General features: G+C 65.5%; 56 protein-coding genes (2 of these 56 cut by a window edge). 16 read left to right on the plus strand and 40 right to left on the minus strand.

What is annotated here, in order from left to right; translation table 11 throughout:
• From ACFSQR_RS15950 to ACFSQR_RS15960, 3 genes are all read right to left on the minus strand, one after another.
• Nucleotides 1-399, minus strand: partial view of an anion permease gene (locus ACFSQR_RS15950; RefSeq protein WP_377730959.1) — the 5' end (the start) only. It extends 612 nt beyond the left edge of the window; only the first 399 of its 1,011 coding nucleotides appear in the window; the start codon lies at nt 397-399; the stop codon falls past the left edge of the window.
• 24 nt (nt 400-423) lie between these two features.
• Nucleotides 424-1,050 (minus strand): DUF47 domain-containing protein, encoded by a 627-nt coding sequence (locus ACFSQR_RS15955; RefSeq protein ID WP_377730961.1) that lies wholly within the window; start codon nt 1,048-1,050, stop codon nt 424-426.
• A gap of 61 nt (nt 1,051-1,111) precedes the next feature.
• Nucleotides 1,112-2,497 (minus strand): replicative DNA helicase, encoded by a 1,386-nt coding sequence (locus tag ACFSQR_RS15960; protein ID WP_377730963.1) that lies wholly within the window; start codon nt 2,495-2,497, stop codon nt 1,112-1,114.
• A gap of 227 nt (nt 2,498-2,724) precedes the next feature.
• On the opposite strand from ACFSQR_RS15960, the gene ACFSQR_RS15965 reads away from it, so the two are divergent.
• The 3 genes from ACFSQR_RS15965 to ACFSQR_RS15975 are packed head-to-tail and all read left to right on the plus strand — an operon-like array spanning nt 2,725 to nt 4,620.
• On the plus strand, nt 2,725-3,744 hold the full coding sequence (locus ACFSQR_RS15965) for a hypothetical protein (RefSeq protein WP_377730964.1): 1,020 nt from the start codon (nt 2,725-2,727) through the stop codon (nt 3,742-3,744).
• A gap of 16 nt (nt 3,745-3,760) precedes the next feature.
• A complete protein-coding gene (locus ACFSQR_RS15970; RefSeq protein ID WP_377730965.1) occupies nt 3,761-4,054 on the plus strand; it encodes a PAAR domain-containing protein in 294 nt (97 codons plus the stop codon).
• 2 nt (nt 4,055-4,056) lie between these two features.
• A complete protein-coding gene (locus ACFSQR_RS15975; RefSeq protein ID WP_377730966.1) occupies nt 4,057-4,620 on the plus strand; it encodes a hypothetical protein in 564 nt (187 codons plus the stop codon).
• 248 nt (nt 4,621-4,868) lie between these two features.
• Here ACFSQR_RS15975 and ACFSQR_RS15980 read toward each other — a convergent pair whose 3' ends face one another.
• The 7 genes from ACFSQR_RS15980 to ACFSQR_RS16010 form a co-directional block, all read right to left on the minus strand.
• Complete coding sequence (locus ACFSQR_RS15980; RefSeq protein WP_377730967.1) at nt 4,869-5,429, minus strand: DUF6984 family protein; 561 nt, start codon at nt 5,427-5,429, stop codon at nt 4,869-4,871.
• 17 nt (nt 5,430-5,446) lie between these two features.
• A complete protein-coding gene (locus ACFSQR_RS15985; RefSeq protein WP_377730968.1) occupies nt 5,447-6,487 on the minus strand; it encodes a tetratricopeptide repeat protein in 1,041 nt (346 codons plus the stop codon).
• A gap of 221 nt (nt 6,488-6,708) precedes the next feature.
• A complete protein-coding gene (gene rplI / locus ACFSQR_RS15990) occupies nt 6,709-7,161 on the minus strand; it encodes a 50S ribosomal protein L9 (RefSeq protein ID WP_377730969.1) in 453 nt (150 codons plus the stop codon).
• Nucleotides 7,162-7,191: 30 nt separating this feature from the next.
• Entirely contained in the window at nt 7,192-7,476 is a 285-nt protein-coding gene (gene rpsR, locus ACFSQR_RS15995; RefSeq protein WP_132259327.1) for a 30S ribosomal protein S18, read from the minus strand.
• A 20-nt stretch (nt 7,477-7,496) separates the two neighbouring features.
• Nucleotides 7,497-7,781: a primosomal replication protein N gene (priB, locus tag ACFSQR_RS16000; RefSeq protein WP_377730970.1), complete on the minus strand. Its 285-nt coding sequence runs from the start codon at nt 7,779-7,781 to the stop codon at nt 7,497-7,499.
• Nucleotides 7,782-8,165, minus strand: a complete 384-nt coding sequence (gene rpsF / locus ACFSQR_RS16005) for a 30S ribosomal protein S6 (protein WP_377730972.1) — start codon at nt 8,163-8,165, stop codon at nt 7,782-7,784. It abuts the gene before it with no gap.
• Between the two features lie 270 nt (nt 8,166-8,435).
• Complete coding sequence (locus ACFSQR_RS16010; protein ID WP_377730973.1) at nt 8,436-8,876, minus strand: DUF4124 domain-containing protein; 441 nt, start codon at nt 8,874-8,876, stop codon at nt 8,436-8,438.
• A 181-nt stretch (nt 8,877-9,057) separates the two neighbouring features.
• Here ACFSQR_RS16010 and lexA point away from each other — a divergent pair, with 181 nt between their 5' ends.
• Nucleotides 9,058-9,693, plus strand: coding sequence for a transcriptional repressor LexA (lexA, locus tag ACFSQR_RS16015; RefSeq protein WP_377730974.1), 636 nt, complete (start codon nt 9,058-9,060; stop codon nt 9,691-9,693).
• A 166-nt stretch (nt 9,694-9,859) separates the two neighbouring features.
• Here lexA and ACFSQR_RS16020 read toward each other — a convergent pair whose 3' ends face one another.
• From ACFSQR_RS16020 to leuC, 19 genes are all read right to left on the minus strand, one after another.
• The gene (locus tag ACFSQR_RS16020; protein ID WP_377730975.1) at nt 9,860-10,426 is read right to left on the minus strand and encodes a hypothetical protein; all 567 of its coding nucleotides are present in this window, start codon (nt 10,424-10,426) and stop codon (nt 9,860-9,862) included.
• Nucleotides 10,427-10,464: 38 nt separating this feature from the next.
• Nucleotides 10,465-11,697 (minus strand): cystathionine gamma-synthase family protein, encoded by a 1,233-nt coding sequence (locus ACFSQR_RS16025; RefSeq protein ID WP_377730977.1) that lies wholly within the window; start codon nt 11,695-11,697, stop codon nt 10,465-10,467.
• Nucleotides 11,694-13,214 (minus strand): amidophosphoribosyltransferase, encoded by a 1,521-nt coding sequence (gene purF / locus ACFSQR_RS16030; protein ID WP_377730978.1) that lies wholly within the window; start codon nt 13,212-13,214, stop codon nt 11,694-11,696. Before purF ends, ACFSQR_RS16025 begins: the two co-directional genes overlap by 4 nt.
• 41 nt (nt 13,215-13,255) lie before the next feature.
• Complete coding sequence (locus tag ACFSQR_RS16035; protein WP_377730980.1) at nt 13,256-13,744, minus strand: CvpA family protein; 489 nt, start codon at nt 13,742-13,744, stop codon at nt 13,256-13,258.
• A gap of 9 nt (nt 13,745-13,753) precedes the next feature.
• Entirely contained in the window at nt 13,754-14,644 is an 891-nt protein-coding gene (locus tag ACFSQR_RS16040; protein WP_377730981.1) for an SPOR domain-containing protein, read from the minus strand.
• An 11-nt stretch (nt 14,645-14,655) separates the two neighbouring features.
• Nucleotides 14,656-15,951 carry a bifunctional tetrahydrofolate synthase/dihydrofolate synthase gene (gene folC, locus ACFSQR_RS16045; RefSeq protein ID WP_377730982.1) on the minus strand — a complete coding sequence of 432 codons (1,296 nt, stop codon included), beginning with the start codon at nt 15,949-15,951 and terminating at the stop codon, nt 14,656-14,658.
• 55 nt (nt 15,952-16,006) lie between these two features.
• Nucleotides 16,007-16,879: an acetyl-CoA carboxylase, carboxyltransferase subunit beta gene (gene accD, locus ACFSQR_RS16050; RefSeq protein ID WP_377730983.1), complete on the minus strand. Its 873-nt coding sequence runs from the start codon at nt 16,877-16,879 to the stop codon at nt 16,007-16,009.
• Nucleotides 16,880-16,967: 88 nt separating this feature from the next.
• The gene (locus tag ACFSQR_RS16055) at nt 16,968-17,519 is read right to left on the minus strand and encodes a HigA family addiction module antitoxin (protein ID WP_377730984.1); all 552 of its coding nucleotides are present in this window, start codon (nt 17,517-17,519) and stop codon (nt 16,968-16,970) included.
• Nucleotides 17,519-17,797 (minus strand): type II toxin-antitoxin system RelE/ParE family toxin, encoded by a 279-nt coding sequence (locus ACFSQR_RS16060; RefSeq protein WP_377730985.1) that lies wholly within the window; start codon nt 17,795-17,797, stop codon nt 17,519-17,521. Before ACFSQR_RS16060 ends, ACFSQR_RS16055 begins: the two co-directional genes overlap by 1 nt.
• Before the next feature lie 112 nt (nt 17,798-17,909).
• A complete protein-coding gene (gene trpA, locus ACFSQR_RS16065; RefSeq protein ID WP_377730986.1) occupies nt 17,910-18,707 on the minus strand; it encodes a tryptophan synthase subunit alpha in 798 nt (265 codons plus the stop codon).
• Nucleotides 18,708-18,723: 16 nt separating this feature from the next.
• Nucleotides 18,724-19,971: a tryptophan synthase subunit beta gene (gene trpB / locus ACFSQR_RS16070; RefSeq protein ID WP_377730987.1), complete on the minus strand. Its 1,248-nt coding sequence runs from the start codon at nt 19,969-19,971 to the stop codon at nt 18,724-18,726.
• A 4-nt stretch (nt 19,972-19,975) separates the two neighbouring features.
• Nucleotides 19,976-20,647 carry a phosphoribosylanthranilate isomerase gene (locus ACFSQR_RS16075; protein WP_377730988.1) on the minus strand — a complete coding sequence of 224 codons (672 nt, stop codon included), beginning with the start codon at nt 20,645-20,647 and terminating at the stop codon, nt 19,976-19,978.
• A gap of 10 nt (nt 20,648-20,657) precedes the next feature.
• Nucleotides 20,658-21,455, minus strand: a complete 798-nt coding sequence (gene truA / locus ACFSQR_RS16080; RefSeq protein ID WP_377730989.1) for a tRNA pseudouridine(38-40) synthase TruA — start codon at nt 21,453-21,455, stop codon at nt 20,658-20,660.
• Complete coding sequence (locus ACFSQR_RS16085) at nt 21,455-24,295, minus strand: FimV/HubP family polar landmark protein (RefSeq protein WP_377730990.1); 2,841 nt, start codon at nt 24,293-24,295, stop codon at nt 21,455-21,457. Before ACFSQR_RS16085 ends, truA begins: the two co-directional genes overlap by 1 nt.
• 257 nt (nt 24,296-24,552) lie before the next feature.
• Nucleotides 24,553-25,677, minus strand: coding sequence for an aspartate-semialdehyde dehydrogenase (asd, locus tag ACFSQR_RS16090; RefSeq protein WP_377730991.1), 1,125 nt, complete (start codon nt 25,675-25,677; stop codon nt 24,553-24,555).
• 26 nt (nt 25,678-25,703) lie between these two features.
• Nucleotides 25,704-26,774 carry a 3-isopropylmalate dehydrogenase gene (leuB, locus tag ACFSQR_RS16095; RefSeq protein WP_377730992.1) on the minus strand — a complete coding sequence of 357 codons (1,071 nt, stop codon included), beginning with the start codon at nt 26,772-26,774 and terminating at the stop codon, nt 25,704-25,706.
• A 10-nt stretch (nt 26,775-26,784) separates the two neighbouring features.
• Nucleotides 26,785-27,429 (minus strand): 3-isopropylmalate dehydratase small subunit, encoded by a 645-nt coding sequence (leuD, locus tag ACFSQR_RS16100; RefSeq protein WP_377730993.1) that lies wholly within the window; start codon nt 27,427-27,429, stop codon nt 26,785-26,787.
• Nucleotides 27,430-27,474: 45 nt separating this feature from the next.
• Nucleotides 27,475-27,597 carry an entericidin A/B family lipoprotein gene (locus ACFSQR_RS16105; RefSeq protein WP_377730994.1) on the minus strand — a complete coding sequence of 41 codons (123 nt, stop codon included), beginning with the start codon at nt 27,595-27,597 and terminating at the stop codon, nt 27,475-27,477.
• A 15-nt stretch (nt 27,598-27,612) separates the two neighbouring features.
• Nucleotides 27,613-29,022, minus strand: coding sequence for a 3-isopropylmalate dehydratase large subunit (leuC, locus tag ACFSQR_RS16110; protein ID WP_377730995.1), 1,410 nt, complete (start codon nt 29,020-29,022; stop codon nt 27,613-27,615).
• A gap of 271 nt (nt 29,023-29,293) precedes the next feature.
• On the opposite strand from leuC, the gene ACFSQR_RS16115 reads away from it, so the two are divergent.
• Both ACFSQR_RS16115 and ACFSQR_RS16120 read left to right on the plus strand, forming a co-directional pair.
• Nucleotides 29,294-31,078 carry a S8 family peptidase gene (locus ACFSQR_RS16115; RefSeq protein WP_377730996.1) on the plus strand — a complete coding sequence of 595 codons (1,785 nt, stop codon included), beginning with the start codon at nt 29,294-29,296 and terminating at the stop codon, nt 31,076-31,078.
• 348 nt (nt 31,079-31,426) lie between these two features.
• Nucleotides 31,427-33,214 carry a S8 family peptidase gene (locus tag ACFSQR_RS16120; RefSeq protein WP_377730998.1) on the plus strand — a complete coding sequence of 596 codons (1,788 nt, stop codon included), beginning with the start codon at nt 31,427-31,429 and terminating at the stop codon, nt 33,212-33,214.
• Between the two features lie 106 nt (nt 33,215-33,320).
• Here the strand turns inward: ACFSQR_RS16120 and ACFSQR_RS16125 are convergent, their stop codons facing one another.
• On the minus strand, nt 33,321-35,171 hold the full coding sequence (locus ACFSQR_RS16125) for a chemotaxis protein CheA (RefSeq protein ID WP_377730999.1): 1,851 nt from the start codon (nt 35,169-35,171) through the stop codon (nt 33,321-33,323).
• Nucleotides 35,171-36,001 carry a protein phosphatase CheZ gene (locus ACFSQR_RS16130; RefSeq protein ID WP_377731000.1) on the minus strand — a complete coding sequence of 277 codons (831 nt, stop codon included), beginning with the start codon at nt 35,999-36,001 and terminating at the stop codon, nt 35,171-35,173. The genes ACFSQR_RS16125 and ACFSQR_RS16130 overlap by 1 nt, the downstream gene beginning before the upstream one ends.
• Nucleotides 36,002-36,105: 104 nt before the next feature.
• Here ACFSQR_RS16130 and ACFSQR_RS16135 point away from each other — a divergent pair, with 104 nt between their 5' ends.
• From ACFSQR_RS16135 to ACFSQR_RS16150, 4 genes are all read left to right on the plus strand, one after another.
• The gene (locus tag ACFSQR_RS16135) at nt 36,106-36,360 is read left to right on the plus strand and encodes a hypothetical protein (RefSeq protein ID WP_377731001.1); all 255 of its coding nucleotides are present in this window, start codon (nt 36,106-36,108) and stop codon (nt 36,358-36,360) included.
• 86 nt (nt 36,361-36,446) lie between these two features.
• On the plus strand, nt 36,447-36,911 hold the full coding sequence (locus tag ACFSQR_RS16140; protein ID WP_377731002.1) for a universal stress protein: 465 nt from the start codon (nt 36,447-36,449) through the stop codon (nt 36,909-36,911).
• A gap of 54 nt (nt 36,912-36,965) precedes the next feature.
• Nucleotides 36,966-37,610, plus strand: a complete 645-nt coding sequence (locus tag ACFSQR_RS16145) for a response regulator (protein WP_377731003.1) — start codon at nt 36,966-36,968, stop codon at nt 37,608-37,610.
• A gap of 242 nt (nt 37,611-37,852) precedes the next feature.
• Nucleotides 37,853-38,638, plus strand: coding sequence for a Crp/Fnr family transcriptional regulator (locus ACFSQR_RS16150; RefSeq protein WP_377731059.1), 786 nt, complete (start codon nt 37,853-37,855; stop codon nt 38,636-38,638).
• A 74-nt stretch (nt 38,639-38,712) separates the two neighbouring features.
• Here ACFSQR_RS16150 and ACFSQR_RS16155 read toward each other — a convergent pair whose 3' ends face one another.
• Complete coding sequence (locus tag ACFSQR_RS16155) at nt 38,713-39,585, minus strand: PhzF family phenazine biosynthesis protein (protein WP_377731004.1); 873 nt, start codon at nt 39,583-39,585, stop codon at nt 38,713-38,715.
• Between the two features lie 81 nt (nt 39,586-39,666).
• Between ACFSQR_RS16155 and ACFSQR_RS16160 the strand changes: the two genes are divergently transcribed.
• Genes ACFSQR_RS16160 through ACFSQR_RS16170 form a run of 3 tightly spaced genes read left to right on the plus strand, consistent with a single transcriptional unit; the run spans nt 39,667 to nt 41,287 of the window.
• On the plus strand, nt 39,667-40,581 hold the full coding sequence (locus tag ACFSQR_RS16160) for a CPBP family intramembrane glutamic endopeptidase (RefSeq protein WP_377731005.1): 915 nt from the start codon (nt 39,667-39,669) through the stop codon (nt 40,579-40,581).
• Nucleotides 40,559-40,918, plus strand: coding sequence for a TetR/AcrR family transcriptional regulator (locus ACFSQR_RS16165; RefSeq protein ID WP_377731006.1), 360 nt, complete (start codon nt 40,559-40,561; stop codon nt 40,916-40,918). The genes ACFSQR_RS16160 and ACFSQR_RS16165 overlap by 23 nt, the downstream gene beginning before the upstream one ends.
• A gap of 12 nt (nt 40,919-40,930) precedes the next feature.
• Entirely contained in the window at nt 40,931-41,287 is a 357-nt protein-coding gene (locus tag ACFSQR_RS16170) for a hypothetical protein (RefSeq protein WP_377731007.1), read from the plus strand.
• 100 nt (nt 41,288-41,387) lie between these two features.
• Here ACFSQR_RS16170 and ACFSQR_RS16175 read toward each other — a convergent pair whose 3' ends face one another.
• The 8 genes from ACFSQR_RS16175 to ACFSQR_RS16210 form a co-directional block, all read right to left on the minus strand.
• Nucleotides 41,388-41,672, minus strand: coding sequence for a hypothetical protein (locus tag ACFSQR_RS16175; RefSeq protein WP_377731008.1), 285 nt, complete (start codon nt 41,670-41,672; stop codon nt 41,388-41,390).
• Between the two features lie 71 nt (nt 41,673-41,743).
• Nucleotides 41,744-42,397 (minus strand): ligase-associated DNA damage response endonuclease PdeM, encoded by a 654-nt coding sequence (pdeM, locus tag ACFSQR_RS16180; protein ID WP_377731009.1) that lies wholly within the window; start codon nt 42,395-42,397, stop codon nt 41,744-41,746.
• Nucleotides 42,394-44,844, minus strand: coding sequence for a ligase-associated DNA damage response DEXH box helicase (locus tag ACFSQR_RS16185; protein WP_377731010.1), 2,451 nt, complete (start codon nt 44,842-44,844; stop codon nt 42,394-42,396). The genes pdeM and ACFSQR_RS16185 overlap by 4 nt, the downstream gene beginning before the upstream one ends.
• The gene (locus ACFSQR_RS16190; RefSeq protein WP_377731011.1) at nt 44,841-46,496 is read right to left on the minus strand and encodes an ATP-dependent DNA ligase; all 1,656 of its coding nucleotides are present in this window, start codon (nt 46,494-46,496) and stop codon (nt 44,841-44,843) included. Before ACFSQR_RS16190 ends, ACFSQR_RS16185 begins: the two co-directional genes overlap by 4 nt.
• Nucleotides 46,489-47,544, minus strand: a complete 1,056-nt coding sequence (locus ACFSQR_RS16195) for a ligase-associated DNA damage response exonuclease (RefSeq protein ID WP_377731012.1) — start codon at nt 47,542-47,544, stop codon at nt 46,489-46,491. The genes ACFSQR_RS16190 and ACFSQR_RS16195 overlap by 8 nt, the downstream gene beginning before the upstream one ends.
• Before the next feature lie 21 nt (nt 47,545-47,565).
• Nucleotides 47,566-49,263 carry a RecQ family ATP-dependent DNA helicase gene (locus ACFSQR_RS16200; protein WP_377731013.1) on the minus strand — a complete coding sequence of 566 codons (1,698 nt, stop codon included), beginning with the start codon at nt 49,261-49,263 and terminating at the stop codon, nt 47,566-47,568.
• A gap of 298 nt (nt 49,264-49,561) precedes the next feature.
• Nucleotides 49,562-50,083 carry a carboxymuconolactone decarboxylase family protein gene (locus tag ACFSQR_RS16205; RefSeq protein ID WP_377731014.1) on the minus strand — a complete coding sequence of 174 codons (522 nt, stop codon included), beginning with the start codon at nt 50,081-50,083 and terminating at the stop codon, nt 49,562-49,564.
• 54 nt (nt 50,084-50,137) lie between these two features.
• The gene (locus tag ACFSQR_RS16210) at nt 50,138-50,686 is read right to left on the minus strand and encodes a peroxiredoxin (protein ID WP_377731015.1); all 549 of its coding nucleotides are present in this window, start codon (nt 50,684-50,686) and stop codon (nt 50,138-50,140) included.
• 560 nt (nt 50,687-51,246) lie between these two features.
• Here ACFSQR_RS16210 and ACFSQR_RS16215 point away from each other — a divergent pair.
• The 3 genes from ACFSQR_RS16215 to ACFSQR_RS16225 all read left to right on the plus strand — a co-directional run.
• Nucleotides 51,247-51,852, plus strand: coding sequence for a hypothetical protein (locus tag ACFSQR_RS16215; protein ID WP_377731016.1), 606 nt, complete (start codon nt 51,247-51,249; stop codon nt 51,850-51,852).
• Nucleotides 51,853-52,082: 230 nt separating this feature from the next.
• Nucleotides 52,083-54,749, plus strand: coding sequence for a DNA mismatch repair protein MutS (gene mutS / locus ACFSQR_RS16220; RefSeq protein ID WP_377731017.1), 2,667 nt, complete (start codon nt 52,083-52,085; stop codon nt 54,747-54,749).
• Nucleotides 54,749-55,616, plus strand: partial view of a hypothetical protein gene (locus tag ACFSQR_RS16225; RefSeq protein ID WP_377731060.1) — the 5' portion only. Its footprint extends 83 nt past the window's final position; 868 of the gene's 951 nt are visible here — the first part of the coding sequence; its start codon is at nt 54,749-54,751; its stop codon lies off the right edge, out of view. Before mutS ends, ACFSQR_RS16225 begins: the two co-directional genes overlap by 1 nt.

Below are 55,616 nucleotides of genomic sequence, written 5' to 3' on the forward strand. Positions count from 1 at the left end.
GTCGGCGACCAGCACTTCGGTGCCGCCCTTGGCCACGGCCGCGCCCACCAGGCCGCCGACCAGCGCGTGCGAGGACGAGGACGGGATACCGTAGTACCAGGTGATCACGTTCCAGGCGATGGCGCCGATCAGCGCCCCGAAGATCACGTGTTCGTCCACCACGTGGGCATCGATGATGCCCTTGCCTATGGCCGACGCCACCTTCAGGCCCACCACCGCGATGGCGGCAAAGTTGAACACGGCTGCCATTGCGACGGCGGTGTGCGGTTTCAGCACGCCGGTCGAAACCACGGTGGCGATTGCATTTGCCGCGTCGTGGAAGCCGTTCATGAAGTCGAACAGCAGTGCCAGGATGATCAGGCCCCCGAGCACATAAATGCTGATGTGGATTGTTTCCATTATTGTTTATTCCCGCTCTGTCGCTTACGCGTTCTCGACGATGATGCCTTCGATGATGTTGGCCACGTCTTCGCAACGGTCGGTGACGGTTTCCAGGATCTCGTAGATGGCCTTCATCTTGATCAGGTTGCGCACGTCCGGTTCGTCGCGGAACAGCTTGGACATCGCGGCACGCATCACGTGGTCGGCGTCCGACTCCAGGCGGTCAATCTCTTCGCAGATAGCGACGATCTGCTGGGCGTTGTTCATGTTGTGCAGCAGGTGCACCGCCTGCTGGACCTTCTCGCAGCATGCCAGCGACAGGTCGGCCAGGCGCTTGGCTTCCGGCGTCACGGTCTTCAGGTCGTACAGCGACACGGTCTGGGCCGCGTCTTCCATCAGGTCCAGGATGTCATCCATGCGCGTGATCAGCTTGTGGATGTCGTCGCGGTCGAGCGGGGTGATGAAGGTCTTGTGCAGCAGGTCCACGCACGCGTACGTGATCTTGTCTGCCTGCTTCTCGATGCCTTCGATGGCGTGGGTGCGGTTTTCGACGTCGTCGAAATTGGTCATCAGGGCGACCATTTCCTTCGCGCCCTTGACGCACAATTCAGCGTGCTGGTTGAACAGGTCGAAAAATTTGCCCTCGGTGGGCATCAAGCGTCCGAACATAACATTCTCCGTGTTTTAAATTTGAATCTGTCTGCTGCCATGGTATGGCAGCCGCTGCCAATTAGTCGCCCTGGTAAACACCGAGGCTGCCGCTGTAGTTGCCGAACTTGGTGTACATCCCCATCCAGGTCAGTCGCACGGCGCCGATCGGGCCGTTACGCTGCTTGCCGATGATGATTTCAGCCGTTCCCTTATCGGGCGAGTCGGGGTTGTAGACCTCGTCACGGTAGAGGAAGATGATCACGTCCGCATCCTGCTCGATAGCGCCGGATTCGCGCAGGTCGGACATGACGGGACGTTTGTTGGGACGCTGCTCGAGCGAGCGGTTCAGCTGGGACAGCGCGATGACCGGGCAATGCAGCTCCTTGGCCAGCCCCTTCAGGCTTCGCGAAATCTCCGAAATCTCGGAGGCGCGGTTGTCGCCCGGCTGGCTGCCCTGCATCAGCTGGAGGTAGTCGACGATGATCAGTCCCAGCTTGCCGCATTGGCGGGCCAGGCGGCGCGCGCGGGCGCGCATCTCGATCGGGTTCAGCGCAGGCGTCTCGTCGATGTAGAGCTGCGCTTCGTTCATTTTCTGGATGGCGTGCGTCAGGCGCGGCCAGTCCTCGTCATTCAGTTTGCCGGTACGCAGGCGGTGCTGGTCGAGCTGGCCGACCGAACCGAGCATACGCATTGCCAGCTGGGCGCCGCCCATCTCCATCGAGAACACGGCGACCGGCAGGCCAGCTTCGATCGCGACGTTTTCGCCGATATTGACCGAGAACGCGGTCTTGCCCATCGACGGACGGCCGGCCACGATTACCAGGTCGCCCGGCTGCAGACCGGAAGTCATGCGGTCCAGGTCGATGAAGCCGGTCGGCACGCCGGTGATCTCGCCCTGGTTCTCGCGCGAATACAGCTCGTCGATACGCTCGACCACCTGGGTCAGCAGCGGCTGCACCGCGACCCAGCCCTTGGCGCCGCGCGAGCCTTCTTCGGCGATCGCGAAGATCTTGGATTCGGCCGCGTCCAGCATCTGCTTGACGTCCTTGCCCTGCGGGTTGAAGGCGTCGCCGGAGATTTCGTCGGCGGCGGTGATCAGGCGGCGCAGCACGCCGCGGTCGCGCACGATCTCGGCGTAGCGGCGGATGTTGGCGGCGGACGGCGTGTTCTGCGCCATCGCGTTCAGGTACGGCAGGCCGCCGCAGTCTTCCGCCTTGCCCAGCTGGACCAGCTGTTCGTAGACGGTGATCACGTCGGCCGGCTTGGAGGCGTTGATCAGCTTGACCAGCTGCTCGAAGATGATGCGGTGGTCGTAGCGATAGAAATCGCCAGGGTTCATGAAGTCCGCAATCCGGTCAAATGCGGCGTTGTCACGCAGCAGACCGCCGATCACCGATTGTTCGGCTTCGATGGAGTGCGGGGGGACGCGGAGCGCTTCGAGTTGGGAATCTACGGGGGCATTCATAGGCGCGCATTATACCTGCTGCGGACTGCAAAACCGCCACAATCGGTGGAGGCTGAGTCATAAAATCAACAACTTCGCCCGCGAAGATTTGGCCGCACGGGGCCAGCGCCGCGCCGTGCGGCGGGGTTGACCTGTCTTTACCGTCGAAATGGCACCTCTTGTTACAGATGGATAGTATCTGCGCTGCGCAGGGTGGTATCGTCCAGCGGTTTATCCGGGGAGACAGCATGGGCAAGCCTGAACACATCGAAGCCGGCGGCGTCGTCACGCTGGACATCCGCGCCTGCGGCGCTGCGCTCGATCCCGCGATCGGGGTTTGTTCCGCGGACGTCTGGCTAGCCGCCGGAACGGTGGCGAGGGCGCGCGTGGTCGTGCTGGATGGCGACCCGGCCACAGGCGCTTTCCCGACCAGCGACAGCGAACAGCTGGCGCCGGGCTCCCCGCTCACCATCTCGCTGGGCTACGACGGGAACACAAGGGAAGTCTTCAACGGGATCGTGCACGCCCACAGTATCGACATTGCGTCCGAAAACGAGTGCCGCCTTGTCATCGAGGCGCGCGCGCAGGAACCGTTCGCCGATTCCGCGGTCAATGCTGCACCTGCCCTGGCGCTGACCTATGGCGAGTCGATCATCAGCTTGCGCGCCACGGCAGACCTGGAGCGGCCGGACATCCATGGCGAAGTGTGCTACCAGGGCAGCAGCGCTGCCAGCCCCGGAGACCGCGTCACGCTGGCCGGGCTGGGCCAGCGCTTCAATGGCGACATGGCCGTCAGCCTGATCCACCACCGCGTCAGCGATGGGAACTGGATCACCACTGCTGCCATGTCCGCGCCCTGCTCCTCGACTCCGCTCCGCCAGACCATCGTCACGCGGTCGAACCTTCGGGTGGACCTGGACGATGCAGGCCGGGCACTCGAGCTGTCGACGCCGTACGGCCAGCGCGTCCGGCTGGACGACGAGGCGCAGGCTGTCGTGATCAGCGACGGGCATGGGAACGCGGTACGGCTGGACAGGAATGGCATCGCCATCGACAGCAAGAAAGGCATCGCCATCTCGGCGGCTGGCGACATCAGCGTCAAGGCGCAGGGCCAACTGGCGCTGGAAGGCAGGGCCGGCGTGACCATCGCAGGCATGTCGATCGACGCGCGCGCCGACCTGAGCTTCAAGGCGCACGGCTCGGCTGCGTCGACGCTGTCGGCGGAAGGTGAAGTCACCGTGCGCGGCGCGATTGTCCTGATCAACTGAGGGGACCGGAATGCCAATGGCCGCCCGACTGACCGACTTCCACACCTGTCCGATGCAGACGCCGGGCGTGCCGCCGATCCCGCACGTCGGCGGGCCGCTCGCCGGACCGGGCGTGCCGACCGTCCTGATTGGACGACTGCCGGCCGCATGCGTCGGCGATATGTGCGTGTGCGTCGGGCCGCCGGACACGATCGTCAGCGGATCATCCACCGTAATGATTGGGGGCCGCCCTGCCGCGCGCGTCGGCGATACGACCGCCCATGGCGGCACGGTGGTGACCGGGCTGCCCACTGTGTTCATTGGAGGCTAGGCATGGACGACTTATCCGCAAACGCTGCGGTGATTGAACGCGAACTGGCGTGGCTGTCGGACGCCATCCACCAACGCCTTGGACACTACTTCGACGGCAGCGCCGGAGCGCCGTCAGGTCCCGACGCGCCGGCCTTGCCAGACAGCGGTGGCACCTACGGGAGGACGGTGGAGGAGCTGGAACTGGGTGCGCACGAGCGGCTGGCGCTGATCCTGGTGCTCGCGCCGCACGTGCGCCCACAGGCGCTGGATGCGTTCCTGACGCAGAACCAGCAGACTGGCAAGCGGTTCACCGAGTTTGGCGGGCGCGTGGTGCACGACTACTTCCTGCCGACTATCGAAACCGCTCTCTTCCTGCTGGCTGGCGATAACCTCGAACTCCGCTTGCGGCTGCGCCGGCTACTCGCGCCCGCTGGCAGGCTGGTGTCGTCCGGCCTACTCGACTGCGAAGCAGGCCAGCCCGGCCTGCCGGACGGCGCGCCGCCGCTGCGACTCTCCAGCGACGGGCTCGCGCGGCTGTTGGGCGAGGCAGCCAGCTGCGAGCGTGCGCTACGGGCCGGCATTTGAAGGGACACGATGAAGTTACTGTCATGCCTGCTCTTGGCTGCGTGGCATCCACTGGGTGTTCCGATATGGCGACGTCCCGGCATGAGACCCTGGCAGCAGCCCGGGACGAGACCATGTCGGAACAGACTATGGGATGGTGAGTCACCAGTGTAATCCCTTAGGAGGGAAAATGACCGCTGCTATCGGTTGCTAACGCCAAGGGGCCGCTATCGACCCGGAGGGTACATACCAGCGCCCGGTATTTTCGATTAGGCTTTGACCGTTACACGCTCAACGGCGGGGTATTCCAGGAGTGGGGCAAAATCGAGCTTCCAGATGTCGAGTTCATACAGCCTACGGTTTTGGTCCGCGTTGAGTGCAATTCTCACGGAAACCCCATCGCAATCGACGTACTCTGCCTCCACAAGACAACTACCTAACCACCTTGGCTCGTTCCCTGCGAATCCCAGACCGCCCATACCACCATCGTCCATGTCGCGCACCTGGGCACCCGCCAGTTGATGAAGCAGCTGCTCACCTCCGCTTACGTGCCCAAGGAGAGCACGTATGAGTGACTCCTCTTCAATACGGAGGGGGCGCAGGTCGTCTTGATCTTGGTTTGACCTCACATTCCGCACCTGTTTACGCCAAGCATCCCGGGCCTGAAGCAATGAATTTTGATTCGCACCGCCGGGATAATAGGGATCCGTCGAATGTACTGGATCGTCTTCCCATTTGCACAGGTGGCAAATCTCATACGCTCCAACCTCTGTGATCGTAGGCTGACCGCAGCAAGGGCAACGGAGAAGGGAGTCGTCTTGAGGTGACATCTATGCTCCGGCCTGACTCAGCGACTCAGGCCGCACTGCCAGGTCGACGCGCTGTTGCCGGCGCTGGCGCCGTTGAACATGATCGTGATCTCGGGCGTCTTACCGTCCAGGCCATAGCTGCCGACCCCGCCCCGCCCGCCGATATCTCCGCCGCTGAAGTCGATGCGATGGGTGGCCGGGTCGTATCGGTAATTCGCCACCACGCCGCCCCGGTAGAGACGGTAGCGTCCACCCGCCATCAGCACCAGGGAGCCACGGTCCTGGTCGCGGAACTGGGGGTTGGCGCCGGTCCCCTGCCAGACAGGCTGCTTGCAGAGGTAGGTGCCCAGCGGTGGCGGCGACGTCGGCGGGCAATTCGGGTTGCTGCCACCGCATTCGGCTTTGACGGCGGCGACGCCGGTGGGCGCGCGCACGCTCTTGCAACCGTAGCCGAGGTTGGAGGGGTTGCCCTTGCCATAGGCGTCGGCGCTGACGCGATAGTACGGGCAGGCGCCGCCGTCGGCGGCGGTCACCACGCCAGGGATCCAGAAGCCGTTGCGGTATTCGACCTCGACCGCGTCACCGGGCTGGAACACGCGCGGTGAGGCGGGAGCGGGCGCCGGCGCCGGAGCAGGTGCGGGCGCGCGCGGTGGCGCCGGCGTAGCTACCGGCGCCTGCGGCGCGGGTGCGCGCGGCGGAGCCGGCAGGGCCACTGGCGCTTGCGGCGCGGGCGCACCCGGAGGCAGCGGCAAGGCCGGGGACGGCGCCGCGGGTGCAGGCGCGGTCGCCAGCCAGGCGTCGGCCTGCGCCTTGAGCGATGGATCGAGCTGCACGGCCCTTGCGAAGAACTCACGCGCCTCGTCCGCACGGCGGTCGCGCATCAGCGCCGTCGCCAGCAGGAACTGGTACTCGGCGTTGTTAGGCTTGAGCATCGCGGCCTGGCGGAAGTTGGTCGCGGCCATGCCGAAGTTCTGGGCAGCGTAGGCCTCACGGCCGTAGTTGATGTAGCTTTCCGGGGAGCCGGGCGCCTGCGCGTACGCAGGTCCGCCGGCAAAGGCCAGCAACAATCCTGTCGCCACGAGGAAGGATCGAATCGGCGATCGCTTGCTATGTCTCATGTCGAATGGATGAGTTGGTGGAGGACGACCGATTGTAGCAGCAGTAGCGAAACTATTGGAAACGCCAGCCTGCCGTCCCTGCCCCCCCCTGTTGGCATGCGCAGAGGCACGGGAGCCGCCGTCCGAAACGCGGACGAAAAAAAAGCCGGGCGAACCCGGCTTCTTTCCGTGCAAAGCAGCTATTAGGCTGCTTCGCCCTGCACAGCGATGGTCACGTCGACGACGACGTCGGTGTGCAGTGCAACTGCAACCGGGTGCTCGCCGGTGGTCTTCAGAGGACCGGTCGGCATGCGCACTTGCGCCTTCTCGACAGCGAAACCTTGCTTGGACAGCGCTTCAGCGATGTCGAAGTTCGTCACGGAACCGAACAGGCGGCCGTCCACGCCCGCTTTTTGCGAGATGGTGATGGTCATGCCGTTCAGCTTTTCGCCCTGTGCCTGCGAAGCGGACAGCTTTTCAGCTGCTGCTTTTTCCAGGTCGGCGCGCTTGGTTTCGAACTCGGCCACTGCTGCGGCGGTCGCGCGGCGTGCCTTCTTTTGCGGGATCAGGAAGTTACGTGCGTAGCCGTCCTTGACCTTCACCACGTCGCCCAGGTTGCCGACGTTAACAACTTTTTCCAACAGGATGATTTGCATAATTTTTCTCCAGGTTCTCTGCGCAGGCGATTAAGCGTTGTGCAGGTCGGTGTATGGCAGCAGGGCGAGGTAGCGCGCGCGCTTGATCGCGGTGTCCACCTGGCGCTGGTAGTGCGCCTTGGTGCCGGTCAGGCGTGCTGGCATGATCTTGCCGTTTTCCTGGACGAAGTCCTTCAGGGTGTCGACGTCTTTGTAGTCAACTTGCTCAACGCCAGCGGCGGTGAAGCGGCAGAACTTCTTGCGCTTGAACAGTGGGTTCTGTTGTTTGCGCTTCTCTTTCATCTTGTTCTTGTCGAACTTTTTACCGAATGCCATTTCGAGGCTCCTGTATCTATCTAATTAAAGTCAATGATGTGGAACACTAAGCTTTTGCTGTTGCGGTTCTTTTTCGCCAGGAAGCCGGTGAACTGGTAGGTTGCCCCCAGTTCCGCCCTGCTCATCCGACCTGAAATTTCGCCTGCGGCGAGCGCGGCTATTTCAAAATCGACCTGCCTGGCCACCCCTGCCTCCACCTGCTGCGAGCTATGCTGCAGCGTGGCGCCGGTAATCGGCACGCCGGCCGGGGTGTAGCGCAGTATGTCGCGCTCGATGATCGTCGCAACAACGACGAGCTGGTTCACTTAGGCCGCTGGAGCAGCTGCTTGTGCAGCTTCTGCGCGGTGGCTCTTGGCTGCGTCTTCGCGTTGTACCGACTTCATCATCGGCGACGGTGCGGTTTCAGCCTTCTTCATTTTCACGGTCAGGTGACGCAGCACGGCATCATTGAATTTGAATGCGGTTTCCAGCTCGACCAGGGTCTCGTTGTCGCACTCGATGTTCATGCAGATGTAGTGTGCCTTTGGCAGCTTCTGGATCTGGTATGCCATCTGGCGGCGGCCCCAGTCTTCCACGCGATGGACGTTACCGCCACGGGTCGTGACCGTGGTCTTGTAGCGCTCGATCATCGCCGGAACTTGCTCGCTCTGGTCCGGGTGGACGATAAAAACGATTTCATAATGACGCATCAATAACTCCTTAAGGACGTTTAAACAAATGCCCACCCCGGCGTCAAGACGGGTGTGGGAAGGGAAAGCCGGCAATTATAACGCGATCGGCGCTGCGGTTCAAGTAGGGGAGTATCCGCTCGGAAACGCGCGCTGCGCGGATACCCCTAGGGGGTATGCGGTTTGCACGGAAGCGGCGCGAAAAACAGGGGGAGTATGCGGGCGCCCGTGGGCGCGGACGGCGGTGTGGGGGCACCGGCGCCGTCCGCGCCCGGGCGGTACTGCGCTTGCTCAGCGGCCGGCCAGGTGGCGCGGCTCGTTGTCCAGGATCGTCAGCGTGGTGTGCGCGGCGCGCAGGGTGGCGGCGTCGGTCGCGAAGATGCGGGTCGGCGCCGGGCGCGACATGCGCTTGTACGCTTCGCGCCTGCTGCGCGGGCCGAATTCGTCCGGCGGCAGCGTGATCCGCACCACCCCGCCTACCACGCGCGCCGGGTTGTTCGGGTACTGGTAACCGGTGTCTTCCGGCCAGCTGGACGGCGACGGCGACGGCGCCGCCAGCTGCGGACTGCCGTTCTCGTCGGTCGGCACGACCACCACCGCGTTCGGGCAAGGCATGTCGGTCAAGGTGACGCGGCCCTGCTCATCGGTGCATTTAACGACGTCCGCCTGGGCCAGGCCGGCGGGCCCGGCCACGCACGCGGCCCACAATGCAAGTATGGGAATGCGTTTCATGATGATGTCCTTTTGTCTATGTTGACATCATCGCGCGGCACCGCCCTCCCCTCTGTTCGCCCTCCCACAAAGCCCTGTAGGACCGCAGCGCGTCAGAATGCAGGCATAGACCACATTTTCCTTGCATTATGCGAAATACTGTACAAAAATACAGGCTGGTCTAACATACAGCCGAATAACCATGCTCAAGCTCACCGCCCGGCAGGAACAAATCCTCAACCTGATCAAGGAAGCCATCGACAACACCGGCTTCCCGCCGACCCGCGCGGAAATCGCGCAGGAGCTGGGCTTCAAGTCCGCCAACGCGGCCGAAGAGCACCTGCAGGCGCTGGCGCGCAAGGGCGCGATCGAGATCTCGCCGGGCACCTCGCGCGGCATCCGCCTGCTGGGCGCGGCCGCCGAGGCGCCGCCTGCGGTGCCGGCTGCGCTGATGATGGCGCTGCCGCTGGTGGGCCGGGTCGCCGCGGGTTCGCCGATCCTTGCGACCGAGCATGTGGAAGCGACCTACAGCGTGGATGCGGCCATGTTCTCGGCCAAGCCGGACTTCCTGCTGAAGGTGCGCGGCTGGTCGATGCGCGATGCCGGCATCAACGACGGCGATTTGCTGGCGGTGAAAAAGGTGGACAGCGCGAAGAACGGCCAGATCGTGGTCGCCCGCATCAACGACGACGTCACGGTCAAGCGCTACCGCAAGACCGGCTCGACCATCGAGCTGCTGCCGGAGAACCCGGACTTCAAGATCATTACCGTCAATCCGGAGGCGGATGACTTTGCGCTGGAAGGCCTGGCGGTCGGCCTGATGCGCACCTGGCATTAAGAAATTGGTTGTCGTCCCAGCGAAGGCTGGGACCCATACGGAGTTTCCGGGCTTTTGGCCTGTTCCACTGAACGAACGGTGTATGGATCCCAGCTTTCGCTGGGATGACTATCGCTCGCGTTAAAGGCCAGGGAGCGTCCCCTGCCGGGGACAGCCCCTGTCGACCTTAGTGGCCGGCGCTCGGGATGGTGGTGGGGCGGCGCACCCGGTCCCCGCCGTACTCTTCCTGGATATGCTTGGTTGTCTCGTTGTGATCCTTGACCCAGGCATCCGTCGCGACGCGCCAGGCATCGTAGTCCGCCATGATGGTCTTGGCCTTGACGCTGGCCGTCAGCCCTACTTCCGCCTGCGCCGCCTTGATGCGCGCAATCGCCTTCTCCCTCTCCTCCGGCGTCATCAGCGCGAACACGTCCTTCGGGATGCGCGCTTCCGGCGCTTCCTTCTTGTTCAGGTTATCGACGAAGCGGTTGTAGCAGTGCTGCCATTTGGTGACGCGCTCGCCCACCGCCGTGATCTCGGCATTGTCCTTGGAGATCTGCGGAATGCGCGGCGTGCGGCAGGCGAACTCGCCCGACTTGAGCTCGTACCCGTCGTAGCGCGTGGTCCACTGCTCGATCTCGGCCTTGCGCGCCTCGCGCTGCTGCGCCAATTCGGGCGTCACCGGCTTCGACTGCCCGGCGGCGAATACTGGGGCGCTGATCGCCAGCGCAAAGCAGAACAGGAATTTGGTCATGTTGTCGTCGGAGGTCAGTGGGTCGGTCGGTTGATCGGTTATGCGTCCAGCGCGTTGCGGAAGTCCGCCAGCAGGTCGTCCTGGTCTTCGATGCCGACCGAGACGCGGATCAGCGATTCGGCGATCCCCATCTGCGCGCGGCGCTCGGCGCCCATCTCGAAGAAGATCGTATGCGCCACCGGGATGACCAGCGTGCGCGTATCGCCCAGGTTGCTGGCCGGGATGCCGACCGTCATGCGGTTCAGGTAATCGAAGCAGTCGATGCCGTCCTTCAGCTCGAACGACAGCAGCGAGCCGCAGCTGCGGAACAGCGAAGCGGCCAGCGCGTGCTGCGGATGGGATTCCAGGCCGGGGTAGTACACATGGGCCACGCGCGGATCCGCTTCCAGCATGCGCGCCAGCGCCAAGGCATTGGACGCGGCGCGCTCCATGCGCAGCGCCAGCGTCTCGGCGCCCACCGCGATGTGGTGCGCCGCTTCCGGACCGAGCGCCGCGCCGAAGTCGCGCAGCGCCTTGGCGCGCAGCTGCGCCAGGCCCCACATGCGCGGCGGGTTCTTCTTGTAGCTGTCGAAGATGTTGGGGTACGCCTGCCAGTCGTAGGCGCCCGTATCGGTGATGCAGCCGCCCAGCGCATTGCCATGGCCGCCGATCGACTTGGTCAATGCATTGACCACCAGCCCCGCGCCCACGTCCTTCGGGCGGAACAGGTAGGGCGTGGTCATGGTGTTGTCCACCACGTACAGGATACCGCGCTCGGCGCACAGCTGGCCGATGCGTGCCAGGTCGGCGACCTGGGTGCGCGGATTGGCGATCGTCTCGACGAACACCAGGCGGGTCCGCGGCGTGATGGCCGCTGCCACATTGGCCACGTCGGTCGCATCGGCAAAGCTCACGCCCACGCCCTGCCCCGCCACCGTATTCCACAGGCTGTTGGTGTTCCCGAACAGGAAGCTGGACGACACCACGTGGTCGCCCGCGCGCAGCAGCGCCTGGAACAGCGCGCCGATCGCGCCCATGCCAGTGGCAAAGCAGATCGATCCCACGCCCTGCTCCATGCGCGTGACCTTTTCTTCCAGCGCAGCCACGGTCGGGTTGCCCTGGCGTCCGTAGCGGAAGCCCGGCTCCTTGCCCTGGAAGACCGATGCCAGCTGGCGCGCATCCGCGTAGCCGAAGGCTACCGAGGTGTGCACCGGCTTGTGCAGGGAGCCGGCTTCCACCGCCTTCTGGCGGTCGCCGTGCAGGATGGTGGTGGTGAAGCCGGGCTGCTTCATTCCGCGTCGATCTTGTTCAGGTTGAGCTGGGTGCGAATCAGGTCGTCCTGCTTTTCCTTCGGATTGTGGCGGGCGCGCTCCAGGCGGTCCAGGTACTCCGGCGTGACGTCGCCGGTGATGTAGCGGCCGTCGAAGCAGGACGCCTCGAAGTCCGTGAGCGCCGGGTTCACGTCGGAGATCGAACGCTTGAGCGACTCGATGTCCTGGTAGATCAGCGCATCGGCGGTGATCTCGCGGCAGATCTCGTCGCGGGTACGGCCGTGCGCAATCAGCTCGTCGCGGGTCGGCATGTCGATGCCGTACACGTTCGGGAACAGCACCGGAGGCGCGGCCGACGCGAAGTACACGTTGCGGGCGCCCGCTTCGCGCGCCATCTGCACGATCTCGCGGCTGGTGGTGCCGCGCACGATCGAGTCGTCCACCAGCAGCACGTTCTTGCCCTTGAACTCGGCGCCGATGGCGTTGAGCTTCTGGCGCACCGATTTCTTGCGCATGGCCTGGCCGGGCATGATGAAGGTGCGGCCGATGTAGCGGTTCTTGATGAAGCCTTCGCGGTATTCCACGCCCAGCTTGAGCGCGAGCTGGATCGCGGCAGGACGCGACGAGTCCGGGATCGGCATCACCACGTCGATGTCGCCGGTGCGCAGCTCGGCCTTGATCTTGTCTGCCAGGTACTCGCCCATCTTGAGGCGGGTGGCGTACACCGACGCGCCGTCGATGACGGAATCGGGACGCGCCAGGTAGACGTATTCGAACGCGCAAGGATTGAGCTGCGGATTGTCCGCGCACTGGCGCGCGTGCAGCTTGCCGTCCATGTCCACGAACACGGCCTCGCCCGGCAGGACGTCGCGCAGGAAGCGGAAGCCCATGCCCTCGAGCGCCACCGATTCGCTCGCGATCAGGTATTCGGTTACGCCCTGCTCGTTCTCCTGCGCGCCGATGCACAGCGGGCGGATGCCGAACGGGTCGCGGAACGCCAGCAGGCCGTAGCCCGCAATCTGCGCCACCGCGGCGTAGGCGCCGCGCACGCGCTTGTGCAGCATGGCGACGGCCTTGAAGATGCCGTCCGGGTCGAGCGAGTAGCCGACCGATGCTTCCTGGATCTCGTGCGCCAGCACGTTCAGCATGACTTCCGAATCGGAATCCGTGTTGATGTGGCGGCGGTCGTTCTTGAACATCTCGATCTTGAGCTGTTCCCAGTTGGTGAGGTTGCCGTTGTGGGCGAAGGTGATGCCGAACGGCGCGTTCACGTAGAACGGCTGCGCCTCTTCTTCGCTGGACGAGCCGGCGGTCGGATAGCGCACGTGGCCGATGCCGGTGTTACCCAGCAGCGAGCGCATATTGCGGGTCCTGAACACGTCGCGCACCAGGCCATTGGCCTTGTACATCGAGAAGGTGCTGTTCTGGCTGGTCGCGATGCCAGCGGCGTCCTGGCCGCGGTGCTGCAGCAGCAGCAACGCGTCGTACAGGGTCTGGTTGACAGGGGAATTGGAAGCGATACCGACGATGCCGCACATGATGTTGCTCCTGATTGGACCTACTTGATTTCAAAAATTCTTCAATAGCGCAGGTGGCGCGCCAGCGCTTCGGGCAGCAATGGCCGGATGGCGCGCGCAGTGCCTTCTACCGCGGGACGCAGCTGGGCGTTCTTCCAGAACGGCTGCTGCGGGATCGCGGTCATTGCGCACACCGTCACCACCGCGAGGACGATCACCACGCCGCGCGCAAAACCGAAGCCGGCGCCGAGCAGGCGGTCCACCGGCGACAGGCCGGTCGCGCTGACCAGCGCCCCGATCGCCATGCTCACCAGTCCCATCAGCAGGCGGGTGCCGATGAACAGCACGATGAACGCGACGATCAGCCGCACCACTTCGCCGGGGATCACGGCCGGCAGCATCGCCGCCAGCTTGGCGCCAAACGCATTCGCGACGAAGAACGCCGCCACCCAGCCCGCCAGCGACAGCACTTCCTTCACCAGCCCGCGGAACACGCCGATCACGATCGACGAGGCGAGCGTGCCCAGCACCAGGTAGTCGAAAACCGTCACGAGCCAGGCTTAGTCGGCGACGACGGTGCTGGACAGACCGATCTTCTGCAGCTTCGCGTGGGCCTGGTCGGCCTGCGCGCGCGTGGCGAACGGACCCACGCGCACACGGGTCGCGCCCGACGGCGTCTTTTGCGTGTACGAGGCGATACCGGCGCCGGACAACCTGGCGCGCAGTTCGGCCACCTTCTCGGCGGAGCTGAATGCGCCCACCTGGACTACAAATTTTTCATCGGGCGCGGCGGCGGCCTTCGGCTTGTCGGCCGGCTTGCCTTCGAGGATCGCGAGCGCGCGCGAGGTATCGTCGGCAGGCTTGGCGGCCGCTTTCTCCGCCGGCTTTGGCGCCGGCTCGGCGCGGGCCGGCGCTTTCGCCTCCGGCGCCGGCTGGGTTTTCGGTTCGCTCACGGGCGCTTTGGTCACGGGCGGCTGGGCCGCAGCCGGCGCCTCGACAATCTCTTCGCCCTGTTCCAGCGCGGCGGTGGCATCGACGGTGGCCACGTCCGCCGCTTCCGGCTGGGTAGCGGCAGGCGCTGCGGCGGCCGGCGCAGCGGCGCCAGGCACCGGCAGCGGCGCGACCTTGTCCTTGCTCGGGATCTGGATCGCGATGTCGGTGGCGAGCGGCCGGGGCTCGGAGTCGAGCACCATCGGCAGTCCGACCGCTACCGCGAGCGCCAGCGCGATCGCGCCCACCAGGCGGCGGCGTGCGCGCTTTTTCTCGGGAAGCATGGGGTCGGCCGCTTCGCTTTTGCGGGCGCGGCGCGGTGCGCCTTCGCCCGCGCTGGAAGCGCGCTTGGATTTGGCGACTGCCGCGATTGCATCCGCGTCGTCAGCCTTGAAATAGTGGCCGCTGTCTTCGCCAGCGGGTTCCTGCCTGTTTTGCTCAGATTGCGACGAGAAGCCCATGCGGTAGCTTTTCAGAGTGAGGTTTTTCGGGCGGCCATCACACCGGCGACGGTGTAAAAGGAGCCAAAGACCACAATTCTATCATTCTCACCGGCCCGCTTGATGGCATCGTCGAAAGCGGCCGCGGGGTCGTCGAAGGTGGTGGCGGACCAGTCGCCCGGCTTGGGGCTGGCCGGCGCATGCGCCTGCACCATGTGCGCCAGTTCGGCCGGGTCGGCCGAGCGCGGCGACGGCAGCCGCGCCAGGTTCCAATGGTCGACGTACTGCGCCATCGGCGCGATCACGCCTTCGATGTCCTTGTCCTGCATCACGCCGAACACCGCGTAGGTATAGGGGTGGAAGCCCATGTTGCCGAGGTTCTGCGCCAGCGTGGCCGCCGCATGCGGGTTGTGGGCCACGTCGTAGATGATGGCCGGGCGTCCCGGCAGCACCTGGAAGCGGCCCGGCAGCTCGACCATCACGAGGCCCGTGCGCACTTCCTGCGCGCCGACCGGGAGCTGGTTCCTGAGCACTTCGAGCGCGGCCAGCGCGGCCGAGGCGTTGAGCAGCTGGTTGGCGCCGCGCAGGCTCGGGTAGGCCAGCGAGTTGCGGCGCTGGGAGCGCCCGCCGTAATTCCACTGCTGCTTGTCGCCGGAATAGTTGAAGTCGCGCGACAGCAGCCACAGGTCGGCGCCGATCGCATTCGCGTGCTCGACCAGCGACTGCGGCGGCACCGGGTCGCTGCAGATCGCCGCCTTGCCCGGCCTGAAGATGCCGGCTTTTTCGAAGCCGATCTTCTCGCGCGTGTCGCCCAGGTAGTCGGTGTGGTCGATGTCGACGCTGGTCACGATGGACACGTCCGCATCGATCACGTTGACCGCGTCCAGCCGTCCGCCCAGTCCCACTTCCAGGATCACCACATCGAGGCCGCTGCCGGCCAGCAGGTGCATGATCGCCAGCGTGGTGAATTCGAAATACGTGAGCGGCACGTCGCCGCGCTTCGCTTCCACCGCGTTGAAGGCGGCCACCAGCGCTTCGTCGCTGGCCATTTCGCCGTTGACGCGGGCGCGCTCGTTAAAGTGCAGGAAGTGCGGCTTGATGTACAGCCCGACACGGTAGCCGGCGCGCAGCAGGATCGACTCGAGCATGGCGCAGGTCGAGCCCTTGCCGTTGGTGCCGGCCACCATGATGACCGGACAGCCGAACGCGAGCCCCATCGCCTCCTTGACCTGCTGGACGCGGGCCAGGCCCATGTCGATGTGCGTTTCGGCGTGGCGCGACTCGAGCAGCGCAAGCCAGTCGGCCAAGGTAGTCGGGAGAGTGTGCATGGATGTCGGGCGAAACGGGCGTGCGCGCCCAGGGCGCGCACGCGGGAGGGGAGAATCAGGCGATGACGTCGGCTGGCTGGTTCTGCAGCAGCGCGAGCAGGCGCGCGATTTCTTCGCGCATCTGGCGGCGGTCCACGATCATGTCGATCGCGCCCTTCTGCAGCAGGAACTCGGAACGCTGGAAGCCTTCTGGCAGCTTTTCGCGCACGGTGTTCTCGATCACGCGCGGGCCGGCGAAGCCGATCAGGGCCTTCGGTTCGGCCATCACCACGTCGCCCATGAAGGCGAACGATGCGGACACGCCGCCCATGGTCGGGTCGGTCAGCACGCTGATGAACGGCAGCTTCTTCTCGGACAGCTTGGTCAGCATCGAGGTGGTTTTCGCCATCTGCATCAGCGACAGCAGGCCTTCCTGCATGCGCGCGCCGCCGGTGGCGGTAATGCACACGAACGGCACTTTCTGCTCCAGCGCCTGCTGGGCGCCGCGGGCGAAGCGCTCGCCCACCACGGAGCCCATCGAGCCGCCCATGAATTCGAATTCGAAGCAGGCCACCACGACCGGCATGCTCATGATCGAGCCGCCCAGCACGACCATCGCGTCGGTCTCGCCGGTGGCGTCCATCGCCTGCTTGAGGCGGTCAGGATACTTCTTGCTGTCCTTGAACTTGAGCGTGTCGACCGGCAGCACTTCCTGGCCGATCTCGTAGCGGCCGCCTTCGTCCAGCAGTGCGTCGAGGCGGTCGCGGGCGCGGATGCGCATGTGGTGGTCGCACTTGGGGCAGACGTGCAGGTTCGATTCCAGGTCGGTTCGGTACAGGACTGCCTCGCACGAAGGGCATTTCACCCACAGGCCTTCCGGCATCGTCTTGCGCGCGCCGGCATCGGACCGCTGGATTCGCGGGGGCAGCAATTTTTCCAACCAACTCATGGAGACTCCTTTACGGCTTATTCGGTGGCGGTAGTTTAGCCGCTCAACCCGTTCTTGTCGAACCTTGCAACGAGAGAAACATTGTGCTCTATGCAGCGTCTTCGGTGTAATCCTCTTCGGGGAACACAATCTTGCTTACCGTCTCGGGATCGAATGTGGTGCGGGCGAGGATCAACTCGTACAACGCTTGCATTGCCATCCACGCCTGAGGCGTATCACCCAGGGCCAAGGAAAGCCGCCATGCAAGATCAGCAGTAAACGGGGCTTTTTCTTCCACAATAGCGCGAACCGCGTCAGCTGGCATGCCGAGCGTTTCGGCCAACTGATCGACAGTCATACCTGAAGCCTCAAGCACTTGCTCGCGCAAGTATGCACCGGGATGCCGCGGAGGTTCCGTCAAATCTTCCCATGCGATTCGGATTTTTTCGGTACGCAGCCAATCGTCCGGAGCCAGTCCAAGCTGGCTGGACAGAATTGCGGCCATGTGCGCCGTGATATAGCCCTCCCCGCGAAGCAACTCTGCAAAACCAGCCTCATCCATCCCGAGTCGACGGGAGCATTCAAGGGCAGTCAGATTCAACTCACCCATAAAGCGCTGACGGATGATGTCGCCGACTGTCGGCGGTGTTGGAATCTTCATCAGTGATAGTCCTCATCATCCAAATCGACGACGTTGCCATCCTCAAATTCGAACGTCAGACGCCAGTTCGCACGCACTCGCAGTGACCAACGAACTTTCAACTTTCCCTGGAGCGGATGTAGGGCAAATCCCGGACGGTTCAGATCGCCTAACGTCCGTGCTCCGTTCAATGCATTGAGCAAAAGGCGAAGCCGTTGCTGGTGAGTAGGCTGGATACCTTTCAGCGTATCAGATTCAAAGAAGGCACGGAGGCCTTTATGTTTGAACTTGGTGATCATCCAACCAAGTTACCGCTGCCGGGACGCCCAGCACCTGATACCGATTAAAAAAAGGGCTTGGGTAGGGACGGTACTGCCGCCTTGGCGCCTGCCGGGACCGTCCCCTTCCCTGCTAGCTATCCAGGGCGGTGCGGATGGTGGAGAGGAAGGTGCGCACAGCAGCGACCGCCTGCTCGGGTGGCGTGTTTTCCAGTTCCTGGATGATGCGGCTGCCGATCACGACGGCGTCGGCCACTTCGGACAGCGCTTTCGCGGTGGCGGCGTCGCGGATGCCGAAGCCGACGCCCACCGGCAGCGTGACGTGCTCGCGGATCGCGGCAACGCGGCGCGCAACGTCGGCGGTGTCGATATGCCCTGCCCCGGTCACCCCTTTCAGCGAGACGTAGTAGCAGAAGCCGCTGCCGATGCGCGCCACCTGCGCGATGCGCGCAGGGGTGGACGTCGGCGCCAGCAGGAAGATCAGGTCCAGGCCCGCGGCACGCATCTGCGCCGCGAACTCCTCGCATTCCTCGGGCGGATAGTCGACCACGATGGCGCCGTCGGCGCCGGCATCGCGGCACTGGGCGACGAAGTTCGATGGCCCCATGCGTTCGATCGGGTTGGCATAACCCATCAGTACCACGGGCGTGGACTGGTTCGTCATGCGGAACTCGCGCACATAGTCCAGCACGTCCTGCATGCCGATGCCGAACTTGAGCGCGCGCTCGCAGGCACGCTGGATGACCGGGCCTTCCGCCATCGGGTCCGAGAACGGCACGCCCAGTTCCAGCACGTCCGCGCCGCCCTCGACCAGCGCATGCATGAGCGGCACGGTCAGTTCGGGCGCCGGATCGCCGGCGGTAATGAAGGTCACGAGGCCGGTGCGGCCCTGCTGCCTGAGCTGCTCGAAGGTAGCTGCAATCCTTGACATGGTCGTCGCTCCCTCGTCAGTTGAAGTTCAGGCCGGCGCGCTCGGCGACGGTGTGCATGTCCTTGTCGCCGCGGCCGGACAGGTTCACGAGGATGGTCTTATCCTTCGGCAGTGTCGCCGCGAGCTTGGCCGCGTACGCGAGCGCGTGCGAGGACTCCAGCGCCGGGATGATGCCTTCGATGTGGCAGCAGTCGTGGAACGCGGCCAGCGCTTCGTCGTCGGTGATCGAAACGTATTGCGCGCGCCCGCAGTCCTTCAGCCACGCGTGCTCCGGGCCCACGCCGGGATAATCCAGGCCGGCCGACACCGAATGCGTCTCGATGATCTGGCCGTTTGCATCCTGCAGCAGGTAGGTGCGGTTGCCGTGCAGGACGCCGGCCGCACCCGCGGTCAGCGATGCGGCATGCTTGCCGCTGTCCAGGCCCTCGCCCGCCGCTTCCACGCCGATCAGCTGGGTTTCCTTGTGGTCGATGTAGGGATAGAAGATGCCCATCGCGTTCGAGCCGCCGCCGATGCAGGCGACCACATAGTCGGGCTGGCGCCCGGTCATCTCCGGCATCTGCTGCAGGCATTCCTCGCCGATCACGGACTGGAAGTCGCGCACCATCATCGGGTACGGGTGCGGGCCGGCCACGGTGCCGATGATGTAGAAGGTGTTCTCGATGTTGGTGACCCAGTCGCGCATCGCTTCGTTGAGCGCGTCCTTGAGCGTCCTGGAGCCCGATTCCACCGGCACCACGGTCGCGCCGAGGAGCTTCATGCGGTACACGTTCTGCGCCTGGCGCTTGACGTCCTCGCTGCCCATGTACACCACGCATTCGAGGCCGAAGCGCGCGCAGATGGTGGCGGTAGCCACGCCGTGCTGCCCTGCCCCGGTTTCGGCGATGATGCGCTGCTTGCCCATGCGGCGCGCCAGCAGGGCCTGTCCGATCACGTTGTTGATCTTGTGCGCGCCGGTATGGTTCAGGTCCTCGCGCTTGAAGAAGATCTGCGCGCCGCCCATCTGTTCCGACCAGCGCCTGGCGTGATAGACCGGCGACGGCCGGCCGACGAAGTGCTTGAGCTCATAGCGGAACTCTTCCAGGAACTCGGGGTCTTGCGAGTAGCGTGCGTAGGCTTCGTTCAGCTCGGCCAGCGCGTGGCTCAGGGTCTCGGCGACGAAGGAGCCGCCATAGCGGCCGAAATGCCCGGTTGCGTCGGGCAGCGCGTAGTCGGAAGTACGGAACAATGCCGCGGGATGGCCGCGGTCGGATTGCTTGGTCATGGTCTTACCTCTGGATCTGGGTGGTGTCGGCTGCGCGGACCGCTGCGACAAAGTCGGCGATCATGGCAGCGTCCTTGATGCCCTTGCCGCGCTCGACGCCACTGCTGACGTCCACGGCGAACGGGCGTACGCGGTTAACCGCGCCAGTCGCGTTTTGCGCGTTCAAGCCACCACTTAAAACGACCCGAGGCGCGAGCTCGTTTGGAATAAGAGACCAATCAAAAACCTTTCCTGCGCCACCGTAGGCATCCACGTAGGTATCGAGCAACAGGCTCGAAAACAGCGGACTCGCGGCGCGGCATAGACGTTCGTATTCTAGCAAATCGGCGCCGGTGGTGTCGGGCTTTACGCGGAAGGCCTTGATCCAGGGGCGCGCGACCGACGTGGCCAGCGCGGCGCACTGCTCCGGGGTCTCGTCGCCATGGAATTGCAGCAGGCCGATGGGCGCCACGGCCAGCGCCGCGCGCACCTCTGCTTCGGTCGCGTTGACGAACAGCCCGGTGCTGGTCACGAATGGCGGCACCGCGGCGGCCAGCACTGCGGCCTGCTGGGCGCTCACGTAGCGCGGGCTCTTTGGATAGAACACGAACCCGATCGCATCCGCGCCGCTCGCAACGGCAGCGCGAACGTCGTCGACGCGGGTCAGCCCGCAAATCTTGATCCGGGTACGATTCATTGGAAAAAAGTCAGAACCAGGGCAAGGGGCTCAGCTTTTCCTGCGGCAGGCCCCATTTGTCATCGTACTCGATTTTGGCGAGGTACAGCCCGTCCGGCATGAAGGTCGGCGCGGCCAGGTTGCGGTCCTGCCCGGCCAGCACGCCGGCCATCCAGTCCGGCTCGTTGCGGCCGGTGCCGACGAAGATCAGGCTGCCGACGATATTGCGCACCATGTGGTGCAGGAAGGCCGATGCGCGCAGCGTAAAGACGATCAGGTCCCCGCGCCGCTCGATGCCGATCTCGTGCATCTGCTTGATGGGCGACTTGGCCTGGCATTCGGACGAGCGGAAGGCGGTAAAGTCGTGCGTGCCCAGCAGGTGGGCGGCGGCTTCGCGCATGCGCTCCACGTCCAGCGGGCGGAATACCCAGCCGGCCCGGCCATGCAGCAGCGAGGATGGCACCGCATGGTTGTACAGCACGTAGTGGTAGGTGCGCGAGCGCGCGGCAAAGCGCGCGTGGAACTCGTCGCCCTCGATGACCGGCAGCTCGTGCGCCCAGCGCACCACGATCGAATCGGGCAGGAAGGTGTTGGTGCCGCGCACCCAGGACTGCGGCGCGCGCGCCAGGTCGGTGTCGAAATGGACCACCTGCTCGGTCGCGTGGACGCCGCGGTCGGTGCGGCCGGCGCAGGTGGTGGCCAGCTTCACGCACGCGAATTTTTCGAGTGCGATCTCCAGCCTGTCCTGCACGGTGTTGCGGTCTGTCTGTTTCTGGTAACCGTTCCAGGGCGTGCCGTCGTACTGCACGCCGAGTGCGATCCGCTTCATCAAACCAGCTGTTCGCGCAGTGCGCTTGCCTTTGCAACCTGGGCCGGGGTGCCGCCCTTGATCACTTCGTCGACCAGTTCGCGCGCGCCTTCCTTGTCGCCGATCTCCTGGTAGGCGATGGCAAGATCCAGCTTGGTTTCCATTTCCATGTTTTCGGCGCCCGCTTCGATCGGCTCCGGCACGGCGGTCGCCTCTTCCGGCTCGCCCACGGCAGGCAGGTCCAGGTCCAGGCCAGACAGGTCGAACGATGGCGCAGCCGGTGCCGCCGCGGCAGGCGCCGGGGTGTCGGCCGATGCCGGCAGTTCGAGCGAGAACATGTCGGCGTCGAATTCGGACGGCTCCACCGCTTGCGCGGCAGGCGCAGGCTTGCCGGCCTGGTCGTCCACTTCCTGGGCAGCCAGGTCGAAGTCCATTGCGTCCAGGTCGAGCATTGCGTCCGGCAGGTCGGCGCCGGCCGTCGGGGTCGCGGCAGCCGGCTGGGCGGCCGGCAGTTCGGGCAGGTCCGGCAGGTCGAATTCGCGCGCCAGGTCGGCCATCGCCGCATCGTCGGCAGCCGCCGCAGGGGCGGTCGCCGGCATGAAGTCCAGGCTCAGGTCGTCCAGGCGGGCTTCCACCGGCTCTGCCGGGGTGTCCGCTTTCGTTTCGGCGGCAGGCGTATCGAAGGCCAGGTCGAACGCCATGTCCGGCAGTTCGGCGCTGTCGGCGGGCTCCAGCTGGGGCTCTTCCTTCGCGGCAGGCGCGGCATCGGATGCCGGAACGGCGGTCGCATCCATGTCGAACGACAGGTCGGCCAGCGGCTCGAGCGGAGCGGCAGCGGCTTCCGGCGCAGGCGAGGCAGTCTTTTCAGGCTCGAACGACAGGCCGCCAAGGTCGAAGTCCAGCGTGTGCTCTTCTTCCTTCGGCTGGGCCGGGGCCTCGTCCAGCGGCAGCGCGGTAGCCATGTCGCGGCTCAGGTCCAGGTCCATTGGCGCTGCCGGGGAGGCGGTCAGCGCGTCGTCCAGTTCCTGCGTCAGCAGCGCCTGCTGATCGCGTTCCTCGGCCGATGGCGTGGCCGCCGGTGCGCCTGGCGCGCCGGCATACAGCGGATTGAGCGGGTCGATCGCCAGGCCCAGCGCCGCAGCTTGCGCCCAGTCGTCGCCGGTGCCCTTGGTGAGGCTGTAGATCTCGCCGGCCTGGGTTTCGAATGCGCGCTGGTCCTTGCGCGATGCGTAAATCTCCAGCAGCTTGAGGCGCACCGGCATGCGTTCCGGATGGGTGCGCAGCGCTTCCTTCAGGATTTCCTCGGCCTGGGCGTCGCGGCCATAGGCGATGTACACGTCCGCTTCGGCGACCGGATCGACTTCGTTGGTGTCGAGCTGGCTGGCCGATGGGGCGAAGCTGGAATTGAAGACGCTGTTGCTGGTGTCGACGCTCTGGCCGCCGGTTTCGGCGAACATGGACGGGGCCTGCTCGCTTGGCGCGCCGAGCGTGCTTGGCGCCAGGATCACGGCGTCTTCCACGGTCTTTTTGCGGCGCTTGCTGATCGCGTAGGCCGCGAGCAGCAGCGCCAGCAGCGCGCCGCCGATGTAGTGCAGGTTGCCGATGATGCTGTCGACCAGCGTCGGCTCGGCCACGGAGCGCTTCCTGTCCAGGCGCGCTTCGCGCTTCGGCTTGGCGGGCGCGGTGGCCGCAGGCTGCGCGGCCGGCGGCGGGGTTTGCGTCAGTTCGCCGGCCGGCGCGGTCGCGGGCGTGCCGCCCTTCACTGCCAGCAGCTGTTCCAGCTCGCTGACGTTGCGTTCGAGTTCCTTGACGCGCGCGGCTGCGTCGGCCAGCTCGCGCTCTTTGGCGATGCGCTCTTCCACGCCGGCGCTGCCGCCCTGGGCGGCGTCGCCTGCGGCTGGAGCGCGCGACAGGCGCAGCTGGTCCTTCGCTTCATTGACCGCGGTCGGACGCTCCTGCACGCGGGCCGTGATGCGGCCGGCGGCGGACTGCGAGGCTTCCGTCGCGCGCGACGGGTCGGCGCTGGCGACCTGGCCGGCCAGCTTGTTGCGGTAGGCGTTGAAGTCGGCGGCATGCGCGACCACGACGCCGCGCGCTTCGCCTTCGCCGGCGCCGCGGATCGCGTCGCTGTCCGGCACCGTGAGGATGGTGCCCGAACGCAGGCGGTTCATGTTATTGCCGATGAAGGCGTCCGGATTGGCGCGGTACAGCGCCACCAGCATCACGTCGAGCGAGATGTCGGCCGGCCTGATTTCACGGGCGATCTTGCCCAGCGTGTCGCCGGCGCGCACGCGGTACTCGGTTTCGCCCTGGGCCGGCGCGGCCGGCTTGGCAGCCGCCGGCTGCGGCGCCGGGCGCTGCACCGGCGCGGCGGCGGGACGCTGTTCGGCCGGCTGGCGCACCGCTTGCGGCGCCACCTGCGCCGATTGCGTGGTGCGCAGTTCGGCCGGGTCGAGCAGGAAGGTGTATTCGCGCACCAGGCGGCCGTTGGCCCACGACAGCTCGATCAGCATGTCCACGAAGGGCTCGTTGAGCGGCTGGCTGGAGGTGACGCGCACATACTGGCGGCCGTTGCGCTGGTCCACCGTAAATTGCAGCGACATCAGCGCCGGGTTGAATTCGATGTTGGCCGCGCGGAAGGCGTCGGCCGACGCGAGCTTGACTGCCAGTCCCTGTGCTTCCTCCGGCGCCACTGCCGTCAGCTCGATCTCGGCGCGCAGCGGCTGGCCAAGCGAGGACAGGACGGTCAGCTTGCCCAGGCCGGCGGCGTAGGCGGAGCCCGCAAGCAGCACGCTGGCGACGGCGCCCGTCATGGCTTTCAACGCGAACGACACGATCTGGGGACGATGTTTTACATGCATAGTAGGAAGCAATTGAGTTTACAGGGGGCAAAAGCCCGTCTTCTGAGGGGCCAACATATCATCATGCTCTATGGCATGCAAGCATTCAGGGGGGAAATGACGGGGGCAGCCAACGTTCTCTGAGCATCGTAATAACGGACTTGCCAAGAAGCTCAGGCTTTTGTCGCGTCATCCCCGCAAAAGCGGGGATCCATGCCGGGTTTGCCCTGGATGCAGCCCGGTACGGGTCCCCGCATCCGCGGGGACGATAGGCCTGGTCAGTCGAGCAGGATGCGCAGCATGCGCCGCAGCGGTTCCGCCGCGCCCCACAGCAGCTGGTCGCCCACCGTGAACGCGGACAGGTACTCGCCGCCCATCGACATCTTGCGCACGCGGCCCACCGGGATGCCCAGCTTGCCCGTGACCGCTGCCGGGGTCAGGTCGCGCATCGAGTCCTCGCGCGTGTTCGGCACCAGCTTCACCCACTGGTTGGCGGACGCGATGATGTCGTTGATTTCGTCCAGCGGCACGTCGCGCGCGAGCTTGATGGTCAGCGCCTGCGAGTGGCAGCGCATTGCGCCGATGCGCACACACAGGCCGTCCACCGGGATCGGCGCGCTGCCGAAGGCGGCGCCGCGGCCGAGGATCTTGTTGGTCTCGGCGCCGCCCTTCCATTCTTCCTTCGACTGGCCGTTGCCCAGGTCCTTGTCGATCCACGGGATCAGGTTGCCGGCCAGCGGCACGCCGAATTGCTTCGTTTCGTCGGCGCCCATGCCGTGCTGGGTCGAGAGCACACCGCGGTCGATCTCGAGGATCGCGGCGGCCGGATTGTCCAGCAGCGGACGCACGGCGGCGTTGATGGTGCCGAACTGGGTCAGCAGCTCGCGCATGTGCTGCGCGCCGCCGCCGGATGCCGCCTGGTAGGTCATGGACGTCATCCACTCCACCAGGTTGTGCTGGAACAGGCCGCCCAGGCCGATCAGCATGCACGACACGGTGCAGTTGCCGCCGATGTAGTTCTTCACGCCGCGGCCCAGCGCATCCTTGATCACATGCTGGTTGACCGGGTCGAGCACGATCACCGCGTCGTCGTTCATGCGCAGCGTCGACGCCGCGTCGATCCAGTAGCCGTTCCAGCCGGCCGCGCGCAGCTGCGGATAGACTTCGGACGTGTAATCGCCGCCCTGGCAGGAGATGATGATCTCGCACCTGGACAGCTCGGCGATGTCGGTCGCGGACTTGAGCGTGGTTTCGTTCTTCGCCATCGCGGGTGCCGCCCCGCCGGGGTTGGAGGTGGTGAAGAACAGCGGTTCGATGTGGGCGAAGTCGCCCTCTTCCTGCATGCGCTGCATGAGGACCGAGCCCACCATGCCGCGCCAGCCTACCAGGCCTACTAGTTTCATCGTCAATCCTTGATTGGTTTAATTCGTTATGCGAGCGCCGCGACGACCGCGTCGCCCATCTGTCCGGTGCCGACCCGGGTGGTGCCGGGTTCGTAAATGTCGGGGGTGCGCAGGCCCTGCGCCAGCACGCTGCGCACCGCATCCTCGATGCGCGCGGCCTGCTGCTCGCGGCCCAGCGAATAACGCAGCATCATCGCGGCCGACAGGATGGTCGCCAGCGGATTGGCGATGCCCTGCCCCGCGATGTCCGGCGCGGAGCCGTGCGAGGGCTCGTACAGGCCCTTGCCGCCTGCGTCCAGCGATGCCGAGGGCAGCATGCCGATCGAGCCGGTCAGCATGGCCGCGCAGTCGGACAGGATGTCGCCGAACATATTGCCGGTGACGATCACGTCGAACTTTTTGGGCGCGCGCACCAGCTGCATTGCGGCATTATCGACGTACATGTGCTCCAGCTGGACGTCGCGGTAGTCACCGTGTACGTCGATCACGATCTCGCGCCAGAACTGGAAGGTCTCCAGCACGTTGGCCTTGTCCACGCTGGTCACGCGGCCATGGCGCTTGCGCGCGGCCTGGAACGCCACGTGCGCGATGCGGCGGATTTCGCTTTCGGCATAGCGCATGGTGTCGAAGCCTTCGCGCTCGCCCTTGAACGGGCCGTCCGGGCACTCGCGCACGCCGCGCGGCTTGCCGAAGTAGATGTCGCCGGTCAGCTCGCGCACGATCAGGATGTCGAGGCCGGACACCACCTCGGGCTTGAGCGTGGACGCGCCGGCCAGTTCCGGATACAGGATCGCGGGCCGCAGGTTGGCGAACAGCTGCAGTTCGCGGCGCAGGCCGAGGATGGCCTGCTCGGGACGCAGCGCGCGCTCCAGGTGGTCGTAGCGGTAATCGCCGACCGCGCCGAACAGCACCGCGTCCGCTTCGCGCGCCAGCTGCAGCGTCGCTTCCGGCAGCGGATGGCCGGCTGCGGCATAGCCCGCGCCGCCTACCGGCGCCTGTTCCATCTCGAACGGCTCGCCCAGCGCGCGCAGCACTTTCACGGCCTGCGCCACGATCTCGGGCCCGATGCCGTCACCCGGCAGGATGGCGATTTTCATGGTGTCCTTTTCAGATGACGTTGGCCAGCCACGGCTGCGCGGCCAGGCGGCGCGCTTCGAAGGCGCGGATCTCGCCGGCATGCTGCAAAGTCAGGCCGATGTCGTCCAGGCCGTTCAGCAGGCAGTGCTTGCGGAACGCATCGACCTCGAAACGCCAGGCCGTGCCATCGGGCGCCGTAACCTGCTGCCGCTCCAGGTCCACCACCAGGCGGTAGCCCGGCGTGGCCTGCACGGCCTGGAACAGCTGCTCCACCTCGTCCTCGGACAGCACGACCGGCAGCAGGCCGTTCTTGAAGCAGTTGTTGTAGAAGATGTCGGCGAAGCTGGGCGCGATCATGACGCGAAAACCGTACTGCTGCAGCGCCCACGGCGCGTGCTCGCGCGAGGAGCCGCAGCCGAAGTTCTTGCGCGCCAGGAGGATCGAGGCGCCCTGGTAGCGCGGCTGGTTCAGCACGAACTCCGGGTTGAGCGGGCGCGCCGCATTGTCCATGCCCGGTTCGCCGTGGTCGAGGTAGCGCCACTCGTCGAACAGGTTGGGCCCGAAACCGGTCCGGTGGATCGATTTCAGGAACTGCTTCGGGATGATGGCGTCGGTATCGACGTTGGCGCGGTCGAGCGGCGCGACCAGGCCTTCGTGCTGGATCAGTTTTTCCATGTGCTTGCGTCCGGATGGGGCCTCCCGCTCGCGCGGGACGGCCGGTTAACGGCGGCCGACGCCTTCGACTGCCTGGCCGGCCTTCTGCACGTCCTTGCCGATGCCTTCGATGGTGTTGCAGCCTGCGAGGACGAATGCGACGGCGGCGAGTGCGAACAGTTTTTTCATTGATTTACTCCTGGATTAAGAATGTGCGTGCAGTGCGCGCACGTCGACGAAATGGCCCGCGATGCCGGCGGCTGCCGCCATCGCAGGAGAGACGAGATGGGTGCGGCCGCCGGGTCCCTGGCGGCCTTCGAAATTGCGGTTCGAGGTCGAGGCGCAGCGCTCGCCCGGCTCGAGCCGGTCGGCGTTCATGGCCAGGCACATCGAGCAGCCCGGGTCGCGCCATTCGAAGCCCGCGTCGATGAACACGCGGTCGAGGCCTTCGCGCTCGGCCTGTTCCTTGACCAGGCCGGAGCCCGGCACCACCATGGCCAGGCGCACGCCGGGCGCGCGCTGGCGGCCTCGCACCACGTCGGCGGCCGCGCGCAGGTCCTCGATGCGCGAGTTGGTGCACGAACCGATGAACACCTTGTCGATGCGGATGTCGCCGATGGGCGTATTGGGCGCCAGGTCCATGTAGCGCAGCGCTTTTTCGATCGCTTCGCGGCGCACGCTGTCGGGCTCCTGCGCAGGATCGGGCACGCGGCCATCGATGGCGGCGACCATCTCGGGCGAGGTGCCCCACGTAACTTGCGGCCGGATGGCGGCGGCGTCGAGCACGACCACCTGGTCGAAGCGCGCGCCCGGGTCGGAATGCAGCGTGCGCCAGCAGGCGACCGCCTGGTCCCATTGCGCGCCCTGCGGCGCGAACGGACGGCCCTTGATGTAGTCGATGGTGGTGTCGTCCACCGCGATCATGCCGGCGCGGGCGCCGGCCTCGATGGCCATGTTACAGACCGTCATGCGCCCTTCCATCGACAGCGCGCGGATCGCCTCGCCGCCGAATTCGATCGCATAGCCGGTGCCGCCCGCCGTGCCGATCGTGCCGATCACGGCCAGCACGATGTCCTTGGCCGTCACGCCGGCGCCAGGCTGGCCGTCGATCCGCACCAGCATCGATTTCGACTTGCGCGTGACCAGGGTCTGCGTGGCCAGCACGTGCTCGACTTCGGAGGTGCCAATGCCGTGCGCGAGCGCGCCGAACGCGCCGTGCGTGGAGGTGTGCGAATCGCCGCACACGACCGTCATGCCGGGCAGCGTGGCGCCCTGCTCGGGGCCGATCACGTGCACGATGCCCTGGCGCTTGTCGTTCATGTCGAAGTAGGTCAGGCCGTAGCGCCGGGCATTGCTGTCGAGGGTCTCGACCTGCAGGCGCGAGACCGGGTCGGCGATGCCGCCGGCGCGGCCGGCGGTGGGCACGTTGTGGTCGGCCACCGCCAGGTTGGCGGACACGCGCCACGGCTGGCGGCCGGCGTCGCGCAGGCCGTCGAATGCCTGGGGACTGGTCACTTCATGCACCAGGTGGCGGTCGATGTACAGCAGCGCGGTGCCGTCGGCGTCCTCCCGCACAACGTGGGATTCCCAGAGTTTGTCGTAGAGCGTCTTCATCGATCGGCGTGCGTGGCAGGCAAAAGGGCGAATTTGATTATGCCATCAATTGTGCACTGCGGCACAGCCTTGCAAAAAGTTCCGCCGGGGTGGCGCATATTTCCTTGCATTATCGCCCATGCAATTATTATTTGCATAATTCAGCCGTTGCCCATAGGTCCTTTGCAATTTTGCACCGGAATGCAAATAATCTTCAGTACATACTGAACACTATCGAAACGCGCCGCGGGCGGGAGTACTCTTACGGCTACGCTCTCGTGCGGAGGACTCCATGAAGCATCTCTCCGTTGTCGCGCCCGTCCTGCTGGCTTGCCTTGCGCTGCCGGCGTTCGCGGGCGGCGATTTCCGCTCTCCCCAGCAGGAAGCGGCCAAGGCCACGCCGCGCACCGACCGGCTGATCGTCAAGTACAAGGATGCCGCGCCCGCCGGCAAGGGCGCGGCGCGGGTCCCGCCCATCAACGCGCAGCAGCTGGAACACCTGGGCCAGTCGGGCCGCGCGTTCGGCGCGACCATGCGCCAGCTGCGCTCGACTGCCACCGGCGCGCACGTGATCGAGGTGAGCCGCAAGCTGAACCGGGCCGAGGCCGAAGCGCTGGCGCGCGACCTGAAGGCGCGCGATTCCAGCATCGAGTACGTCGAGCCGGACTACCTGCTGCAGCCGATGGCCACGCCGAACGACCCGAGCTATAACCAGCAATGGCATTACTTCGAGCCGACCGGCGGCATGCGCGCGAACCTGGCCTGGGACAAGGCCACGGGCGCGGGCGTGAACGTGGCCGTGATCGACTCCGGCTACCTGCCCCACGCGGACCTGAGCGGCCAGATCCTGCCCGGCTACGACTTCATCAGCAGCGCCACGATGGCGAACGATGGCGGCGGCCGCGACAACGATGCGCGCGACACGGGCGACGCGGTCAACGCCGGCGAATGCTACAGCGGCAGCGCGGCGCAAAACTCCAGCTGGCACGGCACCCACGTGACCGGCACGATCGGCGCCCGGACCAACAATGGCGCCGGGGTCGCGGGCGTGGCCTACGGCGCCAAGACCGTGCCGGTGCGCGTGCTGGGCAAATGCGGCGGGTATACCTCCGATATCGCGGACGGCATCATCTGGGCATCCGGCGGCACCATCACCGGCGTGCCGCTCAACGCCAACCGCGCGCGCGTGCTGAACCTGTCGCTGGGCGGCAGCGGCAGTTGCAGCATCACTTCGCAAAGCGCCATCAACAGCGCCCGTTCGCGCGGATCGGTAGTGGTGGTCGCGGCGGGTAACTCGAGCATCGATGCGGCGAACACCAATCCGGCCAACTGCGCCGGCGTGGTGACGGTGGCCGCGACCCAGCGCAACGGGGGCCGGGCGGGATACTCGAACTACGGCGCGGTGGTGGACCTGGCCGCGCCCGGCGGCGGAACGGGCGGAGCGATCCTGTCGACCCTGAACACCGGCACGCGCGCGCCGCTGGCGGACAGCTACGCCTGGTACCAGGGCACATCGATGGCAACGCCGCACGTGGCCGGCGTGGCCGCGCTGATGCTGTCGAAGAATCCGAACCTGACCCCGGACGAGGTGGAAGCGAAGCTCAAGTCCACGGCGCGCCCTTTCCCGGCCGCCTGCAGCGGCTGCGGCGCCGGCATCCTGGACGCGTCGCGCGCGGTCGATGCCGCCCTGCCCGCGGCGACGCCATCCGTCAACATGGCCGAACGGGAGCCGAACAATACGATGGCGACCTACAACGCGGTGACGGCCAGCGGCACCATTGTCACCGGCAGCATGGCGGCGGCAACCGACAACGACTACTTCCTGGTGCAGCTCCCCGCCGGCAAATCGCTGACGGCGACGCTCACCATGTCCAGCCCGGTCAACGACTATGATGTGTATGCCTACAATCCCTCCGGCTCCCTGGTGGCGGCCAGCCAGAACGGATTCGGCCAGACCGACACGGTCAAAGTCCAGAACACCGGCACCACCACAGCGCCCTACTACGTGCGCGTGAAGTTCACCGGCGGCAACTACGGCGGCACCGCGAGCAGCTACACGCTCCGGCTCACCTGGTAAGCGCCCCCCGCGCCTGGCGCGCGCCGGGCCGCTACCACATTTGTTTCGCCAAGTTCAATCGTGCGGCGAATCGTGCCGTAAATCTGACACTCGTCCATACCGCTTTTGTGCGGCGCGACAGCACATCCCTCCCTCTGAAGCCAGCCTTGGGCGCCAAGCCACGCGGCACACGTTTGCTGCGCCGCGCCACATCCCGGCAGTTACATTCCCGTGAATTTTTCCTGACACAAATCTACATTTCCGATACATTTCATTACAAATAACAACAATATGTATGTCAAGTAACACGGAATCGAATGTGGTTGTTTGCAAGGTCTTCCCGAAGTCAAACCTCATACAGGAAAAAACATGATCCACAAGCAAAGCTTCTTCGCACTGGCCGCAATGGCAGGATTCTTTGGCGCAGCATTTGCAGGCGTTCCCCAGTACCAGTCCCCGACCGTTCAGCCGTCGGGCGAGACCGACCGCCTGATCGTGAAGTACAAGGACGCAAGCCCGGCCGCCAAGGGCGCCGCCCACGTGCCGCCGATCGGCGATCGCATCGCCCACGTCGACCGGGCCGGCCGCCAGTTCGGCCTGCAGATGCGTGCCCTGCGCACCACCGCTACCGGCGCGCACGTCCTGCAGATCAACAAGCGCATCACCCGCGCGGAAGCCGAAGCACTGGCGCGCGAACTCGCGTCGCGCGATGCGACTGTCGCCTACGCCGAGCCGGACCTGATCATGGAAAAGATGGGGACGCCGAACGATACCTACTACTCGTACCAATGGCACTATTTTGACGCGGTGGGCGGTATGCGCGCCGACCTCGCATGGGACAAATCGATCGGCACCGGCGTCACCGTCGCGGTGATCGACACCGGCTACCGCCCGCACGTCGACCTGGCCGCCAACCTCCTGCCGGGCTATGACTTCATCAGCACCCTGTCCATCGCCAACGACGGCGACCTGCGCGACAGCGATGCCAGCGATCCGGGCGACGCCGTCGTGGCCGGCGAGTGCGGCATGGGCAAGCCGATCAGCGACCAGTCGTCCAGCTGGCACGGAACCCACGTGTCCGGCACCATCGCCGCCGTCACCAACAATGGCCTGGGCATGGCGGGCGTGGCGTACGGCGCCAAGGTGGTACCGGTGCGCGTACTGGGTAAGTGCGGCGGCTACACCTCCGACATCGCCGACGGCATCATCTGGGCATCCGGCGGCACCGTCTCCGGCGTTCCGGCCAACGCCAACCCGGCCAAGGTGCTGAACATGTCGCTGGGCGGCTCCGGCTCGTGCAGCACCACCACCCAGAGCGCGATCAACACCGCACGCTCGCGCGGCTCGGTGGTCATCGTCGCGGCCGGTAATTCCAATGTCAACGCATCCAATGCCAACCCGGCCAACTGCGCGGGCGTCGTCACGATCGCGGCCACGACCAAGAGCGGTGGACGTGCGTCGTACTCCAACTACGGCACCGTGGTCGACCTGGCGGCACCTGGCGGCGATTCCAGCGGCTACGTGTGGTCCACGCTGAACTCGGGCACCACGGTACCGCTGGCGGACAACTATGCCGGCTACCAGGGCACCTCGATGGCGACCCCGCACGTGGCCGGCGTGGCTGCGCTGATGCTGTCGAAGAATCCTGCGCTGACGCCTGACGAAATCGAGAACAAGCTGAAGGCGACTGCACGCGCATTCCCTGCCACCTGCAGCGGCTGCGGCACCGGCATCCTTGACGCGAACGCTGCGGTCGATGCGGCATTCGGCGTCACGCCGACGCCTACCACCACGATCGCCGAGGTGGAGACCAACAACAGCACCGGCCGTGCGCAGGCAATTACGGCCAGCGACACCACGGTCAACGGCACCATCTCGAAGTCGAATGACCTCGACTACTACGTGGTGCAGCTCCCGGCCGGCAAGACGCTGTCGGCGACGCTGACCATGTCGAACACCACCAACGACTACGACCTGAACGCCTACAATTCCTCGGGCGCGCTGGTGGCGGCTAGCTCGAACGGTCCTGGCGCGAGCGACGCGGTCTCCGTGCAGAACACCGGTACGGCGACGCTGCCGGTCTATGTGCGCGTAAACTTCATGTCGGGTGCGACCGGCGCCACCAACGGCAAGTACACGCTCAAGCTGATCTGGTAAAGAAGGCGGGGACCGTCCCCTGCCGGGGACGGTCCCTGTTCTTTAGTCCCTGGACAAACAAAAAGGGTGGCATGCGCCACCCTTTTTCCATTCCGGCGCGGCCGGCTTATGCAGCCAGGCGCACTGCCGAACGGCACTGGTCCATCAGGAACGACAGCCCCACTACCAGCACCAGCTCGCCCTCGGCCGAGCGCGCGGTGCCGGTGATGCCTTCCACCGACAGCGCCGTCATCGGCTTGATCACCAGGTCGGCGGTGCCGTCCACGGCATTCACCGACAGGATGTACGGGCTTGGCGCATTGATCACGACGCCCACGCGTTCCACGTTGTCCTCGTAGGACAGCGCGGACGCCAGCGAGCGCACCGGCAGCGGACGGCCCTGGTCGCGCAGCACCGGGGCGCCGCCGACACGTTCGAATTCCTCCGGCAGCTCGACCACGCGCTCGACCGCCGCCATCGGCAGCGCCAGCTGGGCGCCCGAGGTGGAGACCAGCATGGTCGGGACGATCGACAGTTCGATCGGCAGGCGGATCGAGAAGCGGGTGCCGCTGCCCAGCTGCGAATCGATGCGGATCGCGCCGCGGTTCTTTTCCACGGCGGTGCGCACCACGTCCATGCCGACGCCGCGGCCCGAGACCGAAGACGCCACTTCCTTGGTCGAGAAGCCCGGCAGGAACACCAGCTGGTATGCCTCGTCGTCGGTCGGCGCGCCGTTCTCGGCGATCAGGCCCTTCTCGAACGCCTTCTTGCGCAGCTTGACCGGGTCCATGCCCTTGCCGTCGTCCTGCAGCACGATCATGACGCTGTTCGCTTCCTGCCATGCCTTGAGCGAGATGTAGGCCTTGGCCGGCTTGCCCGCAGCGACGCGGTCTTCCGGCGACTCGACGCCGTGGTCGAGCGCGTTGCGCAGCATGTGCACCAGCGGGTCGTACAGGCTGTCCACCACCACGCGGTCGACTTCCGTCTCCGCGCCTTCGATGGTCAGCTCGACGTCCTTGCCCAGGTCCTTGGCCAGCTCGCGCACGAGGCGCGGGAATTTCTGAAACAGACGGCCGACCGGCTGCATGCGGGTCGCCAGCGTGGCGCGCTGCAGCTCGGCGGAGTAGCGCGACGCGCGCTCCAGCGTCTCGGTCAGGGTCGCCATCAGCACGCCGGCCTGGCCCTCGAACTTGAACTGCTGCAGGCGCTCCATCAGCACGGCGGCCTGGTTGGCTGCCTGCACCGATTCGCCGGCCACTTCCAGCAACGCGTCCAGCTTGACCGCGTCGATACGGATCGAGTCTTCCTTGGCCGGGGCGGTGTTCGGACGCGCTTCCGCGTTGCCGCCGCGGCGGTCCACGCCGTCCCAGGTGCCCTTGGCCTTGGCGATTTCCGCCGGCGTGACGACCACGTCGGCCTCGGCCGCCGCAGCCGGCGCGGCTGCCGGCACATGGGTGCCGGGCGGGACGACCGCCATGTACATGGCTTCCCAGTCGAGGCCATCGGCGCCTGGCGCGGTGGCCGCTGGCACGGCCTGCAGCACCGGAGCCGGCGCTTTCGGCGCAGGGGCGGCCGCGGCCGGGGCGGCGTGCTCCTTGCCGTCGATGGCGTCCTTCAGCATCGATTCGAGCGCAGGCGGCAACGGGGCCAGCTGCTCCGGATCGGTGCCGTTGTTCAGCGCGTTGAGCTGGTCGGCCACAAAGCCGGAAGCCTGCAGCGCCGCCTCGATCGACAGCGGCGTGACCGGCGCGGCGCCGGTGCGCAGCGCGTCGAACAGGTTTTCCGTGAGGTGGCAGGCCCCGACCAGCGCGGTCAGGTTCATGAAGCCGGCGCCGCCCTTGATCGTGTGGAAGGAGCGGAAAACGGCGTTCAGCGTTTCCTTGTTGGTGGGATCGCGTTCGAGGCTGAGCAGGTGCTCTTCGACATTGACCGCCAGGTCAAGCGCCTCGACCACGAAGTCCTTGAGCATATCGTCCATCAGAACCCCAGATCGGCGAGAAGATCGTCAACACTGTCCTGCGAAAGCGCCACTGCCGGCACCGACGGCCCGCTCATGATCGACTCCTGCTCCTTGGCGGCCAGGCGCTCGCGCACGGCCGGCGGCGCGCTGTCGCGCAGCAGTTCGGCCAGCTCGTTTTCGACCGTCTTGGTAATGATTACCACCTTCTTGATCAGCTGGCCGGTAATGTCCTGGAAGTCCTGCGCCATCATGATGTCCAGCAGGCGGGCCTTTTCCGCCTCGGTCGCCGCGGTCACCATGCGCGCGAAGCCGCGGCTGTCGCCGGCCAGCGCCTTGAATTCGTCGATCGACAGCTTGCCGCTGAAGAGGTCTTCCCAGCGCTGCTCCATCGCGCGCGCTTCCTGCGACAGCTTGTCCTGCTCGGGCATACCTTCGTCGAGGGTGTTGAGCACCTTGTTGGCAGCCTGCTCGGTCAGCGTGGCGACATATTCCAGGCGGTCCTGGGCATCCACGATCTGGGTCGAGGCTTCGGTGAGCGCCTTGTCGTAGCCCAGTTCGCGCAGCGAGTCGTGCAGCAGGCGCACGATGCCGCCGAGGCGTTCGTACATCGGATTGTCGCCATGCTCGCCTTCTTCATGGGCAGCCGGCGCCGCAGGGGTGTCGGCTGCCGGCGCCGGTTCGGCGCGGGTGGCCGACACCTGGTCGAACAGGGCTTCCAGGTCGTCCTCGTCCGCCACCGGAGCAGGCGCTACGGGCGCAGGCGCCACCGCCGGCGCTGCTGCACTGGCCGCGCGCTGCGCGGACACTTCCTCGAACAGTGCGTCGAAATCATCAGCGGCGTTGGTCATAATTCCTGCTTCTCCATTCATTCATCTATAAATTCGCACCGAACCCGTCAGTGAGCGCCGCGTTAAAGTGACTGTCGGCAACATCCATTGACGCGAGTGTATCAGTGCGCTACACGGCGGTAAATCTCGGCGTTTGGCGCTTTTCAAAAACCACGCAGAAAATTGTCCAGCCGATACGAAAAATCGGTATGAGTGTTGTATTCCGTAATCTTACCACCGGTTTGTTTCCCAGAAGAATTGATAAATGGTTACCAGCAAGCTCTGCCGTAAATGCCGAGGTGCGTAGTCCTGTTCCGAAACGGATGAGTTTGATACAAATCAAACTCAAGCGCGCTTGGCATCGCAAAGCGCCGGACTAGAATGCAGAATGGGTTGTTGTCGCGGGGCGTAGCCGGACAGGCGCGCCCTGGCAACGGTCCGAACCTGCCACCCCCGGGAGAGTGCCATGTATCGGAAGATTCTGATTACGACCGACGGTTCCACGGTATCGCAGCACACGGCATGCGCCGGCGTGCGTTTCGCCCAGCAAATGCAAGCCGAAGTGCTGGCCCTGTATGTCGCGCCCGAGTACCAGTACCCGGTGTACGTCGAGATTGTCCCGCCGGCCTACCCGAGCGAGAACGAGTACCAGGAGGCGATGGTGCGCACGGGCGCCGAACACTTGCGGCCAATTATGGAAAAGGCCGCGGCCTGCGGGCTGGCCGCCAACAGCCTGACGGTGTTTTCAGACGCGACCGCGCTCAAGATCGTCGAGGTAGCCGAACAGTATGATTGCGACCTGATCTTCATCGGCTCGCACGGCCGCAGCGGCTGGGGCCAGGTCCTGCTGGGCAGCGTGACGAACAAGGTGTTGTCCCACACCACCAAGCCAGTGCTGGTGCACCGGCTGATCGAGCAACCTGTTGATTAGTAGCAGTAAAATATTTACACTGAAACAACATCGACTGCGCCCGAACGCGAACCTATGATCAAAATTGTCATTGCGGACGACCACACCATCATGCGCGAGGGTCTCAAGCGCATCCTGGACGGCGCCCTCGACATCGACATCACGGGCGAAGCGACCAACGGCTTCGAGGTCCTGGCGCTGGTGCGCCAGGGTGGGTTCGACCTGCTGCTGCTCGACCTGTCGATGCCGGGCCGCAGCGGTGTCGACCTCATCCGCCAGATCCGCAGCGAAGCGCCCAAGCTGGCCATCCTGATCCTCACCATGCACGAGGAAGAGCAGTACGCGGTGCGCGCGATCCGCGCCGGCGCCCAGGGCTATCTGACCAAGGAAAGCGCGGGCACCCAGCTGGTGGGCGCGATCCGCAAGGTGGCCTCCGGGCGCCCCTACATCAGTACCGAGGTGGCCGAGCAGCTCGCCCTCAACATCATGACGCCCAGCGAGCAGCTGCTGCACAAGCAGCTGTCCGACCGCGAATTCGAAGTGTTTTCGCTGCTGGTCGCGGGACGCTCGATCACCGAAATCGCCAACAACCTGCACCTGTCGGTCAAGACCGTCTCGACCCACAAGACCCGCATCATGCAGAAAATGGGCATGACCTCGCTGTCCGAAATGGTCCAGTACGCCGTCGCCCACCGTCTCCTGTCCCCGTTCAAGTCCTGAGCGCCGTTCTGCCTGTGGAAATTAAAATCCGTTAGGAAATTTCCTACAAGACTACGCAGGCTCCTACTCCGATATTCAGCCAACGCTGATATTCATGCCGACCTCAACTTGGCATACTGATTTTCAACGAACCGACTTGCTTGCAGGTCACTGTAGTACCCGAAAATCAACAGGAGATAAGCATGCTCTCATCGCAACAGCCAGAAATGCGTACTCCCGCATCGTCGACCGTGCACTCGTCCATGGAAGCCGGACGCCAGCGCCAGGGCCGCCTGTGGTCCAACCTGAAAGAAGTCTGCGACTTGCTGCACATTCCTGCCGCGGTCTCGGTCGCCAACGAGGAACTCCTGTTCCAGCACGTCCAGTTCAAGACCGGACAACGCATCCACACGATCGGCCAGGCGTTCGACACCCTGTACATCGTCAACTCCGGCTTCCTGAAGACCGTGCTGATCGACGAATTCGGCAACGAGCAGGTGCTGTCCTTCCCCATGAAGGGCGACATGCTGGGCGTGGACGGCATCCACAACCGCCACTACGCCTCAGAGGCGGTGGCCCTGTCGGACTGCGATCTGATCCTGCTGCCGTTCAAGAAGCTGACCGCGCTGGGCCGCGTGCATGCGGACCTGGAGAACATGATGTACGGCGTGATGAGCCGCGAGCTGGTGCGCGAGCAGGCCATGATCGGCATGCTGGGCGCGCTGTCGGCGGAAGCGCGCGTCGCCCGCTTCCTGGTGTCGCTGGCCGACCGCTTTGCCGCGATGGGCTACTCGAGCAAACTGTTCAACCTGCGCATGACGCGCCATGAGATCGGGTCCTACCTGGGCCTGACGCTGGAAACCGTGAGCCGCACGCTGTCGGCCTTCAACGAGATCGGCCTGATTACCGTGGACCAGCGCACCATCGGCATCAAGGACGCGGAAGCGCTCAAGACGCTGCGCCGCCTGCCGCCGTCGCGCTCGCGCAGCAAGCAGGCCGCCAAGAAGGATCCGGAGTCGACCGCGCCGCCGGCCCTGGTCACGGCATAAGCACAGCTTCTCCTTGAAGCCCGCCTCCCGGCGGGCTTTTTTTCGGCTGCCGACGGTGATTCAGCCGCGCACGCTCAGACGGCGATCATCCCATCGATGCAGGTCACCGCATTGCCGCCGACACGGATGCCGTCCGTGCCGATCATCAGCCGGACCAGGCCAGCCCGCCCGACGGCCGCGCCCTGCGACGCGACCAGGTCCGCGCCAAAGCGCCCGACCTGCCCGGTGTGCCGCACGAACGCCGCCAGTGCGCCGTTCCCGCTGCCGCAGACCGGATCTTCCGGAATCCCATGCGCCGGCGCAAACGCCCTCACCTCCACACGCGACGGGCCGCCCGGCGGGTGCTCGCCGAACACCACCACCCCGGTCAGCCTGAGACGCAAGTCCTGCGCCTTCATGCGCTGCATGTCCGGCGCGAGCGCCAGCACGTCCTGCGCGGAGCCAAGCTGCAGCACCACCCAGCGCGGACCGACATCGACCACCAGCGGCTCGGCGCCGGTGGGCGATGCGCCAAGCAGGCCTTCGAGCTCCGCGCGGTCGCCCGCTTCCAGGGTGCTGAACTTCGCCTCGGGGAGTTCGAAGGCGATTGCCCGGTCCGGGCCTTCGCCGTCGACATGCAGGGGAATGAGGCCGGCATTGCACTGCTGGACCAGGCGTCCCGCACGTGGCCGGATCGCGCCGGACTCCATCAGCGCGTGCGCGGTGCCGATGGTGGGGTGTCCCGCGAACGGCAGTTCGGCGCCGGGCGTGAAGATCCGCACCCGATAATCCGCGCCCGCTTCGCTGGGCGGCAGCAAGAACGTCGTTTCCGACAAATTGGTCCAGTTGGCGATCTGCTGCATCTGGCTGGTGGAGAGCGACTGCCCGTCCATCACGACCGCAACAGGATTGCCCTTGAACCGGACTTGGGTGAACACGTCGACCTGCTTGAATGGAAGTGTGGGCATGGCGCGGCTCCTCGGACAGAGCGTCCAGTGTAGCGAAAAATAATTGTTGACCGTTCGTTCCACAATGATCAGAATCACATCATGACTACATTCCGCCCCCTCCCGGTTGTGCTCTTCCTGGCGCTGTCCTTCGGCCTCGCCTGGCTGGTCGCGCTGCCCCTTTGGTTGGGCGACGGCATCAAGCACCCGTACTTCACGTGGATCGCCATCGCGATCATGTGGACGCCAGCGATCGCCGCCCTGGCCGTGGCGCGCTTCATGGAGCGCAGCGCCGATCTTCCGCGCAGCGTCGGCCTGCAGCCGTGGCGTCCGCTCGGACGCACGCTGCTCTACAGCCTGGGCGCCGCGCTTGCGGCCCTGCTCATCTCCCTGGCATCGCTGGCCGCCGGCGCGCTGTTCGATGTCTATGCGTTCGACTTGCAGCACCTGTCCGGACTCGATGCGCTGCTGCGTGAAAAACTCGCCGGCCGCGAGGCGGCCCTGGCTGCGCTGCCCCCGCTGCACGTCGTGGCGGCCTTACAGGTTGTGCTGGTGTTTGCAGCCGCACCGCTCAATGCGGTCGGCGCGCTGGGCGAAGAGCTGGGATGGCGCGGCTGGCTGCTGCCCAGGCTCATGCCGCTGGGTACGGTCCCTGCCATCCTAATTTCGGGCATCGCCTGGGGCTTGTGGCACGCACCTGTGATCCTGCTCGGCTACAACTATGGCGCGACGCCTTCCTGGCTCGCACTCGCCTGCATGTGCGCCATGTGCATCGCGGTCGGCGCTGTCCTGTCCTGGTTCACGCTGCGGGCGGCCTCGGTCTGGCCCGCAGTGATCGGACACGGCGCGTTCAATGCCGCGGCGGGACTCTATCTCGTGTTCGGCCGCGCCGGGCAGGAGATCGACCCGACTGTCGCGACGCCGCTTGGCTGGACCGGATGGATCTTCCCCGCCCTGCTCGCGCTCCTGCTCTTTCATTTCACCAGGCACAGGCATGGCACGCCCGCGCACGTTTGACGAAGCGGACGTCATCGCGCGCGCCGCCGCGGTGTTCGGCACGCTGGGCTTCAACGCCACGTCGGTCGACGACCTGCTTAACGCCACCGGCCTGCAGCGCGGCAGCCTGTACAAGGCGTTCGGTTCGAAGCGCCACCTGTTCGAGCTGGTGCTGGCGCAGGCGCTGGCGCCAGGATGGACGTCCCGGCCCGAATCGATCGACCTGCTCATCATTGCACTCAAGGAGATGGCGCCGCAGGACGCCGCCATCAAGCTGCTGTGCCGCGCCGCGCTGCCGGAGGCCGGAGACGGCATCGCCGGATTGCTTGGAAACCGCCTGTTGCACCATCTGGATTAAGAGGACGCATCGATGCCGACACTGGAGTTGACCGAAAACGAACTGGTGGTTCACATGAACCTGTGGGAGACGCTGGCCGCCTTGCAGAAGACCATCCGCGTGCCGCTGTCCAGCGTGCGCGGCGCAACCGACGACGCCGGTTTCAGCAGCGCGTCGCTGGGACTGCGCCTGCCCGGCACCGCGGTGCCCGGCCTGATCTACGCGGGCACGTTCATCAAAGGCGGGGACCGCCAGTTCGCGTTCATGACGCGCAAGACCCAGCCGGTCGTGATCGAGCTGGCGAACGAACGCTGGGCGCGGATCATCCTCGGCGTCGATGACCCGCGCGCGACTGCCGCGCAAATCAATGCGGCGGCCGACCGGCGCTGACGATCTTTGTTCCACACCGCGTGCGGCGTCCGTCGCGGATGCGGGCAAAAAAAACCAGCGGACCTTGCGGAGCGCTGGCGAATAGGGCAGCCGGTAGTAACTAGTCATCGCGGGTGAGTACGCCGTCGTTCACGCGTACCTTGTCGCCCGCCCGAAATCCTGGGTCGTTGTCATAAGTAAGCGCCTGGCTTTTGCCGGACGCATAGCGCAGCGTAAGGTGATAGCGGCTGCCATTCTTCGTTACCGACTGCACGGTGGCGCAATTGGTGCAATAGCGCGCGATAGGTTCTTCGCGCGTGGATGCTGGTACCTGGGCGGCGAGGCTGGTGCACAGGTACATGGCGGCCAGCATGGCGCCCGTGGAAACGATTGCTGTCTTTCGCATGCAAACTCCCGGGCAGATGAATGCACTGTAGCGCCCTGTGACGCTGCGGTTCTGTGCGACAGCGAACTCTCTCAACGAACAGGGTGAACCTGTACCTCAGTCGCCACATAGACTCTTTCCCCTGCAACAGGTTCTATCGCATGGCCGCCGGTAAACGCGCCAAACGAGGGAAGGATCATGCGCCGCGGACCGGCGACAAAGCACGGCAGGCGCACGGACTCCAGGCGCGTTGCGATCCGGAACACCGGATGCACGTGGCCCGCCAGCACGTAACCGTCTGCCGCGATGTCCGGGTGGTGGCAGAACGCGAACGGGCCCGCTTCGAAGGGCTCGTCAACCATCTCGATCCCCAGCACCGCAGCGGGATCGCCCGCGTGGAGATCGTGGTTGCCGCGCACGAGGACCAGCGATAGTCCGGGATTGCGTGCACGCCATTCGGCCATCGCGCCGAGCGTCGCCTTGGCATGCGCAGCACGCGCGTGCAGGAAGTCGCCGAGGAACACGATGCGCGTTGCCGGGTACACGGCCAGCAGCCGGTCCAGCGCTTCCAGGTTCTGCGTCGTGGTGCCGCGCGGGACCGGCACGCCGAGCGCGCGGAACGCTGCGGCCTTGCCGAAGTGGATGTCGGCCACCACCAGCGTGCGCTCGCGCGGCCAGTACAGTGCCTTTTCCGGCAGCAGCATCACGCTCTCGCCGGCCAGTTCGATCGTGTGCGCCCCGCTCATCCCGCCGCCTTTTCCAGCTCGCGCAGCATGCGCGCCACGCGGTCGTTCAGTTTTTCGGTCGTGACCTTCTCGCGGAACATCTCCACCATCAGCGCAAAACCGAACGGGGTGGCGCGCCGGATTTCGTGGAACGCGATGCGGCGCGCATGCAGCTCGGTGAGCGTATCGCGCAGCCGCGTGAGTTCCAGTTCCTGCTCCATCACCTCGCGCTGCGCCTGCGTCAGCAGCAGGTTGGCCGCATCGTGCTTGCGGAAGACCTCGAAGAACAGCGAGGATGACGCCTGCAGCTGGCGGTTGCTTTTCGGCTGCCCCGGATAGCCCTGGAAGATCAGCCCTGAAATGCGCGCCACTTCGCGGAAGCGCTGCTGCGACAGCTGCGTCGCGTTCAGGCTTTCCAGCACATCTTCCAGCAGCATGTCCGTATCGAACAGGCCAACGTCGCCGCCGGTGCCGCCCGCGAACAGCGCGCGCCAGTCCACCGGTTCGGAAGACAGCAGCTCGAAACCGTAGTCGTTGATCGCGATCGAAAATGTGATCGGGGCGATGCGCCCGACCCGGAACGCCAGCAGCGAGGCCAGGCCCATGTGCACCGATCGCCCCGCGAAGGGATACAGGAACAGGTGGTAGCCTTCGCGGCTCTTCATGGCCTCCACCACCAGCACCTCGTCGGTCGGCAGCGAGGACCAGCGCTGCTGGATCTCGAGCAGCGGCCGGATCGCCTCCATCTCCGGCCCTTCGATGTGCCCCTGGGACGCCAGCCGCAACTGCTCCAGCATCGCATGCGCCAGCTCGGAAGACATCGGCATCTTGGCGCCCTGCCAGCGCGACACGGCGCCGCGCGCGCCGGTCGCCCGCTTCACGAAGGCGGTCATCTCGTGCACGCGCACGAATTCCAGGATGCGCCCGCCGAACAGGAAATGGTCGCCCGGTTTGAGGCGCCCGATGAACGATTCCTCCACGCTGCCGATCCTGCCTCCGCTCATGTACTTCACCGTCACCGAGGAATCGGACATGATGGTCCCGATCCCCATGCGGTGGCGGCGCCCGATCGCGCTGTCCGGCACGCGGTAGACGCCCTCTTCGTCCGGCAGCACGCGCCGGTACTCCGGATAGGCGACCAGGCTCTGGCCGCCGCGCGCGACGAAGTCCAGCGCCCATTGCCACTCCTCGCCGGTCAGGTTGCGGTACGACCAGGCGGTGCGGACCTCCTCCAGCAGCTCCTCCGAGCGGAAGCCGCCGCCCAGCGCGACCGTGACCAGGTGCTGCACCAGCACGTCGAACGGCTTGTTGGGCACCATCCGCGCCTCGATGCGGCGCCTGGCCACGGCCTCGCGCGCGCCCGCCGCTTCCAGCAGCTCCATCGTGTTGGTGGGAACCAGCGTGACGCGCGACACGCGGCCCGGCGCGTGCCCGCTGCGTCCCGCACGCTGCAGCAGGCGCGCGATGCCTTTTGCGCTGCCGACCTGCAGCACCCGCTCCACCGGCAGGAAGTCCACGCCGAGGTCGAGGCTGGCCGTGCACACCACGGCCTTGAGCTGGCCCTTTTTCAGGCCCAGCTCGACCCATTCGCGCACCTCGCGGTCGAGCGAGCCGTGGTGCAGCGCGACCAGGCCGGCCCAGTCGGGGCGCGCTTCGATGATGTTCTGGTACCACAGTTCGGACTGCGAGCGCGTGTTGGTGAACACCAGCGTGGCCTCGTGCTGTTCGATCTCGCGGATCACCGGCATCAACATCTGGATGCCGAGGTGGCCGCCCCAGGGGAAGCGCGACGGGTTGTCCGGGATGAGCGTGTCGACTCGGATTTCCTTTTTCAGGTCGCCTTCGACCAGCACGCCGGGCGCGCCGCCCAGCAGCACCTGGCGCGCCAGGTCGAGGTTGCCCATGGTCGCGGACAAGCCCCACACCACCAGGCCCGGGTTCCAGCGCCGCAGGCGGGCCAGCGCCAGCTGCACCTGCACGCCGCGCTTGCTGCCCATCAGCTCGTGCCATTCATCGATCACCACCGTATCGAGCGAGGCGAAGTTTTCCTGCGCCGACGCGTGGCTGAGCAGCAGCGACAGGCTCTCCGGCGTCGTGATCAGCGCCGCGGGCATCGCGCGCGACTGGCTGGCCCGCTGCGCCGAGCTGGTGTCGCCGGTGCGCGAGCCGATCTTCCATCCGGGCGCCAGGTCGGCGGCGGACTCGCACAGGGCGCGTTCGGTGTCCGCCGCGAGGGCGCGCATGGGCGTGATCCACAGCACCCGCATGCCCTTCCCCTTGCGCTGCGCGCTGCGCTGCAGGGCCGCGAACCACACCGCATAGGTCTTGCCGGCGCCGGTGTTGGCATGCAGGAGCCCGGACTGTCCGGCGATCGCGGCCTTCCATACCGCGCGCTGGAACGAAAACACCTTCCAGCCGCGCCGGGCGAACCAGGCGTCCACCGCCTGCGTCATCGCACTCTTCGTCATGGCGCGGCGGAGAGCAGCGAGCGCAGCGTGTCCAGCGAGTCCGCATCTTCCACCGGCTTGTCCTCGCGCCGGCGCAGGATGCGCGGGAACCGCACCGCAATGCCCGCCTTGTGCCGGGTCGAGAGCTGGATGCCCTCGAAGCCGATCTCGAACACCATGGTGGGACGCACGCTGCGCACCGGGCCGAATTTCTCGACCGTGGTGCGGCGGATCGTGTTGTCCACCACCGCGATCTCGGCATCGGTCAGGCCCGAATACGCCTTCGCGAACGGCACCAGCTTGCGCTGGCCCGATTCGTCCACGTCCCACACGGCGAAGGTGTAGTCGGTGTACAGCGACGCGCGCCGGCCGCTCCCGGACTGCGCGTAGATCAGCACCGCATCCACCGAGTACGGGTCGATCTTCCACTTCCACCAGGTGCCGACGCTCTTGGTGCGGCCGACCCCATATTGCGACGACGCGGCCTTGAGCATCATGCCTTCCACGGAGCGGGCGCGCGACTCGCTGCGGATGGCGGCCAGCTCGTCCCATCCGGTTGCGTGCACCAGCGGCGCCAGCTTGATCACGTCGTTCGGGGACTGTCTCGCATGGATAGTCCCCAGCGACCGGACCAGCTCTTCGAGCAACGTGCGCCGTTCGCGCTGCGGCAGCTCGCGCAGGTCCATGCCGTCCTGCTCCAGCAGGTCGTAGGCGACCAGCACGGCGGGCAGTTCCGCCAGCAGCTTTGCCGACAGCGTCTTGCGGCCGATGCGCTTTTGCAGTTGAGCGAACGGCGCCGGGGTGCCTTCCGGCGTCCATACCAGTATCTCGCCATCGATCACGGTCCCATCGGGCACGCGCGCTGCCGCAAGCTCGGGAAAGCGCTCAGTGATCAGGTCCTCGCCGCGCGACCAGATATAGCTCTGGCCGCCCCGCCTGACCAGCTGCGCGCGGATGCCGTCGTACTTCCACTCCACCTGCCAGTCGGCGATGTCGCCCAGCGCCGCCGGCTCTCCCTGCAGCTGGTGGGCGAGGAAGAAGGGATAGGGCTGGCCGCCGCGCAGCTTGTGCTCGTCGTCGGACTGCGCGCCGATCAGCTGCAGGAAGCCCGCGCCGGTGGGACGCACGGTGCCGTCGGTCCATCCCATCAGGCGCTGCGCGATCACCTTGCTGTCCACCGCCGCGATGTTCGACAACGCGCGCGTCACCAGCAGGCGCGACACGCCGACGCGGAAGGCGCCGCCGATCAGCTTGACCAGCAGGAAGCGCTCGCGCCAGTCGAGTTCATCCCAGTAGGAAAACAGCGCCGCCCGGATCGTGCCGGGATCGGCGCCGCGCAGCGGCCCGATGCGCTCCTGCATCCACTCGGCCAGGCCGACGTCGCTGCGCTTGTCCGCTGCGGGCAGGATGTGCGCGATGGTTTCCGCCATGTCGCCCACGGCGTTATACGACTCGTCGAACAGCCATTCGTCGAGGCCCGCATATTCGATGGCGTACTGGCGCAGCAGCTTGGAAGGCACCGCCTGGCGCGGCTTGCCGCCCGCGAGGAAGTACACGGCCCATGCGGCATTCTCGGGCACGGCGGTGCTGAAGTACGCCTGCAGCGCTTCCAGCTTGCGGTTGGTGGCGGTAGTTTCGTCCAGCTCCGCATACAGGCGCGCGAATTCACGCATCGGCAGCTCCTTCCGGCGCGGCCTCCGCCGGGCTGGCGGCAGGCGCGTTCGGGTCGCTGGACTCGGCCTCGTCGTCGCCGAATTCGGTCTCGAACACTGCCGCATCGAGACCGATCTGGCGCAGCCAGCGCACCATCACGCCGACCGAGCCGTGCGTGACGATGACCCGCTCGGCCTCGGTGGCGCGGATCGCCGTCATCAGCCCGGGCCAGTCGGCATGGTCGGACAGCACAAAGCCGCGGTCCACCCCACGCCGGCGGCGCGCGCCGCGCAATTGCATCCAGCCGCTCGCGAATGCATCGCTGTAGTCGCCGAAGCGCTTCATCCACGGCGAGCCCGCCGCGGACGGCGGCGCGATGACGATCGAGCGCCGGATATCCGCCTTCTCGACCTCCGTGACCATGTGCGTTACGGGTAGCTGCACGCCGCCCTCGCGGTAGACCCGGTTCAGCGGTTCGGCCGCGCCATGGCAGATGATGGGACCGATCGACGGATCCAGTCCTGACAGGATGCGCTGCGCCTTGCCGAAAGCGTAGGCGAACACCACGCTCGCGCGCCCCTGCGCCGCGTTCTTGCGCCACCAGGCATTGATCTCGTCGAACAGTTCCTGCTGGGGGCACCAGCGGTAGATCGGCAGGCCGAACGTGGATTCGGTGATGAAGGTGTCGCAGCGCACCGGCTCGAACGGCGTGCAGGTGCCATCCGGCTCCACCTTGTAGTCGCCGGACGCGACCCAGACCTCGCCCTGGTATTCCATCCGCACCTGGGCCGAGCCCAGCACGTGCCCTGCGGGATGCAGCGAGATCTTCACGCCGTTGTGCACGACGGTGTCGCCGTAGTCGAGCGCGTCGACCTGGATGTCGCCCAGACGTGAACGCAGGATGCCGACGCCGCTGGCCGCCGTGAGATAGCGCTCGCTGCCCCAGCGCGCATGGTCGCCGTGGGCGTGCGTGATCACGGCGCGCCCCACGGGCCGCCAGGGATCGATATAGAAGTCGCCGGGCACGCAATACATGCCTTCCCGGCGCACGACCACCATGTCGCTCATGCGCCGCCCCTTTTCAAGCCGCTATCCGGGAGCCGCGGCTGCCGGTGTCACGAAGTCGGCCAGGAAGGTTTTCTCGCCGTCCGCTTCGAAGGCGATCGTGACCTGGTCGCCGGCCACGGCAACCACGATGCCTTCGTCATACTTAGGAACCTTGACGCGCGCGCCGACTTCGAACGCGGGTGCGGCCGGCTCGGCATGCGGCGGCGCCTGGACGGGGATGAAGTCGGACAGGTCGACCTGGATCTGCGGCGGATTGCGGCAGTTGTCGCACATGCCGCAGCTGTCGAAATCCTGCGCCTCGTCGCCGAAGTAGTCGAGCAGCACCTTCCAGCGGCAAAAGCCGCTGACTGCATACGATACCATCGCCTCCAGCGCCTCGCGGTCGCGCTCCTGCTTCTCGACATAGGTGTGCGCCAGCTCGTCGAAATCGGCCGCCTTGGGAACCGCGCGGGTCACGCTGTATTCGAGCTTGCGGCTCTGGCGCAGCAGGCCCGCGTCCTTGAGCAGCTTGAGGCCGATGCGCAGCTGGTTGGGGTGCACCTCGCCCTTGAAGTCGGCGACCGCCATCGGGGTCTCGCTGGCCGCCACCTGCTCATACGCGTCGCGCAGCTCGGCGGCGGTCGGATAGTGCTTCACGAGGAAGAACTGCTGCACGCGCTTGTCGTCCTGCAGGTAGAGCAGCACGCATTCGGCGCTGCCGCCGTCGCGGCCGGCGCGACCGGACTCCTGGTAGTACGACTCCAGGTTGGCCGGCACCTGCAGATGGATCACGAAGCGCGTATCGGGCTTGTCGATACCCATGCCGAACGCGTTGGTGGCAACCATCACGCGCCGTTCCCCGGACATGAACATATCCTGGTTCTGCTGGCGTTCTGCGGCCGGCAACTTGCCGTGGTAGAGCGCGACGCTTTCGCCTGCTTCCTCTAGCAGCGCATACAGCTCTTCTGCGGCCTTCACGGTGGCGGCATACACGATGCCCACGCCTTCGGTCTCGTGCACCAGGCGCAGCGCCTGCTGGTTCTTTTCGTCGTGGTTGGTCACCTGCAGCACGCTGTAGTGCAGGTTGGGACGGTAGATGCCGGTGTTGATGACCGCAAGCTTGCGTCCCAACTGGCGGCCGATGTCGTCGATCACGTCGTCGGTCGCAGTGGCGGTCAGCGCCAGCATCAGCGGATGGCCGAGGGCGCGGATCGAAGACGCCATTTCGATGTAGGCCGGGCGGAAGTCGTGGCCCCATTGCGAAATGCAGTGGGCCTCGTCCACCACCACCAGCGAGATATCGGACTGCTTGAGCACCTCGATAAAGTCGGGCATGGCCAGGCGTTCGGGCGTGCAGAAGATGATCTCGTGCCGGCCGTGCCGGATGCCGTCGAGCGCCGTTTCCTCTTCCTCGCGCGTCAGCGTACTGTTGACCTGCACCGCGCTGATGCCGAGTTCCTCCAGCTTTTCGAGCTGGTCCTTCATCAGCGAGATCAGCGGCGAAACCACCACGGTGGCGCCGGGAATGATGGTAGCGGCGATCTGGTAGCACAGCGACTTGCCGCTACCGGTGGGCATGATGGCCAGCGTATCGTGGCCGTCCAGGATACTGTCGATGACGCGCTGCTGGCCATCGCGCAGGCGCTCGATGCCGAAAACGTCACGCAGCAGGCGCGCGATCAGGTTGCGGCGCGCTGCGCGGGCGCCCTTGTGCAGGAGTTTGGGGTCGTGTCGGGTCATGGCCCCACTGTAGGGCGGGCGCAATTTGCCCGCCATAGGACGCCACCTACAACAATCGTAGGAGCGCCCCTCTCAGCGGCAGCATGGGAAATTATCCTACAGATCGGCGGATTGTTAGCCGATGGTTCTGGCTTTATCGAACAACTAAGATGGAACCATTCGCAAAGGAGAAACCATCATGTTCCGCATTACCCCGCTCATCTGGAGTGCCATTCACGTCGGCGTTGTGAGCGCCGCCACCTGGCTGGTCGTCGCATCGGACCTGCTCGACAGCGCCCCGCTCTTCTTCATCCACTGATCAGGAAGAAGCCACCATGCACAGCGTTGCTGCATTGACTACGGCGGCGATCCGGCCGATGTCGCGCAACTGCTGCACGCTCATGCCTTCCTTCTTCAGCAGCTCGGAGTGCGACTGCACGCAAAAGTGGCACTTGCCCACGATCGAGGCAGCCAGCGCGTACATCTCGAAGCGGCGCTTGTCCACGCCGCCGTGCGACGCGTAAGCATTCATCCGCAGCTGCGCGGGCATCGTCTTCAGGTCCGCGTCATTCGCCATCTCCACGAACGGATACCACACGTTATTCATGCCCATCAGGGCCGACGCCGTCAGCGCCCCGTTGACCTCTTCCGGTGACAGCAGGCCGCTTTCCTTGATCGCATCGACGAACTTGCGGTTCTTGGCCGCAAACGCTGCCGAGAGCGCCACGCCAAGCGCGTCGTTGCCTTCCAGGGTGGAGCGCGCGATGGTGCCGTCGAGGTTCAGGCGGATATCCTTCGCATAGTCCGGGATCATTTCCTTGATCGAATTCAGAAAGTCCATAGTCAAATCCTATTGTGAAGAGGTTTAAAAACCCGCCGAAGCGGGTTGAGTGTATTACAGCGTGCTGCCGCCAACCGCGCGGTTGCAAGGGCACAGCTCGTCGGTCTGCAGACCGTCCAGAATGCGCAGGATTTCTTCCGGGTTGCGGCCCACGTTCAGGTTGTTGACCGACACGTGCTGGATGGTATTGTCCGGGTCGACGATGAAGGTGGCACGCAGCGCCACGCCAGCCGACTTGTCGCGCACGCCGAGCATGTCGATCAGGGAACCGGTCGAATCGCCGAATGCGTAGTGGTTCAGCTTGTCCAGGTCCTTGTGCTCACGGCGCCATGCCAGTTTGCAGAACTCGTTGTCGCTGGAACCGCCCATCAGGACAGCGTCGCGCTCTTCGAACTGCTTGGCCAGCTTGCCGAATTCGACGATCTCGGTCGGGCACACGAACGTGAAGTCCTTCGGGTAGAAGTAGATGATCTTCCACTTGCCCGGGAACGATGCTTCGGTGATGGTCTCGAACGCCGATACGCCGTTTTCTTCGTGGTTGTTGAAGCCTGGTTTAGCAGCCTGGACGCTGAAGCTGTCGAGTTTTTCGCCTACGGTTTTCATTGACGTTTTCCTTAATAGTTGTTGAACCAACGGACAAAGTATAACGCTATCGAACTTCGATTAGAAATAGTATTTGCCTAAAGGGTCGATAGATTATTGTTAAGCTGGCTCATTTCGCCCGCCCGCAAGAGCCAGCAAGTGTAGCGCGGAGCGTGCCCGGCTGTCGTCAATCGTGCGCAAGTCTTGGAACTCCCCTAGACACCAAACGGACGTCCGGCGAACCGCTTGCGCCCCTATACGATTCTGTTTAGATTCGTACTAACCGTTCAGCGCAAGGCATGAGGAACAGTATGCAATTTCCAGCACATCTGGAAACCGCGGGCAAGGGCGGTTTCGTCGGTCACGTTAAGGGATATTCCCGAAGCGATCACCCAAGGCGACGATCGGAGAGAAGCGATTGAAATGGTTCGCAAAACAAACGGGTTGTGCTACCGCCTTCCACTGCCGAGGAAGGCGAAGAGTACACTTCCCAACCGGCGAATGTCATCTCGACAGTACTGTGGTTGAATAAACTGCTCGGGCAGCGTCACTCAAATAAAAAATTAGATGCCTGGAGGCTCATGAAAGATCTGCTGGAATCGCTTGCACAAAATTTTGATGACGCAGAAGGCTCCATCCACGTGGCGACAGCCGACTGGTTTGCGGATGACCTTCGCTTGGAACTGTCGATCAGATTTCATGACGACCGATGGGAATTGTGGGAGGTCTCCTGTTCAGGTGTGGTGGAAGAATCCCTTAGCTCCGCGAGTTGCGACACGCTGGTGATCTCGGCAGATTCTCCCCTGTTGCATCCTTTTATTGAGCCAGACATGCCAATCATGTTCTCCCATAACGCCTTGGCGCCGGAAACCTTGTTCGGGATCGTTTGTTCGTGTTGTATCGAAGTTACCGGAAAGCCGGAAAGTATCCCCAGGTTCATCAACGGCATAGCGACGAGTGAAGGAATTTGCAGCTCGGCCTATGGGCTGCTCGGCCGTTTCCCTGCGTCGCTTGGCACCCGAATTCTTGAAGCTTTACAGGACAAGCCCATCCAGGTGATCGGCTTGCCGGGCCACCTCGCGACCCGTTGGAACGGAACGGAGCACGTTCCATATGGGAATCTCCAAGTTCTCGAAATCGGCAATTCCTACGTGATCGCTGACTGCTTCAGCGCTCAGCGCGCCTAGACAAACGGTGAGCCACGCTTGCGTTGTACGCCCAGGGATCGTGCACTTGAATCCCGGATACCGATGACCGGGATATTTCGCTAGCGAAGAAGGCCCACCCTGAGCTGAACACTGTGAAAGCCTGCCCCGTTTGTGCCAGTGAAGACAAGTTCACAATGACGTGCGGGCCACCTGGTCCGACGACGCGCTGCTCAGGTTAAAATGTGGGCTGCATTCACGCAGCACACACAATGACAACGATCCCGTCCGAAATCAATCCGGCAGCCATCAAAGGCGTCGCCGCGGAAAAGCACACACCCATGATGCAGCAGTACCTGCGCATCAAGGGCGAGTACCCGACCATGCTGGTGTTCTACCGCATGGGCGATTTCTACGAACTGTTCCACGAAGACGCGGAAAAAGCGGCACGCATCCTCGGCATCACGCTGACCCAGCGCGGCGCTTCCGGGGGCAATCCGATCAAGATGGCGGGCGTGCCGTTCCACTCGCTGGACGGCTACCTCGCCAAGTTGGTCAAGCTGGGCGAGTCGTGCGCGATCTGCGAGCAGATCGGCGACCCGGCCACCAGCAAGGGTCCGGTCGAACGCAAGGTGGTGCGCGTCGTGACCCCTGGCACGCTGACCGATTCGGACCTGCTGCCCGAGAAATCGGACCGGCCGCTACTGGCCGTGTGCACGATGAGCCAGCGCAAAGGCATCACGACCGGCCTCGCATGGCTTTCGCTGGCAAGCGGCGCCCTGCGCATGACGGAATTCCACGGCACCCCGGCCACCGCGCAGGCGCGCCTGCGCCACGAGCTGGAACGCATTTCGCCGGCCGAAGTGCTGCGCGCCGATGGCGCCGAGCTGTTCGAGGACGAAGGCGGCATCGGCCACGCGACGCGTGTGCCGGAATGGCATTTCGACGTGGTCCACGGCCACAAGGCCCTGCTGGACCAGTTGGGCGTCGCCACCCTGTCCGCGTTTGGCGCGGACGGCTTTGGCCCGGCATTTGGCGCCGCCGGCGCGCTGCTGCGCTACGCGCAATCGACCCAGGGCCGCGGCCTGCAGCACGTGCGCTCGCTGACTGCTGAAACCGAAACCGAGTTCATCGGCCTGGATGCCGCCACCCGCCGCAACCTGGAGCTGACCGAGACGATTCGCGGCCAGGAGTCCCCTACCCTGTTCTCGCTGCTGGACCACTGCCGCACGGCGATGGGCTCGCGCCTGCTGCGCCACTGGCTGCACCATCCGCGCCGCGATCAGTCGGTGGCGCGGGCGCGCCATGCCGCCATCGATGCGCTGGCATCCAGCGACGCGTTCGGCACGCTCGCAGCCACGCTGGCGCAAGTGCCGGATATCGAACGCATCACCACGCGCATTGCACTGCTGTCGGCACGCCCGCGCGACCTGGCCAGCCTGCGCGACGGCCTCGGCCAGCTGCCGGCCCTGCGCCACGGCGTCGAGCTGTCGCTGCGTGCCGACGCGCCCGGGCTGCTGGCCGACATCGCCGGCATGTTGGCGACTCCGCACGAGTGCCTGGACCTGCTGCGCCGCGCGATCGCGGAAGAACCCTCGACGATGGTGCGCGACGGCGGCGTGTTCGCGCGCGGCTTCGACGCGGAGCTGGACGAGCTGCGCGGCCTGTCCGAGAACGCAGGCCAGTTCCTGGTGGACCTCGAAACGCGCGAGCGTGCGCGCACCGGCATCGCCAACCTGCGCGTCGAGTACAACAAGGTGCACGGCTTCTACATCGAAGTCACCAACGGCCAGGCCGACAAGGTGCCGGACGATTACCGCCGCCGCCAGACGCTGAAGAACTGCGAGCGCTACATCACGCCCGAACTCAAGGCGTTCGAAGACAAGGCCCTGTCCGCACAGGACCGCGCCCTGTCGCGCGAGAAGCTGCTGTACGACCAGCTGCTGGCAGACCTGGCGCAGTACATCGGCGTACTGCAGACCATCGCGCAGGGCCTGGCCCTGCTGGACACGCTGGCCGCCCTCGCCCACCACGCCGTCCGCCACAACTGGTGCGCGCCGCAGCTGGTGTCCGAGCCTTGCCTCGACATCCGCGAAGGCCGCCATCCGGTGGTGGAAAACCAGATCGAGCGCTTCATCGCCAACGATTGCCAGCTGCGCGACGAGAAGCGACTGCTGCTGATCACCGGCCCCAACATGGGCGGTAAGTCGACCTTCATGCGGCAGGTCGCCCTGATCACGCTGCTCGCCTACGTGGGCAGCTATGTGCCGGCCACCAGCGCCACGATCGGTCCGATCGACCGCATCTTTACCCGCATCGGCGCGTCCGACGACCTGGCCAACGGCCGCTCGACCTTCATGGTGGAGATGACGGAGTCGGCCGCGATCCTGAACGGCGCCACCGAGCAGTCGCTGGTGCTGATGGACGAAGTGGGCCGCGGCACGTCGACCTTCGACGGCCTGGCCCTCGCGTGGGCGATTGCACGCCACCTGATCGAGACCAGCCGCAGCTTTACGCTGTTCGCCACGCACTATTTCGAGCTGACGCAGCTGCCCGACGCGCATCCGTCGGCGGCCAACGTGCACCTGTCGGCAGTCGAACACAAGGACAGCATCGTGTTCCTGCACGCGGTGCAGCCCGGTCCCGCCTCGCAGAGCTACGGCCTGCAGGTGGCGCAACTGGCCGGCGTACCGCAGCAGGTCATCAAGTCGGCACGCAAGCACCTGGCGCGGCTGGAAGCCCAGGCGATCGACGCCGGCGCGCAGCTGGACCTGTTCGCAGCGCCCGATCCCCAGGCGGAAGCGGCAAGCGAAGCCGAGGCCCACGCACAGGAGCGCGCACGCGCCCTGCATGACGCCATGGCCTCGATCGACCCCGATATGCTGAGTCCCCGCGAGGCGCTGGAGCACCTGTACCAGCTCAAGCGGCTGTCCGCGTGATGTTGCGGACGCTGCACATTGCGGCGGCCGTCGCGGCCGCCCTCGCGCTTGCCGCCGCCGGCGCCCATGCGGCGCCCAAAGGGAAGGACAAGGAGAAGGACAAGGGCTACGTGTTTGCGGCCATCGGCCACACCGGCAGCAACGACAAGCAACTGGTGGAAGCGATCGGCGAGGCTGAAGAGGCACGCGTCGAATTCATCGTGGCCACCGGAGTGAAGTCCGAAAAGGAGCCATGCAGCGACAAGTTGTACACCGAACGGCGCAAGCTCCTCAACGATGCGAAGCGTCCTGTGATCGTCTCGCTGGCCGCCAGCGACTGGACCGGCTGCCGCAACTCGGCGGGCCGCACCAATGCCATCGAACGGCTGAACCGCTTGCGCGAGCTGTATTTCTTTGATGCCGATTCCCTCGGCAAGAAGAAGTTGGAGCTCAAGCGCCTGTCCGCCAGCGAGAAGTTCCGCAGCTATGCCGAGAACGCGCACTGGGAAGTCGACGGGGTGCTGTATGCAACCGTGAACGTCCCGTCCGATAACAACCACTTCCTGCGCGCGGCCGGCCGCAACAGCGAGTACGAGGACCGGCTGGTGGCCAACCGTTCCTGGCTGCGCCGGCTGTTTGCGCTCGCACGCCAGCGCGAGCTGAATGCGCTGGTGCTGTTCACGGAAGCCGACATTTCGGCGCCGCCGGGCGAGAAGCCTGCAGCCGACGACGGCTTTGCCGAACTGCGCAAGCAGCTCGATGCGCAGTCGAAGCGCTATAAGGGCAAGCTGCTGCTGGTGGATAGCGCGCCGCTGGACAAGGATGCGCGCCCGGAGATCGAATGGCGCGGCAATATCGGCCACCTGAGCCTGGGCGCGTCGAGCGCCC

It is taken from the genome of Pseudoduganella sp. GCM10020061 (assembly GCF_042683405.1).
GTDB lineage: Bacteria > Pseudomonadota > Gammaproteobacteria > Burkholderiales > Burkholderiaceae_D > Telluria.

Coding starts and splice junctions, on each gene's coding strand:
- ACFSQR_RS15955 (WP_377730961.1), bottom strand. CDS start 1,050: ATGTTCGGACGCTTGATGCCCACCGAGGGCAAATTTTTCGACCTGTTC.
- ACFSQR_RS15960 (WP_377730963.1), bottom strand. CDS start 2,497: ATGAATGCCCCCGTAGATTCCCAACTCGAAGCGCTCCGCGTCCCCCCG.
- ACFSQR_RS15965 (WP_377730964.1), top strand. CDS start 2,725: ATGGGCAAGCCTGAACACATCGAAGCCGGCGGCGTCGTCACGCTGGAC.
- ACFSQR_RS15970 (WP_377730965.1), top strand. CDS start 3,761: ATGGCCGCCCGACTGACCGACTTCCACACCTGTCCGATGCAGACGCCG.
- ACFSQR_RS15975 (WP_377730966.1), top strand. CDS start 4,057: ATGGACGACTTATCCGCAAACGCTGCGGTGATTGAACGCGAACTGGCG.
- ACFSQR_RS15980 (WP_377730967.1), bottom strand. CDS start 5,429: ATGTCACCTCAAGACGACTCCCTTCTCCGTTGCCCTTGCTGCGGTCAG.
- rplI (WP_377730969.1), bottom strand. CDS start 7,161: ATGCAAATCATCCTGTTGGAAAAAGTTGTTAACGTCGGCAACCTGGGC.
- rpsR (WP_132259327.1), bottom strand. CDS start 7,476: ATGGCATTCGGTAAAAAGTTCGACAAGAACAAGATGAAAGAGAAGCGC.
- rpsF (WP_377730972.1), bottom strand. CDS start 8,165: ATGCGTCATTATGAAATCGTTTTTATCGTCCACCCGGACCAGAGCGAG.
- ACFSQR_RS16010 (WP_377730973.1), bottom strand. CDS start 8,876: ATGAAACGCATTCCCATACTTGCATTGTGGGCCGCGTGCGTGGCCGGG.
- lexA (WP_377730974.1), top strand. CDS start 9,058: ATGCTCAAGCTCACCGCCCGGCAGGAACAAATCCTCAACCTGATCAAG.
- ACFSQR_RS16020 (WP_377730975.1), bottom strand. CDS start 10,426: ATGACCAAATTCCTGTTCTGCTTTGCGCTGGCGATCAGCGCCCCAGTA.
- ACFSQR_RS16025 (WP_377730977.1), bottom strand. CDS start 11,697: ATGAAGCAGCCCGGCTTCACCACCACCATCCTGCACGGCGACCGCCAG.
- purF (WP_377730978.1), bottom strand. CDS start 13,214: ATGTGCGGCATCGTCGGTATCGCTTCCAATTCCCCTGTCAACCAGACC.
- ACFSQR_RS16040 (WP_377730981.1), bottom strand. CDS start 14,644: ATGGGCTTCTCGTCGCAATCTGAGCAAAACAGGCAGGAACCCGCTGGC.
- folC (WP_377730982.1), bottom strand. CDS start 15,951: ATGCACACTCTCCCGACTACCTTGGCCGACTGGCTTGCGCTGCTCGAG.
- accD (WP_377730983.1), bottom strand. CDS start 16,879: ATGAGTTGGTTGGAAAAATTGCTGCCCCCGCGAATCCAGCGGTCCGAT.
- ACFSQR_RS16055 (WP_377730984.1), bottom strand. CDS start 17,519: ATGAAGATTCCAACACCGCCGACAGTCGGCGACATCATCCGTCAGCGC.
- ACFSQR_RS16060 (WP_377730985.1), bottom strand. CDS start 17,797: ATGATCACCAAGTTCAAACATAAAGGCCTCCGTGCCTTCTTTGAATCT.
- trpA (WP_377730986.1), bottom strand. CDS start 18,707: ATGTCAAGGATTGCAGCTACCTTCGAGCAGCTCAGGCAGCAGGGCCGC.
- trpB (WP_377730987.1), bottom strand. CDS start 19,971: ATGACCAAGCAATCCGACCGCGGCCATCCCGCGGCATTGTTCCGTACT.
- ACFSQR_RS16075 (WP_377730988.1), bottom strand. CDS start 20,647: ATGAATCGTACCCGGATCAAGATTTGCGGGCTGACCCGCGTCGACGAC.
- truA (WP_377730989.1), bottom strand. CDS start 21,455: ATGAAGCGGATCGCACTCGGCGTGCAGTACGACGGCACGCCCTGGAAC.
- ACFSQR_RS16085 (WP_377730990.1), bottom strand. CDS start 24,295: ATGCATGTAAAACATCGTCCCCAGATCGTGTCGTTCGCGTTGAAAGCC.
- asd (WP_377730991.1), bottom strand. CDS start 25,677: ATGAAACTAGTAGGCCTGGTAGGCTGGCGCGGCATGGTGGGCTCGGTC.
- leuB (WP_377730992.1), bottom strand. CDS start 26,774: ATGAAAATCGCCATCCTGCCGGGTGACGGCATCGGGCCCGAGATCGTG.
- leuD (WP_377730993.1), bottom strand. CDS start 27,429: ATGGAAAAACTGATCCAGCACGAAGGCCTGGTCGCGCCGCTCGACCGC.
- ACFSQR_RS16105 (WP_377730994.1), bottom strand. CDS start 27,597: ATGAAAAAACTGTTCGCACTCGCCGCCGTCGCATTCGTCCTCGCAGGC.
- leuC (WP_377730995.1), bottom strand. CDS start 29,022: ATGAAGACGCTCTACGACAAACTCTGGGAATCCCACGTTGTGCGGGAG.
- ACFSQR_RS16115 (WP_377730996.1), top strand. CDS start 29,294: ATGAAGCATCTCTCCGTTGTCGCGCCCGTCCTGCTGGCTTGCCTTGCG.
- ACFSQR_RS16120 (WP_377730998.1), top strand. CDS start 31,427: ATGATCCACAAGCAAAGCTTCTTCGCACTGGCCGCAATGGCAGGATTC.
- ACFSQR_RS16125 (WP_377730999.1), bottom strand. CDS start 35,171: ATGGACGATATGCTCAAGGACTTCGTGGTCGAGGCGCTTGACCTGGCG.
- ACFSQR_RS16130 (WP_377731000.1), bottom strand. CDS start 36,001: ATGACCAACGCCGCTGATGATTTCGACGCACTGTTCGAGGAAGTGTCC.
- ACFSQR_RS16140 (WP_377731002.1), top strand. CDS start 36,447: ATGTATCGGAAGATTCTGATTACGACCGACGGTTCCACGGTATCGCAG.
- ACFSQR_RS16145 (WP_377731003.1), top strand. CDS start 36,966: ATGATCAAAATTGTCATTGCGGACGACCACACCATCATGCGCGAGGGT.
- ACFSQR_RS16150 (WP_377731059.1), top strand. CDS start 37,853: ATGGAAGCCGGACGCCAGCGCCAGGGCCGCCTGTGGTCCAACCTGAAA.
- ACFSQR_RS16155 (WP_377731004.1), bottom strand. CDS start 39,585: ATGCCCACACTTCCATTCAAGCAGGTCGACGTGTTCACCCAAGTCCGG.
- ACFSQR_RS16160 (WP_377731005.1), top strand. CDS start 39,667: ATGACTACATTCCGCCCCCTCCCGGTTGTGCTCTTCCTGGCGCTGTCC.
- ACFSQR_RS16165 (WP_377731006.1), top strand. CDS start 40,559: ATGGCACGCCCGCGCACGTTTGACGAAGCGGACGTCATCGCGCGCGCC.
- ACFSQR_RS16170 (WP_377731007.1), top strand. CDS start 40,931: ATGCCGACACTGGAGTTGACCGAAAACGAACTGGTGGTTCACATGAAC.
- ACFSQR_RS16175 (WP_377731008.1), bottom strand. CDS start 41,672: ATGCGAAAGACAGCAATCGTTTCCACGGGCGCCATGCTGGCCGCCATG.
- pdeM (WP_377731009.1), bottom strand. CDS start 42,397: ATGAGCGGGGCGCACACGATCGAACTGGCCGGCGAGAGCGTGATGCTG.
- ACFSQR_RS16185 (WP_377731010.1), bottom strand. CDS start 44,844: ATGACGAAGAGTGCGATGACGCAGGCGGTGGACGCCTGGTTCGCCCGG.
- ACFSQR_RS16190 (WP_377731011.1), bottom strand. CDS start 46,496: ATGCGTGAATTCGCGCGCCTGTATGCGGAGCTGGACGAAACTACCGCC.
- ACFSQR_RS16195 (WP_377731012.1), bottom strand. CDS start 47,544: ATGAGCGACATGGTGGTCGTGCGCCGGGAAGGCATGTATTGCGTGCCC.
- ACFSQR_RS16200 (WP_377731013.1), bottom strand. CDS start 49,263: ATGACCCGACACGACCCCAAACTCCTGCACAAGGGCGCCCGCGCAGCG.
- ACFSQR_RS16205 (WP_377731014.1), bottom strand. CDS start 50,083: ATGGACTTTCTGAATTCGATCAAGGAAATGATCCCGGACTATGCGAAG.
- ACFSQR_RS16210 (WP_377731015.1), bottom strand. CDS start 50,686: ATGAAAACCGTAGGCGAAAAACTCGACAGCTTCAGCGTCCAGGCTGCT.
- ACFSQR_RS16215 (WP_377731016.1), top strand. CDS start 51,247: ATGAAAGATCTGCTGGAATCGCTTGCACAAAATTTTGATGACGCAGAA.
- mutS (WP_377731017.1), top strand. CDS start 52,083: ATGACAACGATCCCGTCCGAAATCAATCCGGCAGCCATCAAAGGCGTC.